General features: G+C 46.3%; 43 protein-coding genes, 4 tRNA genes, 6 rRNA genes and 1 riboswitch (2 of these 54 only partly in view). Of the genes, 11 read left to right on the top strand and 42 right to left on the bottom strand.

Translation table 11 applies throughout. From position 1 onward, the window contains the following. On the top strand, nucleotides 1-1,935 hold the 3' portion of the coding sequence (gene uvrA / locus QWZ05_RS14670; protein WP_264877792.1) for an excinuclease ABC subunit UvrA. The gene continues 888 nt to the left of window position 1, outside the view; 1,935 of the gene's 2,823 nt are visible here — the last part of the coding sequence; its start codon lies off the left edge, out of view; it ends in the stop codon at nucleotides 1,933-1,935. Between the two features lie 71 nt (nucleotides 1,936-2,006). Then, on the top strand, nucleotides 2,007-3,806 hold the full coding sequence (locus QWZ05_RS14665; protein WP_264877791.1) for a PglL family O-oligosaccharyltransferase: 1,800 nt from the start codon (nucleotides 2,007-2,009) through the stop codon (nucleotides 3,804-3,806). Nucleotides 3,807-3,872: 66 nt separating this feature from the next. Here the strand turns inward: QWZ05_RS14665 and QWZ05_RS14660 are convergent, their stop codons facing one another. After that, nucleotides 3,873-4,991 carry a pyridoxal-phosphate-dependent aminotransferase family protein gene (locus tag QWZ05_RS14660; protein WP_264877790.1) on the bottom strand — a complete coding sequence of 373 codons (1,119 nt, stop codon included), beginning with the start codon at nucleotides 4,989-4,991 and terminating at the stop codon, nucleotides 3,873-3,875. A 194-nt stretch (nucleotides 4,992-5,185) separates the two neighbouring features. Further along, nucleotides 5,186-5,362, top strand: a riboswitch (Lysine riboswitch). An 87-nt stretch (nucleotides 5,363-5,449) separates the two neighbouring features. Here QWZ05_RS14660 and lysC point away from each other — a divergent pair. Then, nucleotides 5,450-6,811 carry a lysine-sensitive aspartokinase 3 gene (lysC, locus tag QWZ05_RS14655; RefSeq protein ID WP_264877789.1) on the top strand — a complete coding sequence of 454 codons (1,362 nt, stop codon included), beginning with the start codon at nucleotides 5,450-5,452 and terminating at the stop codon, nucleotides 6,809-6,811. A 61-nt stretch (nucleotides 6,812-6,872) separates the two neighbouring features. Here the strand turns inward: lysC and metH are convergent, their stop codons facing one another. Next, complete coding sequence (metH, locus tag QWZ05_RS14650) at nucleotides 6,873-10,553, bottom strand: methionine synthase (RefSeq protein WP_290299100.1); 3,681 nt, start codon at nucleotides 10,551-10,553, stop codon at nucleotides 6,873-6,875. A gap of 152 nt (nucleotides 10,554-10,705) precedes the next feature. Here metH and QWZ05_RS14645 point away from each other — a divergent pair, with 152 nt between their 5' ends. Next, nucleotides 10,706-11,125 carry a PilZ domain-containing protein gene (locus QWZ05_RS14645; RefSeq protein WP_264877787.1) on the top strand — a complete coding sequence of 140 codons (420 nt, stop codon included), beginning with the start codon at nucleotides 10,706-10,708 and terminating at the stop codon, nucleotides 11,123-11,125. 110 nt (nucleotides 11,126-11,235) lie between these two features. Here the strand turns inward: QWZ05_RS14645 and QWZ05_RS14640 are convergent. From QWZ05_RS14640 to dusA, 16 genes are all read right to left on the bottom strand, one after another. After that, nucleotides 11,236-11,312, bottom strand: a tRNA-Asp gene (locus QWZ05_RS14640). A 56-nt stretch (nucleotides 11,313-11,368) separates the two neighbouring features. Then, nucleotides 11,369-11,485, bottom strand: a 5S ribosomal RNA gene (rrf, locus tag QWZ05_RS14635). Between the two features lie 128 nt (nucleotides 11,486-11,613). After that, nucleotides 11,614-14,501: ribosomal RNA gene (locus QWZ05_RS14630) — 23S ribosomal RNA — on the bottom strand. 332 nt (nucleotides 14,502-14,833) lie between these two features. After that, nucleotides 14,834-14,909 (bottom strand) — tRNA-Ala (locus tag QWZ05_RS14625). A gap of 39 nt (nucleotides 14,910-14,948) precedes the next feature. Continuing rightward, a tRNA-Ile gene (locus tag QWZ05_RS14620) sits at nucleotides 14,949-15,025 on the bottom strand. 61 nt (nucleotides 15,026-15,086) lie between these two features. Continuing rightward, nucleotides 15,087-16,639, bottom strand: a 16S ribosomal RNA gene (locus QWZ05_RS14615). Nucleotides 16,640-17,053: 414 nt separating this feature from the next. Beyond that, a 5S ribosomal RNA gene (gene rrf / locus QWZ05_RS14610) occupies nucleotides 17,054-17,170 on the bottom strand. Nucleotides 17,171-17,298: 128 nt separating this feature from the next. Further along, nucleotides 17,299-20,186 (bottom strand): 23S ribosomal RNA (locus QWZ05_RS14605). A 358-nt stretch (nucleotides 20,187-20,544) separates the two neighbouring features. Then, nucleotides 20,545-20,620 (bottom strand) — tRNA-Glu (locus tag QWZ05_RS14600). Between the two features lie 131 nt (nucleotides 20,621-20,751). Next, nucleotides 20,752-22,304: ribosomal RNA gene (locus tag QWZ05_RS14595) — 16S ribosomal RNA — on the bottom strand. The 16S, 23S and 5S rRNA genes sit together here with 4 tRNA genes alongside, the layout of an rRNA operon. Nucleotides 22,305-22,925: 621 nt before the next feature. Then, on the bottom strand, nucleotides 22,926-23,702 hold the full coding sequence (locus tag QWZ05_RS14590) for a phosphoadenylyl-sulfate reductase (protein ID WP_290299098.1): 777 nt from the start codon (nucleotides 23,700-23,702) through the stop codon (nucleotides 22,926-22,928). After that, nucleotides 23,695-25,416: an assimilatory sulfite reductase (NADPH) hemoprotein subunit gene (gene cysI / locus QWZ05_RS14585; protein ID WP_264874303.1), complete on the bottom strand. Its 1,722-nt coding sequence runs from the start codon at nucleotides 25,414-25,416 to the stop codon at nucleotides 23,695-23,697. The genes QWZ05_RS14590 and cysI overlap by 8 nt, the downstream gene beginning before the upstream one ends. Beyond that, the gene (locus tag QWZ05_RS14580) at nucleotides 25,416-27,284 is read right to left on the bottom strand and encodes an assimilatory sulfite reductase (NADPH) flavoprotein subunit (RefSeq protein WP_390216688.1); all 1,869 of its coding nucleotides are present in this window, start codon (nucleotides 27,282-27,284) and stop codon (nucleotides 25,416-25,418) included. The genes cysI and QWZ05_RS14580 overlap by 1 nt, the downstream gene beginning before the upstream one ends. 99 nt (nucleotides 27,285-27,383) lie before the next feature. Continuing rightward, nucleotides 27,384-27,614, bottom strand: a complete 231-nt coding sequence (locus QWZ05_RS14575) for a hypothetical protein (RefSeq protein ID WP_264874305.1) — start codon at nucleotides 27,612-27,614, stop codon at nucleotides 27,384-27,386. 118 nt (nucleotides 27,615-27,732) lie between these two features. Then, nucleotides 27,733-28,407, bottom strand: a complete 675-nt coding sequence (locus QWZ05_RS14570; RefSeq protein WP_290299096.1) for a TIGR04219 family outer membrane beta-barrel protein — start codon at nucleotides 28,405-28,407, stop codon at nucleotides 27,733-27,735. 29 nt (nucleotides 28,408-28,436) lie between these two features. Next, nucleotides 28,437-29,477, bottom strand: coding sequence for a tRNA dihydrouridine(20/20a) synthase DusA (gene dusA / locus QWZ05_RS14565; RefSeq protein ID WP_373875507.1), 1,041 nt, complete (start codon nucleotides 29,475-29,477; stop codon nucleotides 28,437-28,439). 314 nt (nucleotides 29,478-29,791) lie between these two features. Between dusA and QWZ05_RS14560 the strand changes: the two genes are divergently transcribed. The 3 genes from QWZ05_RS14560 (at nucleotide 29,792) to QWZ05_RS14550 (ending at nucleotide 31,377) form a co-directional block, all read left to right on the top strand. Then, nucleotides 29,792-30,220, top strand: coding sequence for a universal stress protein (locus tag QWZ05_RS14560; protein WP_264874308.1), 429 nt, complete (start codon nucleotides 29,792-29,794; stop codon nucleotides 30,218-30,220). 240 nt (nucleotides 30,221-30,460) lie between these two features. Then, nucleotides 30,461-30,898, top strand: coding sequence for a zinc uptake transcriptional repressor Zur (gene zur, locus QWZ05_RS14555; RefSeq protein ID WP_264874309.1), 438 nt, complete (start codon nucleotides 30,461-30,463; stop codon nucleotides 30,896-30,898). A 17-nt stretch (nucleotides 30,899-30,915) separates the two neighbouring features. After that, nucleotides 30,916-31,377, top strand: a complete 462-nt coding sequence (locus QWZ05_RS14550; RefSeq protein WP_289960421.1) for a chemotaxis protein CheX — start codon at nucleotides 30,916-30,918, stop codon at nucleotides 31,375-31,377. A gap of 76 nt (nucleotides 31,378-31,453) precedes the next feature. On the opposite strand, the gene pgi is transcribed toward QWZ05_RS14550, so the two are convergent. Continuing rightward, entirely contained in the window at nucleotides 31,454-33,106 is a 1,653-nt protein-coding gene (gene pgi / locus QWZ05_RS14545) for a glucose-6-phosphate isomerase (RefSeq protein WP_290299093.1), read from the bottom strand. Nucleotides 33,107-33,354: 248 nt separating this feature from the next. Between pgi and QWZ05_RS14540 the strand changes: the two genes are divergently transcribed. Beyond that, the gene (locus QWZ05_RS14540; RefSeq protein WP_264874312.1) at nucleotides 33,355-33,774 is read left to right on the top strand and encodes a secondary thiamine-phosphate synthase enzyme YjbQ; all 420 of its coding nucleotides are present in this window, start codon (nucleotides 33,355-33,357) and stop codon (nucleotides 33,772-33,774) included. 18 nt (nucleotides 33,775-33,792) lie between these two features. Here QWZ05_RS14540 and QWZ05_RS14535 read toward each other — a convergent pair whose 3' ends face one another. Genes QWZ05_RS14535 through QWZ05_RS14525 form a run of 3 tightly spaced genes read right to left on the bottom strand, consistent with a single transcriptional unit; the run spans nucleotide 33,793 to nucleotide 37,516 of the window. Then, nucleotides 33,793-34,989: a BamA/TamA family outer membrane protein gene (locus QWZ05_RS14535; RefSeq protein ID WP_390216693.1), complete on the bottom strand. Its 1,197-nt coding sequence runs from the start codon at nucleotides 34,987-34,989 to the stop codon at nucleotides 33,793-33,795. Nucleotides 34,990-34,992: 3 nt separating this feature from the next. Continuing rightward, nucleotides 34,993-36,126 (bottom strand): alanine racemase, encoded by a 1,134-nt coding sequence (alr, locus tag QWZ05_RS14530; RefSeq protein WP_264874313.1) that lies wholly within the window; start codon nucleotides 36,124-36,126, stop codon nucleotides 34,993-34,995. Beyond that, entirely contained in the window at nucleotides 36,098-37,516 is a 1,419-nt protein-coding gene (locus QWZ05_RS14525) for a replicative DNA helicase (protein ID WP_290299090.1), read from the bottom strand. Before QWZ05_RS14525 ends, alr begins: the two co-directional genes overlap by 29 nt. 168 nt (nucleotides 37,517-37,684) lie before the next feature. On the opposite strand from QWZ05_RS14525, the gene QWZ05_RS14520 reads away from it, so the two are divergent. Further along, nucleotides 37,685-38,446, top strand: a complete 762-nt coding sequence (locus QWZ05_RS14520; protein ID WP_264874315.1) for a DUF481 domain-containing protein — start codon at nucleotides 37,685-37,687, stop codon at nucleotides 38,444-38,446. 125 nt (nucleotides 38,447-38,571) lie between these two features. Here the strand turns inward: QWZ05_RS14520 and rplI are convergent, their stop codons facing one another. The 12 genes from rplI to fkpA all read right to left on the bottom strand — a co-directional run bounded on the left by rplI (nucleotide 38,572) and on the right by fkpA (nucleotide 47,626). Continuing rightward, nucleotides 38,572-39,024 carry a 50S ribosomal protein L9 gene (gene rplI / locus QWZ05_RS14515; protein ID WP_264874316.1) on the bottom strand — a complete coding sequence of 151 codons (453 nt, stop codon included), beginning with the start codon at nucleotides 39,022-39,024 and terminating at the stop codon, nucleotides 38,572-38,574. Between the two features lie 32 nt (nucleotides 39,025-39,056). After that, the gene (rpsR, locus tag QWZ05_RS14510) at nucleotides 39,057-39,284 is read right to left on the bottom strand and encodes a 30S ribosomal protein S18 (RefSeq protein ID WP_000090472.1); all 228 of its coding nucleotides are present in this window, start codon (nucleotides 39,282-39,284) and stop codon (nucleotides 39,057-39,059) included. Between the two features lie 101 nt (nucleotides 39,285-39,385). Continuing rightward, a complete protein-coding gene (rpsF, locus tag QWZ05_RS14505; RefSeq protein WP_264874317.1) occupies nucleotides 39,386-39,775 on the bottom strand; it encodes a 30S ribosomal protein S6 in 390 nt (129 codons plus the stop codon). Between the two features lie 354 nt (nucleotides 39,776-40,129). Next, nucleotides 40,130-41,314: an elongation factor Tu gene (tuf, locus tag QWZ05_RS14500; RefSeq protein WP_264874318.1), complete on the bottom strand. Its 1,185-nt coding sequence runs from the start codon at nucleotides 41,312-41,314 to the stop codon at nucleotides 40,130-40,132. Nucleotides 41,315-41,469: 155 nt separating this feature from the next. After that, a complete protein-coding gene (fusA, locus tag QWZ05_RS14495) occupies nucleotides 41,470-43,569 on the bottom strand; it encodes an elongation factor G (protein ID WP_290299087.1) in 2,100 nt (699 codons plus the stop codon). Nucleotides 43,570-43,726: 157 nt separating this feature from the next. Further along, nucleotides 43,727-44,197 (bottom strand): 30S ribosomal protein S7, encoded by a 471-nt coding sequence (gene rpsG, locus QWZ05_RS14490; RefSeq protein ID WP_264874320.1) that lies wholly within the window; start codon nucleotides 44,195-44,197, stop codon nucleotides 43,727-43,729. 114 nt (nucleotides 44,198-44,311) lie between these two features. Then, nucleotides 44,312-44,686: a 30S ribosomal protein S12 gene (gene rpsL / locus QWZ05_RS14485; protein ID WP_004399892.1), complete on the bottom strand. Its 375-nt coding sequence runs from the start codon at nucleotides 44,684-44,686 to the stop codon at nucleotides 44,312-44,314. Between the two features lie 150 nt (nucleotides 44,687-44,836). Next, a complete protein-coding gene (tusB, locus tag QWZ05_RS14480) occupies nucleotides 44,837-45,112 on the bottom strand; it encodes a sulfurtransferase complex subunit TusB (RefSeq protein WP_264874321.1) in 276 nt (91 codons plus the stop codon). A 10-nt stretch (nucleotides 45,113-45,122) separates the two neighbouring features. Further along, nucleotides 45,123-45,479, bottom strand: coding sequence for a sulfurtransferase complex subunit TusC (tusC, locus tag QWZ05_RS14475; RefSeq protein ID WP_264874322.1), 357 nt, complete (start codon nucleotides 45,477-45,479; stop codon nucleotides 45,123-45,125). Continuing rightward, nucleotides 45,476-45,871, bottom strand: coding sequence for a sulfurtransferase complex subunit TusD (gene tusD, locus QWZ05_RS14470; RefSeq protein ID WP_264874323.1), 396 nt, complete (start codon nucleotides 45,869-45,871; stop codon nucleotides 45,476-45,478). Before tusD ends, tusC begins: the two co-directional genes overlap by 4 nt. Then, nucleotides 45,868-46,590: a helix-turn-helix transcriptional regulator gene (locus QWZ05_RS14465; RefSeq protein WP_264874324.1), complete on the bottom strand. Its 723-nt coding sequence runs from the start codon at nucleotides 46,588-46,590 to the stop codon at nucleotides 45,868-45,870. Before QWZ05_RS14465 ends, tusD begins: the two co-directional genes overlap by 4 nt. Nucleotides 46,591-46,843: 253 nt before the next feature. Continuing rightward, nucleotides 46,844-47,626 (bottom strand): FKBP-type peptidyl-prolyl cis-trans isomerase, encoded by a 783-nt coding sequence (gene fkpA / locus QWZ05_RS14460; RefSeq protein WP_290299082.1) that lies wholly within the window; start codon nucleotides 47,624-47,626, stop codon nucleotides 46,844-46,846. Nucleotides 47,627-47,763: 137 nt separating this feature from the next. Here fkpA and QWZ05_RS14455 point away from each other — a divergent pair, with 137 nt between their 5' ends. Then, complete coding sequence (locus tag QWZ05_RS14455) at nucleotides 47,764-48,747, top strand: WD40 repeat domain-containing protein (protein ID WP_264874326.1); 984 nt, start codon at nucleotides 47,764-47,766, stop codon at nucleotides 48,745-48,747. A gap of 1 nt (nucleotide 48,748) precedes the next feature. Then, nucleotides 48,749-48,973 carry a SlyX family protein gene (locus QWZ05_RS14450; protein ID WP_264874327.1) on the top strand — a complete coding sequence of 75 codons (225 nt, stop codon included), beginning with the start codon at nucleotides 48,749-48,751 and terminating at the stop codon, nucleotides 48,971-48,973. Nucleotides 48,974-48,993: 20 nt separating this feature from the next. Here QWZ05_RS14450 and QWZ05_RS14445 read toward each other — a convergent pair whose 3' ends face one another. From QWZ05_RS14445 to QWZ05_RS14410, 8 genes are all read right to left on the bottom strand, one after another. Beyond that, a complete protein-coding gene (locus QWZ05_RS14445) occupies nucleotides 48,994-49,179 on the bottom strand; it encodes a DUF2065 domain-containing protein (protein ID WP_264874328.1) in 186 nt (61 codons plus the stop codon). A 98-nt stretch (nucleotides 49,180-49,277) separates the two neighbouring features. Then, nucleotides 49,278-50,255, bottom strand: coding sequence for a protease modulator HflC (gene hflC / locus QWZ05_RS14440; RefSeq protein ID WP_264874329.1), 978 nt, complete (start codon nucleotides 50,253-50,255; stop codon nucleotides 49,278-49,280). A gap of 2 nt (nucleotides 50,256-50,257) precedes the next feature. Beyond that, on the bottom strand, nucleotides 50,258-51,454 hold the full coding sequence (hflK, locus tag QWZ05_RS14435) for an FtsH protease activity modulator HflK (protein WP_264874330.1): 1,197 nt from the start codon (nucleotides 51,452-51,454) through the stop codon (nucleotides 50,258-50,260). A 45-nt stretch (nucleotides 51,455-51,499) separates the two neighbouring features. Next, entirely contained in the window at nucleotides 51,500-52,789 is a 1,290-nt protein-coding gene (hflX, locus tag QWZ05_RS14430; protein ID WP_264874331.1) for a ribosome rescue GTPase HflX, read from the bottom strand. A 37-nt stretch (nucleotides 52,790-52,826) separates the two neighbouring features. Beyond that, a complete protein-coding gene (hfq, locus tag QWZ05_RS14425; RefSeq protein WP_164649270.1) occupies nucleotides 52,827-53,090 on the bottom strand; it encodes an RNA chaperone Hfq in 264 nt (87 codons plus the stop codon). A gap of 162 nt (nucleotides 53,091-53,252) precedes the next feature. After that, nucleotides 53,253-54,185, bottom strand: coding sequence for a tRNA (adenosine(37)-N6)-dimethylallyltransferase MiaA (gene miaA / locus QWZ05_RS14420; protein WP_264874332.1), 933 nt, complete (start codon nucleotides 54,183-54,185; stop codon nucleotides 53,253-53,255). Then, nucleotides 54,182-56,155 (bottom strand): DNA mismatch repair endonuclease MutL, encoded by a 1,974-nt coding sequence (gene mutL, locus QWZ05_RS14415; protein WP_290299077.1) that lies wholly within the window; start codon nucleotides 56,153-56,155, stop codon nucleotides 54,182-54,184. The genes miaA and mutL overlap by 4 nt, the downstream gene beginning before the upstream one ends. A 4-nt stretch (nucleotides 56,156-56,159) precedes the next feature. Further along, nucleotides 56,160-57,671, bottom strand: the 3' portion of a protein-coding gene (locus tag QWZ05_RS14410) for a LysM peptidoglycan-binding domain-containing protein (protein ID WP_290299075.1). 360 nt of this gene lie beyond the right edge of the window; only the last 1,512 of its 1,872 coding nucleotides appear in the window; the start codon falls outside the window, past its right edge; the stop codon is at nucleotides 56,160-56,162.

The raw sequence follows: 57,671 nt of genomic DNA, 5'->3' as shown, positions 1-57,671 counted from the left end.
GACGCTTTAAGTCTGGCTGAAGGTGCTATTCGCGGCTGGGATCAAAAGAACTATTACTATTTCCAGATGCTAACGTCACTGGCGAATCATTATGACTTCGACTTAAATGTCCCTTTTAAGTCGTTATCCAAACCGATCAAAGAAGTGATCTTAAAAGGATCTGGACGTACTGAGATTGAGTTTCACTACGTTAATGATCGTGGCGACATTCGTGTGAAACGCCATCCTTTTGAGGGGATCTTAAATACACTAGAGCGACGCTATCGCGACACTGAATCAAATTCCGTACGTGAAGATTTAGCTAAGTACATCTCCACCAAGTCTTGCTCAAGTTGTGATGGAACCCGCCTACGAATTGAAGCGCGCAACGTGTTCATCAACGAAACCACCTTGCCAGAAATCGTCGAGCTGAGTATTGCTGATGCTCTAGCGTTCTTCCAAACACTTGAGCTTGAAGGCCAGCGGGCGCAGATTGCCGACAAAGTCATGAAGGAGATCAACGATCGCCTACATTTCCTCGTCAATGTGGGTCTCAACTATCTTAACTTGTCTCGCAGTGCTGAAACCTTATCAGGCGGCGAAGCACAACGCATTCGTCTCGCTAGCCAAATTGGTGCAGGCCTAGTAGGTGTAATGTACGTTCTCGATGAGCCTTCCATTGGCCTCCACCAGCGCGATAACGAACGCCTGCTTAAAACGCTGAATCATCTGCGCGATCTTGGTAATACGGTCTTGGTTGTCGAGCATGATGAAGACGCCATTCGCATGGCAGATCATGTGATTGATATTGGTCCAGGAGCAGGGGTTCATGGCGGTAATGTGGTCGCAGAGGGTAAAGTCGATGAGATCATCGCCAACCCGAACTCTCTCACCGGTCAGTACCTCAGTGGCGATAAAGCGATTATCGTTCCGCAAGAGCGTACCCCGGTCGATCGCAAGAAAATGGTCACGCTCTCTGGTGCGTCTGGAAACAACCTGAAAGATGTCACCCTCAACTTACCTGTTGGTCTATTTAGCTGTATTACTGGGGTTTCTGGCTCTGGTAAGTCAACGCTTATTAACGATACCTTCTTTAAGATTGCTCATACCGAACTCAATGGTGCCACTACACAGGTGCCTTCACCTTACAAGAAGATTAAAGGCCTAGAGCATTTTGATAAGGTCATTGATATTGACCAAAGCCCAATCGGTCGCACACCTCGCTCAAACCCAGCGACCTACACAGGTATATTTACACCGATTCGAGAGCTTTTTGCTGGTACCCAAGAATCACGTTCGCGCGGTTATAAACCGGGACGATTCAGTTTTAACGTGCGTGGCGGGCGCTGTGAAGCGTGTCAGGGTGATGGCGTAATCAAGGTAGAAATGCACTTCTTACCGGATGTCTATGTTCCATGTGACGTATGTAAAGGCAAGCGTTACAACCGAGAAACACTGGAAGTTCGCTATAAAGGCAAAACTATCGATGAAGTGCTTGAGATGACGGTAGAAGACGCTCATGTGTTTTTCGAACCGGTTCCAGTCATTGCAAGAAAGCTAAAAACACTTGTGGATGTCGGCCTCTCCTATATTCGCTTAGGGCAGGCAGCGACTACCCTATCAGGTGGTGAAGCCCAGCGCGTTAAACTCGCTCGAGAGTTATCGAAAAGAGATACAGGTAAAACCCTGTATATCCTTGACGAGCCTACGACAGGTTTGCACTTCCACGATATTCAGCAACTGTTGACGGTACTTCACCGCCTGCGCGATCACGGCAATACCGTGGTTGTCATCGAGCATAACTTAGATGTTGTCAAAACAGCGGACTGGATTATCGACCTCGGCCCTGAAGGAGGGCAAGGTGGAGGCCAAATTATTGCTGAAGGGACACCTGAAGATGTGAGCGAAGTCGAAGGTTCTCATACTGCTCGGTTCTTGAAACCTATGTTAAAGTAGGCAAACCAGATAGAATACAGAAACCAGCGTAATGCTGGTTTCTTCTTTTAAGGACAAAGAGTTAGACGACTATGGCCACAATTCATGTGAGTGGAACACAACTGGAACAAAGTAAACCTGTCATACCTTTAAACCAACCATTCATCACCTGTCTGGCATTGGTTTTCTTGCTTTTGATGCACGTATTTATGCCAAACCCAGGTGGTTCTGGCTTAGCCTTGTCATTCAACAATACCGTTTGGGCAGGTATTAGCTTGGCATTAGGCATCGGCTTCTATCAAATCAGTACTAACCACTATCTGCGATACAACAAATTCACTGTTGGATTACTGATCGCCTGCGGCCTTCTCACTTTACCGATAGCCTACCCTTCTGCGTATGTCGACGGCGCTACAACACGATTGCTAGGTCTTTGGGGTGGTTTTTTACTCTTCGTTGTGTTGCAGCAATTTCGTTTCAGCAACAAGGACAAGCAGCGGATCCTCGAATACATTGTGCTTGCCTGCTTAATCGAGGCGCTGATCGGTTACATTCAATACTTCTTTCTTGAGCCAGGCAATGGCATGGGCTATAACACCGTAGCGAATCGCCCTTACGGCATCTTTCAGCAACCGAATGTGATGGCCAGCTTTCTGGCTACCGGTCTTGTCATTTCTGGCTACCTACTCGCCCGTAAGAACAACAAATACAGCTCGCTTGGTGATACGGCGATTCTTTACCTCACTCCAGTCATGACTACGCCGCTACTCGTCGTACTCTCATCTCGAACAGGCTGGCTCGGCGCACTCATTGGTGTCTCGCTTATCATTCCTTATTTGCTACGCTTCTCAACCAAGCGTCGAGCGTTTACATGGATAGGTTTAGTCATCTTGGGCGTAGCGCTTGGCTTTAGTGCAGCTCAATCACAACAAAAGTCCGATTTTATTGGTCAAAAAGCCGATCTTGAAAGTCCGCGCCGTTATACCTTTCCACAAACGCTGGATATGGTGATTGAAAAGCCGTTTACTGGCTGGGGTTACGGCAACTTTGAGTCTACCTACACCCTCTATACCGCACGACAGCATCAAATTAACGGCAACTACCCACCAGGCTTGCCTGCAATGGATCACCCCCACAACGAAACCTTATATTGGGGAGTGGAAGGGGGAATCATTCCACTTTTAGGTCTTATACTGACTGCCGTTCTTACCTTTACTCGAGTTGCTCAAGCGAAGAAGGGAACCAGACTGGCGCTTCTTGCCCTCTTTGTTCCAATACTGCTCCATTCACAGCTAGAATATCCGTTTTATCACTCAGCAATTCACTGGGTAACACTCATCATTCTGCTCTACTGGCTTGATCAGCGAGTCATACGCAGCAGCACCTTGCACTTCTCTGCAATAACAAAGAGCTTGCTACGGATCAGCAGTTTAATTGTGCCGACACTGACCATCATGTATATGGCTAGCGCACTGCATTCAAACCATGTTCTCACCCAATTTGAGCGTTCATATCCAAAAGAACCAGAAATTCTTGAACGAGTCTCGAACCCACTGGCATGGCAAGATCGCTATAACTGGGATATCTACAGTACCTACCTAGATATCGGTCTTCAGACTGGTGAGAAGGCTTACATTCAATCCTACATTGATTGGTCACTAGAAATTATTCAGCACAAGCCGCGCCCGGCATTCTATAAAAATCTAGTACTGGCGCACCTTGGCATGGGAGATGAGATCAAAGCAGCGCAAACTCGTACAGAGGGTGAATTCTTGTTCCCGAACACGGATTTTTCAACAGTAACCTATGATGGGCCTAGCCAAGCGCAAGATGTCACTTCGCAAGCCAGTGCTACAACATTGAGTATGAGTGAAGAAACCAGCGCTGAATAACAACAAAGGCCGCAGAGATAGTCTCTGCGGCCTTTGTTGTTATCGATATCATTTAAACCGTCGGCCCTACTTGAGCTTTTCTTCCAGTGCTTTCAGGCACAAGGACACATTTTGCTGTGACGCTCCATAACCCATCAAACCGATACGCCACGCTTTACCAGCAAGCGCGCCTAAGCCAGCGCCAATCTCCAAGTTATATTCGTTGAGCAGTTGTTGACGAATTTTCGCCTCATCGATGCCCTCAGGAATATACACGGCATTCAGCTGTGGTAAGCGATAAGCCTCCTCAACAACAAACTTAAAGCCCAGAGCCTCTAGGCCTTGTTTAAGTTTCTGGTGCATCTCTTGGTGACGCTGCCAGGCACTCTCTAAACCTTCGTTTTGCAGAAGTACTAACGATTCGTGAAGCGCATAGAGGCTATTCACTGGTGCTGTATGGTGGTAGCTACGTTTACCTTCACCACTCCAATAGCCGAGTACTAAGCTTTGATCTAAAAACCAACTTTGAATTGGGGTATCACGCGATTGTATCTTCTCAATCGCAGCGGCAGAGAATGTCACTGGAGATAAACCAGGAACGCATGACAAGCACTTCTGGCTACCTGAGTAGACCGCATCCAGTTGCCACTCATCCACCTTCAGCGGCACACCACCCAAAGAAGTCACAGTATCAACAATCGTCAATGCACTATGACGCTTAGCCAACGTACCGAGCGTTTGAGCATCGCTCAATGCCCCCGTTGAGGTTTCTGCATGCACAAACGCGAGGATTTTGGCATCAGGATGATTCAAGAAGGCTTGCTCGACCTTTTCCGGTGAAGCAGGCGATCCCCACTCATCATCCACAACAACAGCTTCGCCCCCAGCGCGTAATACATTTTCGCGCATGCGCTCGCCAAACACACCGTTACGGCACACAATAACCTTATCTCCCGGCTCAATAAGGTTAACAAAGCAGGCTTCCATTCCTGCACTGCCCGGAGCAGAAACCGCAATAGTAAATTCATTCTCCGTTTGGAAAGCGTATTTGAGCAACGCCTTTACTTCATCCATCATTTGAATAAATAGAGGATCAAGATGACCCACGGTGGGGCGACTCATCGCCTGAAGTACCTGTGGGGAGATATCTGAAGGACCGGGGCCCATTAGAATACGTCTTGGGGGGATAAAACTTTGGATAGACATTCATCACTCCATAAATCTATTTGTTGTTATTCATTGTATTGCTACACAGTAAATCAGTTTCACTCGAGCAATATTCGTTATTGGGCTTTTAATTATAGAGGTACTACCACTGTTCAAGAGACAAAATGGTAAAACTGTTGCCAAGGTCAAATATTCATTGACATTTTTATACTAAAGCCGTTCAATGATTGGACAATAACAGAAGAGGAGCGCTGCCCAGGCAGGTGCATAGTGGAATCGCAATTCCAATACTATTCACTCAGGGGGAGTAGCGCCGAGATGGGAGCATATTGCGATGAACTCCTGTCGGTTGAATGGGCTGAATCCCTTCAACTGTCATCAGCCCTGCCTGATGATGAGCTTCTGAGGTAATCGAATTTATCAACTCGCCTCTGAACGCTCCCCTCCTCTTCAAACACACTGGATGTATTAATTTTTGAAGTATCAGGAGAACAACCGTGAGCACATTCAATGTCGCCAAATTTGGCGGAACAAGTGTCGCAAATTTTGAAGCTATGAGCCGTTGTGCCTCAATCATTGAGAGCCACCCATCGACCCGCCTTGTTGTAAGCAGCGCATGTTCAGGTGTCACTAACCTGCTTGTTGAACTGGCTAACGGTGTTCAAGAACAAGAGCAGCGCGCTGCCGTTCTTCAAAAGCTAGCCGATATTCATGAAACAATTCTAGCGAAGCTAGAGAATGCGGCTGAAGCGGCTGAAGCGGCTAATGAAGTTTATGCCATCCTTGATACGGTCACTAGCCTCGCAGAGGCAGCCTCCATTCAATCAAGCACAAAGCTGACGGATCACCTAGTCGCTTGCGGTGAGCTTATGTCAACTCACATTCTCGCCCAACTCATGCGTGAGCGCGGGATCAATGCAATTCGTTTTGATATTCGAGACGTCCTAAAAACTGACAGCAATTTTGGCCGTGCAGAGCCTAATCTCGAGCAAACAGCGCAGCAAGCGAAAGAGCGACTGATCCCACTGTGTCAGGAATATGTCGTGGTGACTCAGGGCTTTATTGGTTCTAATGAGGTCGGTGATACCACAACCCTAGGCCGTGGTGGTAGTGACTATAGTGCTGCACTCATTGCTGAAGCCGTTGAGGCTTCAGGGTTAGAAATCTGGACAGATGTGCCGGGTATCTACACAACCGATCCTAGAATCGCTCCTAAGGCAGCCCCAATTCCAGAAATCAGCTTTAGTGAAGCTTCTGAAATGGCAAACTTTGGTGCAAAGATCCTACACCCTTCTACACTCGTGCCAGCATTACGTCACGATATTCCTGTTTTTGTTGGATCTTCTCGTGAACCAGAGAAAGGTGGTACTTGGATTCGCCACCATGCAGAGACTTCTCCGCTTTATCGTGCTCTTGCTCTTCGCAACAACCAAACTATGGTGACATTACGCAGTGCAAAAATGTTCCACGCGTATGGCTTCCTAGCCAAAGTGTTTGAGATCTTGGCAAAACACAAGATTTCAGTCGATCTTATCACTACCTCTGAGATCAGTGTGTCACTGACTCTTGATCAAACTGATACCTGTGGTGGTGCCCCTCAACTTCCTCAAGCTGCAAGAGAAGAGCTTGAAGAGCTCTGCCATGTTGAGGTTGAGCATAACCTAAGTGTAGTGGCCTTGATTGGTAATAACATGAGCTCTTCAAAGGGATCGGCGAAACAGGTATTCGGTACACTTGAAGACTTTAATCTACGTATGATCTGTTACGGAGCAAGCCAACATAACCTTTGCTTCTTACTGCATGAGTCTGTCGCTAAACAAGCGATCCAGCGTCTACATCAAGAGCTGTTCGAGCAGTAATTCCATACCCCAGATATAAATAAGCCCCTACAAGTGAGGGGCTTATCATTAATGACTTTCACTATCCGTTAATGTTCGGCCCTAGCCATTTCTCAGCCTCTAGTTGATCCCAACCTTTACGGTCAGCATAACTTGCTACCTGATCTTGTTGGATCTGAGCGATCGCAAAATAGCGTGAGTCTGGATGTGAGAAGTACCAGCCCGATACCGATGCACCTGGCCACATGGCATAGCTCGACGTCAGAGACATCTCTATTGCCTCTTCAACATTGAGTAGCTCCCAGAGGCTGCCCTTTTCTGTGTGTTCAGGACACGCAGGGTAACCCGGGGCTGGGCGAATACCTTGATAGTTCTCTCGGATTAACTCTTCGTTGGTCAACTGCTCTTCGGGTGCGTAGCCCCAAATATCCGTTCGAACACGCTCATGGAGGTACTCAGCAAAAGCTTCAGCAAGTCGATCAGCAACTGCCTGAATCATGATGGCATTATAATCATCACCTTGCGCTTTAAACTCATCCGCAAGTTCACGCTCACCAATGCCTCCAGTCACAGCAAATCCGCCAATCCAGTCTTGCTTGCCACTCTCTTTCGGTGCGATATAGTCTGATAGACAGTAGTTATACCCTTTAGGCTTCTCTGTCTGCTGACGTAAGTTATGCAGAACTTTGGCTACCTTAGTGCGTGACTCATCGGTATACACTTCAATATCGTCGTCGACACTCGCTGCTGGGAACAAGCCACACATACCACGAACTTTGAGTAGCTGCTGTGATTCAATCTTATCTAACCACTCATTCGCATCCGCAAACAGTCGCTGTGCTTCTTCACCGACTTCTTCATGTTCAAATATCTTTGGATATTTACCAACCAAAGACCACGTCATAAAGAACGGCGTCCAATCGATATACTGACGAAGTGTTGAAACATCAACATCATCGAAGACATGGATACCCGGCTTTGCAGGGTTAGGCGGAGTGTAGTTCGCCCAATCAAGCGCAACCTTATTCGCTCTCGCTTGCTCAAGTGTCACAGGCTTAGTGCGTGGCTTCTTACGATTGTGCTGATCACGAACACGCTCATAATCGGCACCGAGCTTTTCAACAAAACCAGGCCTCAACTCATCAGATAACAGCGATGTGCAAACACCCACTGCGCGAGACGCATTGTTTACGTATACCACTGAATTTTTGTAGTTCTGTTCAATCTTAACGGCCGTGTGAGCTTTCGATGTTGTTGCTCCGCCAATCAACAGAGGCAAATCAAAATCTAGGCGCTCCATCTCTTTAGCCACATGAACCATCTCATCAAGTGATGGGGTAATCAGCCCTGATAGGCCAATAATGTCGACATTTTCTTCCTTGGCAACCTTTAAGATCTTCTCACAAGGTACCATAACGCCAAGATCAATAATTTCGTAGTTATTGCACTGCAGAACGACACCCACAATATTCTTACCAATGTCGTGAACATCACCTTTAACCGTCGCAAGCAGGATTTTACCGTTGGTAGAACCAGCTTGTTTTTCTGCGTTGATGTAAGGCTCAAGGTGGGCGACGGCTTGCTTCATTACGCGTGCTGACTTAACAACCTGAGGAAGGAACATCTTACCTTCACCAAACAAGTCACCCACGACATTCATGCCATCCATTAGGGGGCCTTCAATCACCTCAAGTGGCTTACTAGCATTGACTCGAGCTTCTTCAGTATCGTCAACGATAAACTCTGTTATACCTTTTACGAGAGCGTGCTCTAAACGCTTTTCTACTGGCCAACTACGCCATTCAAGAGCCGATGCATCATCTTCTTTGCCAACGCCTTTACCTGCGTATTCAGCTGCAATATCAAGAAGGCGTTCAGTACCATCATCACGACGATTGAGGACAACATCTTCTACCGCATCCCTCAGCTTTTCAGGGACGTTGTCGTAGATCTCGAGCTGACCAGCATTCACGATCCCCATATCCATACCATTCTTAAAGCAGTGGTAAAGGAACACAGCATGAATCGCTTCTCGTACATAGTTATTTCCACGGAAAGAGAAAGAGACGTTAGACACACCGCCAGAAATCATTGCATAAGGAAGGTCACGTTTGATGTCTGCTACCGCCTCAATGAAGTCAACAGCATAGTTGTTATGCTCTTCAATACCCGTTGCGACAGCAAAAATATTCGGGTCAAAAATGATGTCTTCCGGTGGAAAGCCAACCTCATCAACTAAAATACGATACGCATTCGTACAAATTTCGAGTTTTCGTGCGCGAGTTTCTGCTTGGCCGACTTCATCAAAGGCCATAACAATGACGGCAGCCCCATAGCGACGAATCAATTTGGCCTGTTCAACAAATTTCTCTTTCCCTTCTTTCAAAGAAATAGAGTTAACAATTCCCTTGCCCTGGATACACTTTAGGCCCGCTTCAATAACTTCCCACTTAGAGGAATCAACCATGATAGGGACTTTAGAAATCTCAGGTTCTGACGCACACAGATTAAGGAAGCGGACCATACATGCTTCTGCATCTAGCATCCCCTCATCCATATTGATATCAATGATCTGAGCACCGTTTTCAACCTGCTGACGAGCAACATCTAAGGCTTCATCATAAAGCTCTTCTTTGATTAAACGCTTGAAGCGAGCTGATCCGGTGACGTTAGTTCGCTCACCAACATTGATAAACAGGGTATCTTTTTCTATTGTAAGCGGCTCAAGACCGGAGAGGCGGCAGGCTTTGGGAATATCAGGAAGTGCTCGAGGAGGCAAATTCTCGACGACTGAAGCCATCTGACGAATATGCTCAGGAGTCGTACCGCAACAACCACCAATCAAGTTTAAGAAACCGCTAGCTGCCCACTCTTGTACATGTGATGCCATTTCCTCAGGAGAGAGATCATATTCACCAAAAGCATTCGGTAAGCCAGCATTTGGGTGCGCAGAGACAAAAGTATCAGAAATACGCGATAGCTCTTCTACGTAGGGACGAAGCTCATCAGGCCCTAAAGCACAATTTAGACCAAAAGAGATTGGGCTAACGTGGCGTAACGCGTTGTAAAACGCCTCGGTAGTTTGGCCGGAAAGGGTACGGCCAGAGGCATCGGTGATCGTGCCAGAAATCATTACAGGCAGGGAATAACCCAACTCCTCAAAAACACTTTCAACGGCAAAAGCACAAGCCTTGGCATTCAAAGTATCAAAGATTGTTTCGATAAGAATGAGATCGCTTCCACCTTTGATCAAGGCATGAGTAGACTCGGAATAAGCCTCAACCAACTCATCGAAGCTGACATTACGATAGCCGGGATCGTTTACATCTGGAGAAATAGAACATGTACGGTTAGTTGGCCCTAAAACACCGGCCACGTATCTAGGCTTATCTGGTGTCTTTGCTGTCCACTCATCTGCAGCTTCACGAGCTAGCTTGGCAGCGGCAAAGTTAATCTCTTCGCTAAGGCTTTGCATATCGTAGTCAGCCATCGCGATAGTGGTCGCATTAAACGTGTTTGTTTCTAGTATATCTGCGCCCGCTTCAAGGTATTCTTTGTGAATATCCTTAATCAGCTCTGGCTGAGTAAGAACCAACAGGTCGTTGTTTCCCTTAAGGTCACAATGCCAGTCAGAAAAACGCTCACCTCGATAATCATTTTCTTCCAGCTTATGTCCTTGAATCATGGTGCCCATGCCACCATCGATTAACAAGATTTTCTGCTTCAATTGAGCTTCAATCTGCTGCCTTAAATTCGTTCCCACTTTACAGCCTCATTCCTTGTTCATTTCCTACATCCTACCACACAATTTGCAGATATCTAGACGTCTAAATGACAAACAAAAACTCACCAAACTTTACTTTTCCATCTGTTGGTCGTTTTTAGTAAATAAAGCGTTAGTTACGAACAATATGAATGAAAATGAAGTCAGACAACGAAGCAAAGAGAAAGTACATCCGCTGGTATTTTTGGATGCCTGAAGAGCCATTTAAATCACAAGCAAGCGGGTTAGCAGTTCAGCTTAAACAACCAGGCTGGTTTCGCCATAAGACGTTGGGAAGAGCTGTTATAAAAGACATCAGCATGGGTGGGGCTGGTGTTCTAGTATCAAATCGAATTAAAGTGCCAGACAAGATTATTGTTTCAATACCTGATGGCGATGAGTTCAGTGCAGATGTGGTTTATCAAAGAGATGAAGGCGAGCTATTCACATTTCTAGGGATAACTTGGTCCGATACAAACGACGAAAAACGCATGGATTTGATTAATCAGGTACAAGAATTAACAAACCTAGAAAGTCGCCTTCAAGTGACAACTGTAGAGCCAGAAAAATAGTCCGCTCACCAATTATGTTTCGAGGTGAGGCTCAATTTATCGTTGAGTCTCCCTTTATATGACGATAAACGTAAAAAAGCCCTAGTCTTTCGACTAGGGCTTAGTATAAGTGGCGGAGTGGACGGGACTCGAACCCGCGACCCCCGGCGTGACAGGCCGGTATTCTAACCAACTGAACTACCACTCCGCAGTGGTCTATTTAAAGTCTTATCTAAAACGTGCTTTAAACAGATAATGTTCAAAGCCTGGCGATGTCCTACTCTCACATGGGGAAGCCCCACACTACCATCGGCGCTATTGCGTTTCACTTCTGAGTTCGGCATGGAAATCAGGTGGGTCCACAATGCTATGGTCGCCAAGCAAATTCTGTTTTTCGTCTTCACTTTTTCTAAAAAAGTGAAAACAAAAAGTCTGGAAAGCTTCTAAAAGTTATCAATACACATTCAAAGTTCTTAGCTTTGAGTCCATCAAAACCCCTTGGGTGTTGTATGGTTAAGCCTCACGGGCAATTAGTACAGGTTAGCTCAACGCCTCACAACGCTTACACACCCTGCCTATCAACGTTCTAGTCTCGAACAACCCTTTAGGACGCTTAAAGCGCCAGGGAAGACTCATCTCAGGGCTCGCTTCCCGCTTAGATGCTTTCAGCGGTTATCGATTCCGAACTTAGCTACCGGGCAATGCCATTGGCATGACAACCCGAACACCAGAGGTTCGTCCACTCCGGTCCTCTCGTACTAGGAGCAGCCCCCTTCAATCTTCCAACGCCCACGGCAGATAGGGACCGAACTGTCTCACGACGTTCTAAACCCAGCTCGCGTACCACTTTAAATGGCGAACAGCCATACCCTTGGGACCGACTTCAGCCCCAGGATGTGATGAGCCGACATCGAGGTGCCAAACACCGCCGTCGATATGAACTCTTGGGCGGTATCAGCCTGTTATCCCCGGAGTACCTTTTATCCGTTGAGCGATGGCCCTTCCATACAGAACCACCGGATCACTATGACCTGCTTTCGCACCTGCTCGAATTGTCATTCTCGCAGTCAAGCGGGCTTATGCCATTGCACTAACCACACGATGTCCAACCGTGTTTAGCCCACCTTCGTGCTCCTCCGTTACTCTTTGGGAGGAGACCGCCCCAGTCAAACTACCCACCAGGCACTGTCCTCACCCCAGATAATGGGGCTAAGTTAGAACATCAAACATACAAGGGTGGTATTTCAAGGTCGGCTCCACTAATACTGGCGTACTAGTTTCAAAGCCTCCCACCTATCCTACACATGTAGGCTCAATGTTCAGTGCCAAGCTGTAGTAAAGGTTCACGGGGTCTTTCCGTCTAGCCGCGGGTACACTGCATCTTCACAGCGATTTCAATTTCACTGAGTCTCGGGTGGAGACAGCGTGGCCATCATTACGCCATTCGTGCAGGTCGGAACTTACCCGACAAGGAATTTCGCTACCTTAGGACCGTTATAGTTACGGCCGCCGTTTACCGGGGCTTCGATCAAGAGCTTCGACCTAAGTCTAACCCCATCAATTAACCTTCCGGCACCGGGCAGGCGTCACACCGTATACGTCATCTTACGATTTTGCACAGTGCTGTGTTTTTAATAAACAGTTGCAGCCACCTGGTATCTGCGACTCCCCATAGCTCCATCCGCAAGGGACTTCACCGCGAGGAGCGTACCTTCTCCCGAAGTTACGGTACCATTTTGCCTAGTTCCTTCACCCGAGTTCTCTCAAGCGCCTTGGTATTCTCTACCCGACCACCTGTGTCGGTTTGGGGTACGATTCCTTACAATCTGAAGCTTAGAGGCTTTTCCTGGAAGCATGGCATCAATGACTTCACTACCGTAGTAGCTCGACATCGTGTCTCAGCCTTAAAAAGAGCCGGATTTACCTAACTCTTAAGCCTACGCACTTGAACCTGGACAACCATCGCCAGGCCCACCTAGCCTTCTCCGTCCCCCCATCGCAATTGTAAGAAGTACGGGAATATTAACCCGTTTCCCATCGACTACGCCTTTCGGCCTCGCCTTAGGGGTCGACTTACCCTGCCCCGATTAACGTTGGACAGGAACCCTTGGTCTTCCGGCGAGGAGGTTTTTCACCCCCTTTATCGTTACTCATGTCAGCATTCGCACTTCTGATACCTCCAGCAGACCTTACAGTCCACCTTCAGCGGCTTACAGAACGCTCCCCTACCCAATGACTAAAAGTCATTGCCGCAGCTTCGGTGTATAGCTTAGCCCCGTTACATCTTCCGCGCAGGCCGACTCGACTAGTGAGCTATTACGCTTTCTTTAAATGATGGCTGCTTCTAAGCCAACATCCTAGCTGTCTAAGCCTTCCCACATCGTTTCCCACTTAGCTATACTTTGGGACCTTAGCTGGCGGTCTGGGTTGTTTCCCTCTCCACGACGGACGTTAGCACCCGCCGTGTGTCTCCCGGATAGTACTCACTGGTATTCGGAGTTTGCAAAGGGTTGGTAAGTCGGGATGACCCCCTAGCCTTAACAGTGCTCTACCCCCAGTGGTATTCGTCCGAGGCTCTACCTAAATAGATTTCGGGGAGAACCAGCTATCTCCAGGTTTGATTGGCCTTTCACCCCTAGCCACAAGTCATCCGCTAATTTTTCAACATTAGTCGGTTCGGTCCTCCAGTTGATGTTACTCAACCTTCAACCTGCCCATGGCTAGATCACCTGGTTTCGGGTCTATATCCAGCAACTCGACGCCCAGTTAAGACTCGATTTCTCTACGGCTCCCCTAGATGGTTAACCTTGCTACTGAATATAAGTCGCTGACCCATTATACAAAAGGTACGCAGTCACACCACGAAGGTGCTCCTACTGCTTGTACGTACACGGTTTCAGGTTCTATTTCACTCCCCTCACAGGGGTTCTTTTCGCCTTTCCCTCACGGTACTGGTTCACTATCGGTCAGTCAGTAGTATTTAGCCTTGGAGGATGGTCCCCCCATATTCAGACAGGATATCACGTGTCCCGCCCTACTCGATTTCACTGATGATGAGATGTCGACTACGGGGCTATCACCCTTTACTGCCACGCTTTCCAACGTGTTCGTCTGTCTCACTAAAAGCTTAAGGGCTAGTCCAATTTCGCTCGCCGCTACTTTCGGAATCTCGGTTGATTTCTTTTCCTCGGGGTACTTAGATGTTTCAGTTCCCCCGGTTCGCCTCACTAACCTATGTATTCAGTTAGTGATAACACCTTATGGTGTTGGGTTTCCCCATTCAGGAATCTCAGACTCACAGGTTTTTACTACCTAATCTGAGCTTATCGCAAGTTAATACGCCTTTCATCGCCTCTGACTGCCAAGGCATCCACCGTGTACGCTTAGTCACTTAACCATACAACCCCGAAGGAGTTTCGAGAAATTTGAGTTGTTTAAACAACCAAAGTTGTCTGCAATTTTTATACATGATGCAGACTCGATTTTGCCGGACTCAAATATTAAGTATCTTTCGATACTTTCCAAGAACACTTGAATGTGTGTTGGTACCTAAAACCGTAGTTTTAGGATTTGAGAACTTTTAATTTGAATAACAACACATCTCATAGAGATGGGGATTGTTGTTATTCGTCAGCTTTCCAAATTTTTAAAGAGCAAATTACTTCTCATGAAGTAACCATTTTTAAGAGCACTTAAGGCTTTCTATTTCAAAAGAAATGCGCTTAAAGATGGTGGAGCTAAGCAGGATCGAACTGCTGACCTCCTGCGTGCAAGGCAGGCGCTCTCCCAGCTGAGCTATAGCCCCATCAGTGTGATGTCATTGCCAATTTCTTGGGAAGGAAATTGGTGGGTCTGAGTGGACTTGAACCACCGACCTCTCGCTTATCAGGCGAACGCTCTAACCACCTGAGCTACAGACCCGACATCGTCTCTTTCTATAAACCATCAATCTGTGTGAACACTCATCGCAATAATCATCGTATAAGGAGGTGATCCAGCCCCAGGTTCCCCTAGGGCTACCTTGTTACGACTTCACCCCAGTCATGAACCACAAAGTGGTGAGCGTCCTCCCGAAGGTTAAACTACCCACTTCTTTTGCAGCCCACTCCCATGGTGTGACGGGCGGTGTGTACAAGGCCCGGGAACGTATTCACCGTGGCATTCTGATCCACGATTACTAGCGATTCCGACTTCATGGAGTCGAGTTGCAGACTCCAATCCGGACTACGACGCACTTTTTGGGATTCGCTCACTATCGCTAGCTTGCTGCCCTCTGTATGCGCCATTGTAGCACGTGTGTAGCCCTACTCGTAAGGGCCATGATGACTTGACGTCGTCCCCACCTTCCTCCGGTTTATCACCGGCAGTCTCCCTGGAGTTCCCGACATTACTCGCTGGCAAACAAGGATAAGGGTTGCGCTCGTTGCGGGACTTAACCCAACATTTCACAACACGAGCTGACGACAGCCATGCAGCACCTGTCTCAGAGTTCCCGAAGGCACCAAAGCATCTCTGCTAAGTTCTCTGGATGTCAAGAGTAGGTAAGGTTCTTCGCGTTGCATCGAATTAAACCACATGCTCCACCGCTTGTGCGGGCCCCCGTCAATTCATTTGAGTTTTAATCTTGCGACCGTACTCCCCAGGCGGTCTACTTAACGCGTTAGCTCCGAAAGCCACGGCTCAAGGCCACAACCTCCAAGTAGACATCGTTTACGGCGTGGACTACCAGGGTATCTAATCCTGTTTGCTCCCCACGCTTTCGCATCTGAGTGTCAGTATCTGTCCAGGGGGCCGCCTTCGCCACTGGTATTCCTTCAGATCTCTACGCATTTCACCGCTACACCTGAAATTCTACCCCCCTCTACAGTACTCTAGCTGACCAGTTTCAAATGCTGTTCCGAGGTTGAGCCCCGGGCTTTCACATCTGACTTAATCACCCACCTGCATGCGCTTTACGCCCAGTAATTCCGATTAACGCTCGCACCCTCCGTATTACCGCGGCTGCTGGCACGGAGTTAGCCGGTGCTTCTTCTGTCGCTAACGTCAAATAATGCAGCTATTAACTACACTACCTTCCTCACGACTGAAAGTGCTTTACAACCCGAAGGCCTTCTTCACACACGCGGCATGGCTGCATCAGGCTTGCGCCCATTGTGCAATATTCCCCACTGCTGCCTCCCGTAGGAGTCTGGACCGTGTCTCAGTTCCAGTGTGGCTGATCATCCTCTCAGACCAGCTAGGGATCGTCGCCTTGGTGAGCCTTTACCTCACCAACTAGCTAATCCCACCTGGGCTAATCTTGACGCGAGAGGCCCGAAGGTCCCCCTCTTTGGCCCGAAGGCATTATGCGGTATTAGCTATCGTTTCCAATAGTTATCCCCCACATCAAGGCATATTCCCAGGCATTACTCACCCGTCCGCCGCTCGACGCCCTTAACGTTCCCCGAAGGTTCAGTTAAGTCGTTTCCGCTCGACTTGCATGTGTTAGGCCTGCCGCCAGCGTTCAATCTGAGCCATGATCAAACTCTTCAATTTAAGATTTTGATGTCCATAAGGACTGACTCAATGAATACTGACTTCAAAACTCATTCTCACTCGAAAGTAAGAAGTAATTTTAAAGCTATTATCGTTCCAACAGAACGATAATGAATTGACTGTGCTGATACCGAAGTATCAATTGGTCACTCAGTTCATTGATAGTCATTGATTCCGAAGAATCAGTTTTTGATTTTACTTTTATAAAAAAGTAAAAACCAAAAGTGGATTATCATCAACGAGTGCCCACACAGATTGATAGGTTTATATTGTTAAAGAGCTTTGCTATCAAGGCCTTAACCTCGAAGCGGATGCGTATAATACGCGATTGACTCTGTAAGTCAACATAAAACTCTAAAATAATTTAGAACTCTATGGTGACTTGCTTAAGTAATAAGCAAAGTCGAAATTAAAGCCTGGCGATGTCCTACTCTCACATGGGGAAGCCCCACACTACCATCGGCGCTATTGCGTTTCACTTCTGAGTTCGGCATGGAAATCAGGTGGGTCCACAATGCTATGGTCGCCAAGCAAATTCTGTTTTTCGTCTTCACTTTTTCTAAAAAAGTGAAAACAAAAAGTCTGGAAAGCTTCTAAAAGTTATCAATACACATTCAAAGTTCTTAGCTTTGAGTCCATCAAAACCCCTTGGGTGTTGTATGGTTAAGCCTCACGGGCAATTAGTACAGGTTAGCTCAACGCCTCACAACGCTTACACACCCTGCCTATCAACGTTCTAGTCTCGAACAACCCTTTAGGACGCTTAAAGCGCCAGGGAAGACTCATCTCAGGGCTCGCTTCCCGCTTAGATGCTTTCAGCGGTTATCGATTCCGAACTTAGCTACCGGGCAATGCCATTGGCATGACAACCCGAACACCAGAGGTTCGTCCACTCCGGTCCTCTCGTACTAGGAGCAGCCCCCTTCAATCTTCCAACGCCCACGGCAGATAGGGACCGAACTGTCTCACGACGTTCTAAACCCAGCTCGCGTACCACTTTAAATGGCGAACAGCCATACCCTTGGGACCGACTTCAGCCCCAGGATGTGATGAGCCGACATCGAGGTGCCAAACACCGCCGTCGATATGAACTCTTGGGCGGTATCAGCCTGTTATCCCCGGAGTACCTTTTATCCGTTGAGCGATGGCCCTTCCATACAGAACCACCGGATCACTATGACCTGCTTTCGCACCTGCTCGAATTGTCATTCTCGCAGTCAAGCGGGCTTATGCCATTGCACTAACCACACGATGTCCAACCGTGTTTAGCCCACCTTCGTGCTCCTCCGTTACTCTTTGGGAGGAGACCGCCCCAGTCAAACTACCCACCAGGCACTGTCCTCACCCCAGATAATGGGGCTAAGTTAGAACATCAAACATACAAGGGTGGTATTTCAAGGTCGGCTCCACTAATACTGGCGTACTAGTTTCAAAGCCTCCCACCTATCCTACACATGTAGGCTCAATGTTCAGTGCCAAGCTGTAGTAAAGGTTCACGGGGTCTTTCCGTCTAGCCGCGGGTACACTGCATCTTCACAGCGATTTCAATTTCACTGAGTCTCGGGTGGAGACAGCGTGGCCATCATTACGCCATTCGTGCAGGTCGGAACTTACCCGACAAGGAATTTCGCTACCTTAGGACCGTTATAGTTACGGCCGCCGTTTACCGGGGCTTCGATCAAGAGCTTCGACCTAAGTCTAACCCCATCAATTAACCTTCCGGCACCGGGCAGGCGTCACACCGTATACGTCATCTTACGATTTTGCACAGTGCTGTGTTTTTAATAAACAGTTGCAGCCACCTGGTATCTGCGACTCCCCATAGCTCCATCCGCAAGGGACTTCACCGCGAGGAGCGTACCTTCTCCCGAAGTTACGGTACCATTTTGCCTAGTTCCTTCACCCGAGTTCTCTCAAGCGCCTTGGTATTCTCTACCCGACCACCTGTGTCGGTTTGGGGTACGATTCCTTACAATCTGAAGCTTAGAGGCTTTTCCTGGAAGCATGGCATCAATGACTTCACTACCGTAGTAGCTCGACGTCGTGTCTCAGCCTTAAAAAGAGCCGGATTTACCTAACTCTTAAGCCTACGCACTTGAACCTGGACAACCATCGCCAGGCCCACCTAGCCTTCTCCGTCCCCCCATCGCAATTGTAAGAAGTACGGGAATATTAACCCGTTTCCCATCGACTACGCCTTTCGGCCTCGCCTTAGGGGTCGACTTACCCTGCCCCGATTAACGTTGGACAGGAACCCTTGGTCTTCCGGCGAGGAGGTTTTTCACCCCCTTTATCGTTACTCATGTCAGCATTCGCACTTCTGATACCTCCAGCAGACCTTACAGTCCACCTTCAGCGGCTTACAGAACGCTCCCCTACCCAATGACTAAAAGTCATTGCCGCAGCTTCGGTGTATAGCTTAGCCCCGTTACATCTTCCGCGCAGGCCGACTCGACTAGTGAGCTATTACGCTTTCTTTAAATGATGGCTGCTTCTAAGCCAACATCCTAGCTGTCTAAGCCTTCCCACATCGTTTCCCACTTAGCTATACTTTGGGACCTTAGCTGGCGGTCTGGGTTGTTTCCCTCTCCACGACGGACGTTAGCACCCGCCGTGTCTCTCCCGGATAGTACTCACTGGTATTCGGAGTTTGCAAAGGGTTGGTAAGTCGGGATGACCCCCTAGCCTTAACAGTGCTCTACCCCCAGTGGTATTCGTCCGAGGCTCTACCTAAATAGATTTCGGGGAGAACCAGCTATCTCCAGGTTTGATTGGCCTTTCACCCCTAGCCACAAGTCATCCGCTAATTTTTCAACATTAGTCGGTTCGGTCCTCCAGTTGATGTTACTCAACCTTCAACCTGCCCATGGCTAGATCACCTGGTTTCGGGTCTATATCCAGCAACTCGACGCCCAGTTAAGACTCGATTTCTCTACGGCTCCCCTAGATGGTTAACCTTGCTACTGAATATAAGTCGCTGACCCATTATACAAAAGGTACGCAGTCACACCACGAAGGTGCTCCTACTGCTTGTACGTACACGGTTTCAGGTTCTATTTCACTCCCCTCACAGGGGTTCTTTTCGCCTTTCCCTCACGGTACTGGTTCACTATCGGTCAGTCAGTAGTATTTAGCCTTGGAGGATGGTCCCCCCATATTCAGACAGGATATCACGTGTCCCGCCCTACTCGATTTCACTGATGATGAGATGTCGACTACGGGGCTATCACCCTTTACTGCCACGCTTTCCAACGTGTTCGTCTGTCTCACTAAAAGCTTAAGGGCTAGTCCAATTTCGCTCGCCGCTACTTTCGGAATCTCGGTTGATTTCTTTTCCTCGGGGTACTTAGATGTTTCAGTTCCCCCGGTTCGCCTCACTAACCTATGTATTCAGTTAGTGATAACACCTTATGGTGTTGGGTTTCCCCATTCAGGAATCTCAGACTCACGGGTTTTTACTACCTAATCTGAGCTTATCGCAAGTTAATACGCCTTTCATCGCCTCTGACTGCCAAGGCATCCACCGTGTACGCTTAGTCACTTAACCATACAACCCCAAAGAGTTTCAGAAGAAATCTTGAGATTGTTTAATCAAACAACCAAAGTTGTCTGCAATTTTTATACATGATGCAGACTCGATTTTGCCGGACTCAAATAACTCTTTGTTTCCGCTTTTTAGAAAAAAGCAGAGGCAAAAAGTGGACTTTCGTCACTTCCAAGAACACTTGAATGTGTGTTGGTACCTAAAACCATAGTTTTAGGATTTGAGAACTTTTAATTTGAATAACAACGCATCTCAAAGAGATGGGGATTGTTGTTATTCGTCAGCTTTCCAAATTTTTAAAGAGCAAATCACTTCCAAAGAAGTAACCATTTTTAAACACACTCGTAAGAATGCTTAAAGATGGTATCCCGTAGGGGAGTCGAACCCCTGTTACCGCCGTGAAAGGGCGGTGTCCTAGGCCTCTAGACGAACGGGACACGGTTTGTTCATTTCTGCTTTAAAAGCAGAAGCAAACTAAGCTCAAATTAAACCAATCAATCTGTGTGAACACTCATCGCGACTTATTTGTCTTCACTTTAAAAAGTGAAAGCAAACTATCCGTTTCGTATAAGGAGGTGATCCAGCCCCAGGTTCCCCTAGGGCTACCTTGTTACGACTTCACCCCAGTCATGAACCACAAAGTGGTGAGCGTCCTCCCGAAGGTTAAACTACCCACTTCTTTTGCAGCCCACTCCCATGGTGTGACGGGCGGTGTGTACAAGGCCCGGGAACGTATTCACCGTAGCATTCTGATCTACGATTACTAGCGATTCCGACTTCATGGAGTCGAGTTGCAGACTCCAATCCGGACTACGACGCACTTTTTGGGATTCGCTCACTTTCGCAAGTTGGCTGCCCTCTGTATGCGCCATTGTAGCACGTGTGTAGCCCTACTCGTAAGGGCCATGATGACTTGACGTCGTCCCCACCTTCCTCCGGTTTATCACCGGCAGTCTCCCTGGAGTTCCCGACATTACTCGCTGGCAAACAAGGATAAGGGTTGCGCTCGTTGCGGGACTTAACCCAACATTTCACAACACGAGCTGACGACAGCCATGCAGCACCTGTCTCAGAGTTCCCGAAGGCACCAAAGCATCTCTGCTAAGTTCTCTGGATGTCAAGAGTAGGTAAGGTTCTTCGCGTTGCATCGAATTAAACCACATGCTCCACCGCTTGTGCGGGCCCCCGTCAATTCATTTGAGTTTTAATCTTGCGACCGTACTCCCCAGGCGGTCTACTTAACGCGTTAGCTCCGAAAGCCACGGCTCAAGGCCACAACCTCCAAGTAGACATCGTTTACGGCGTGGACTACCAGGGTATCTAATCCTGTTTGCTCCCCACGCTTTCGCATCTGAGTGTCAGTATCTGTCCAGGGGGCCGCCTTCGCCACTGGTATTCCTTCAGATCTCTACGCATTTCACCGCTACACCTGAAATTCTACCCCCCTCTACAGTACTCTAGGTGACCAGTTTCAAATGCTGTTCCGAGGTTGAGCCCCGGGCTTTCACATCTGACTTAATCACCCACCTGCATGCGCTTTACGCCCAGTAATTCCGATTAACGCTCGCACCCTCCGTATTACCGCGGCTGCTGGCACGGAGTTAGCCGGTGCTTCTTCTGTCGCTAACGTCAAATAATGCAGCTATTAACTACACTACCTTCCTCACGACTGAAAGTGCTTTACAACCCGAAGGCCTTCTTCACACACGCGGCATGGCTGCATCAGGCTTGCGCCCATTGTGCAATATTCCCCACTGCTGCCTCCCGTAGGAGTCTGGACCGTGTCTCAGTTCCAGTGTGGCTGATCATCCTCTCAGACCAGCTAGGGATCGTCGCCTTGGTGAGCCTTTACCTCACCAACTAGCTAATCCCACCTGGGCTAATCTTGACGCGAGAGGCCCGAAGGTCCCCCTCTTTGGCCCGAAGGCATTATGCGGTATTAGCTATCGTTTCCAATAGTTATCCCCCACATCAAGGCATATTCCCAGGCATTACTCACCCGTCCGCCGCTCGACGCCCTTAACGTCCCCCGAAGGTTCAGTTAAGTCGTTTCCGCTCGACTTGCATGTGTTAGGCCTGCCGCCAGCGTTCAATCTGAGCCATGATCAAACTCTTCAATTTAAGATTTTGATGTCCATAAGGACTGACTCAATGAATACTGACTTCAAAACTCATTCTCACTCGAAAGTAAGAAGTAATTTTAAAGCTATTATCGTTCCAACAGAACGATAATGAATTGACTGTGCTGATACCGAAGTATCAATTGGTCACTCAGTTCATTGAAATCTAAGTTGAAGCCTAAGCTTCATTTTGGATTATCATCAACGAGTGCCCACACAGATTGATAGGTTTTAATTTTTAAAGAGCTTCTCTTCTTTTGTGACCTGAATCACTTTGGAAGAGGTGGCCATTCTAGAGGTTTAATTCAAAGTGTCAAACACTTTTTTTGAATTATTTTCTTTTCTAACTTGACCTGTCTAACTGGCTTGAAACCCTTGTGAGCCCTTGCCCTGTCGACGAGGAGGCATTATAGAGATCGCCATCACATTGGCAAGTGTTATTTCAATAAAAGCGCAAAAATAACGATTAAGTGGCGATACTCACATCAAAGCCTCATTTATCCCACTTTACCCCAACTTTGCCAACGGAAAATCCACAAAGTTATCCACAGCCACTCTTTCCTAGACATAAAAAAGGCCACTTTTCGTGACCTTTTCTCATTTGATTGGTAGCTAAATTCATTTAAATGCCAGAACCATACTGTTCTCCATCATCTTCATGAAGTCCACATTCTCTTTTTAAACCAAAAAAGCGAGTTTGTTCTTCCGACATACCAGGCTCCCACTTTTGCGTCGTATGAGTATCTCCGACAGACAGGTAGCCTTGCTCCCAAAGCGGGTGATACGGTAAACCATGTTCTTTTAAATAGTAGTGAACGTCTTTGTTCGTCCAATCAATCACTGGCAAGAATTTAAACACACCATTTTGTACTGACAGAATTGGTAAACTTGACCTAGATTGCGATTGCTCTCTTCGTAAACCTGAAAACCAAGTTTGTGTATTAAGGTCAGCCAAAGCGCGACGCATAGGTTCAACTTTATTCAGTTTGTTGTATTTCTCTATTCCCTCTATACCTTGCTCCCATAATTTACCGTGGCGTGCTTCTTGCCAGTTAGGGCTTTGATTGGAACGATAGACTTTGAGATTCAACGTAAGCTGTGCACTCAATTGGTCTATAAAGGTATAGGTTTCTGCAAACAGATACCCTGTATCTGTAAGTATGACGGGAATATCCGGTTTTGCCTGAGTTAATAAGTGCAACATCAATGCAGCTTGTATCCCGAAACTGGAGGACACTACATGATTACCAGGTAAGTTCTCCAGAGCCCATTCAACTCTTTGTTGCGCAGTTAGCTGTTCTAACTCTGCATTGATTTCTGCAAGACGGAGAATCTGCTCCGTCTTAGTTAATGAGAGTAGTTCTGCTAACTTCCATTTAGAAGTGACAGAATCAAGCATGAAAGTCCCTCTTCGATACAATAACTTCTTCAACAATTCCGGTTCTAATAACGAAATCGCCAAACGCTTCTTCCGCTTCACGCTCTTTCGCCCAGCGATCGACTAAAGAATCAATCTCTTGCAGTATTTGTTGATCAGTAATGTTTTCTTTATACATTTTAGGTACTCGCGTACCTGCTTTGTTACCACCTAAGTGAAGGTTGTAACGACCTGGCGCTTTTCCGACTAGGCCAATTTCTGCCAGCATGGCGCGACCACAACCATTTGGACAACCGGTAACTCGAAGAATAATGCTCTCTTCTTTAGTTAAACCATGACTCACTAATATCTCTTCGACTTGGGAGACAAACTCCGGAAGAAAACGCTCGGCTTCAGCCATTGCCAAAGGACAGGTTGGGAACGCGACACAAGCCATCGAGTCTTTACGCTGCTCGCTGATATCGTCATCCATCAACCCATGTTCGCGTGCAATTTTCTCGATTTTGGCTTTTTGGCTCTTAGCAACGCCCGCAACGATTAGGTTTTGGTTTGCTGTCATGCGGAAATCACCTTTATGTATCTTCGCAATCTCAGCGACACCCGTTTTTAGTGGCTTGCCTGGATAATCAAGTAAGCGGCCGTTCTCAATAAAGAGGGCCAAATGATGCTTACCATCAATTCCTTCAACCCAACCTATACGGTCTCCACGCTCAGTGAACTCATAAGGCCGGCTCTCTTGAAACTTAACATCAGCACGTTTCTCTACTTCTGCCTTAAACACATCAATACCGACACGATCGAGTGTGTATTTTGTTTTGGCGTTTTTACGATTTGAACGATTCCCCCAATCTCTTTGGGTCGTCACAACCGCGGCAGCAACATCGAGTGTTTTTTCTAGTGAGACAAAACCAAAGTCGTCTGCTTTACGAGGGTATGTTGAAGTATCTCCATGAGTCATCGCCAATCCACCACCCACCAGCACGTTGAAACCGACCAACTTGCCTTTCTCTGCTATTGCAACGAAGTTAAGGTCGTTTGCATGTACATCAACATCATTCTGAGGCGGGATCACAACGGTTGTTTTGAATTTACGTGGTAGATAGTTGCTACCTAGGATCGGCTCTTCATCTTGTGTCCCTTCTAGCTTTTCACCGTCCAGCCAGATTTCAGCGTAGGCGCGTGTTTTAGGAAGCAGGTGCTCACTGATCTTTTTCGCCCACTCATAAGCTTCTTGGTGTAATTCGGACTCGACTGGGTTTGTCGTACACAACACATTTCGGTTAACGTCACCAGCAGTTGCAATCGAATCAATACCAATACTATTTAAGGTTTGGTGCATTAGCTTGATGTTTGGCTTGAGTACACCATGAAACTGAAACGTTTGGCGCGTCGTAAGGCGAATACTGCCATACATCGTATGTTCACTAGCAAACTTATCGATCGCTAGCCATTGCTCTGGCTTAATGATGCCTCCCGGCATACGCGCTCGAAGCATCACATTATGCAGAGGCTCTAACTTCTGCTTCGCTCGTTCATTGCGGATATCGCGGTCATCCTGTTGATACATGCCATGAAAACGAATGAGCTGGAAGTTATCAGCGGTAAAGCCACCGGTGATCTGATCGCTCAAATCAGCCTCAATTGTACCGCGTAGAAAGTTGCTCTCTCTTTTAAGGCGCTCGTTATCAGACAGTGGGCCTAACACTTCACCTAATACTTCTTGTTGCTGACTCATTAGTACACATCCCTTTGATAACGTTTTTCTTTGCGTAATGTATTCACTAGCTCTTCTGCCTGCTCTCGGGTTTTCTTACCCTGCAGTTCAACCACTTGAACTAGTGCTTCATGGACATCTTTAGCCATTCGTGTTGCATCGCCACACACATAGATATAGGCACCTTGCTCTATCCATTGCCATACCTGTTCAGCGTTTTCCAAAATACGTTGCTGAACATATACCTTTTCTTTCTGATCTCGGCTGAATGCTACATCTAGTCGACTCAACAGGCCTGACTTGAGGTATTTTTGCCACTCAACCTGATATAGGAAATCTTGGGTAAAAGTACGGTCGCCAAAAAAGAGCCAGTTTTTACCTTCAGCGTCACGATTGTCACGCTCTTGAATAAAGCTACGGAAAGGCGCAATACCTGTGCCAGGACCAATCATGATGATAGGAGTGTTGTCGTCACTAGGAAGTTTGAAATTATTATTGTTTTCAACGAAAACTTTCACCTCTCCCCCTTTTTCTAAGCGTTGAGCTAAAAAGCTAGATGCACCGCCATAACGCTTTTCTGCTCCTTGCTCATACTCAACTAACCCAACGGTTAAATGCACCTCTTCATCCACCTCACTTTGACTTGATGCAATGGAGTAAAGTCTTGGGGTAAGTTTACGAAGCAAACCAACCAACTCTTCTGCAGTTAACTTGGCTTTCTTTTCAGCAAATACATCAATAATTTGGGTATTCGCAGCGTATTCACGCAGCTTGTCTTTATCTTCCACCAGCTTTTGCAGCTTTTTACTTCCAGACAGCTGCGCAAACTGTGTTACCAATTGAGGGTTCGCACTCGTAATTTCAAACTTGCTAATGAGCGCACTGTGCAGAGATAAGCTCTCTCCATCAATGGTGACGCTCTCGACACCAGATAGTCCGACACGCTCTAAAATTGCTTTGGCTAAATCTGCACTGTTTTCAAACCATACGCCCAGCGCATCACCGGGTTGATAGGTCACACCAGAGTCTTCTAGATCAATCTCTATGTGACGTACATCTTTGCCTGAATCTCGGCCAGTGATTTTTTGGCTAGTGAGAAGCGTTGCTGTATAGGGATTTTGCTTGTTGTATACCGATGCTTGGTGAGCAGGTTGACCTACTGGTAACTGCACGACATCCGCTTCTTGTGCTGATGCCAAATCCTGCTGAACAATATCCAACACTTTGCCTGACCAATCTGCAGCAGCCGCTTCATAATCGACATCGCAATCAACACGATCGATAAAGGCGCTTGCACCTAGCTTTGACAGGTAGGCATCAAAATCTTTGCCTGTTTGGCAGAAAAACTCGTAGCTCGAATCTCCCAAGCCAATGACAGCATATTTGAGATTGTTAAGTTTTGGCGCTTTCTTTGATTGGAGGAATTCGTGAAGCTCGATTGCGTTATCCGGAGCTTCACCTTCACCATTGGTAGAGGCAACAATAATCACATGCGTTTCTTTCGCGAGTTGCTTGCCTTTATAGTCAGAAGCATCAAATAGCTGAGCTTCAATACCTAGACTTTTCGCTTGCTGCTCTAGAGATTCAGCGACACCTTTTGCATTGCCCGTTTGCGATGCAAAAATAATAGTCAGTTTACCTGCTGGTTTTGCTGCTACAGCGGCAGCGGCAGCGGCCTGCACAAGCGGAGCACTCGCTGATGAAGATTGAGGTTGGGCTTGGGCCAGACCCCAGAAATAACCACTGACCCAAGCCAGTTGTTGTGATGATAAGTCAGTAACCGTTTGCTGCAGCTGCCCTAGCTGCTGGTCATTGAGCGGTGCGGCTAGCGCCGGCAGTTCTTGTTTTTGAGAGTTTCCATTGGACATTGTCACGACATCCCTATTCATTGCGTGACGATAGATTAACCACTCTCATTAATAACAAGAAAGAATAGAAGTGAATGTTTTATAACTTTTTGTACGGATAGGTTAGTATCGCGTTAATGATTAGATATCCTCAACCCTCACCTGCTGAAAGCCAACAGCCATTGCCGATTTAGACGCGTGGTCAATATCTTGGTAGAGACACTCTTCACCATGCGCGTCAGTTAACAACACGAGCCCACCTCTGCGGTGGCGAAACTCAACCACCCAAGATCCCTCTTGAATTGATGGCTCTATGATCGCTTCCACCAGTTGGTCGGTGCGATATAGAGCTCGAAGTTCTGATATTGTCATATTACTTCGCCCACTCTTACTCACTAACAGCATTAAGCATGGTGCATATTTTTAGATTGAGCGAATAAAAAAAGCGCTACCTTTGACGGATAGCGCTTCTTGACAATATTTTTATCTATTAGAACTGATACTCAGCCCCTACAAACCAGCCACTGACGAAGATAAACTCCTTTCCGTAGCCTTCTGCATTAACGTTAAAATCTCGTGACTCAATATCAATCGCACGATAGCCACCTTTTAATGCTAACTGGCGCTGCCCCTGAAATGCAAAGCGGTATTGGATACCTGCTTCAAGGTCTGTTGTTTTCAGATCGTTGCGGTCACTAAACTCCATGGAGCCAATCACATCAAAGTTGGTGTTGGGGACTCTAATCTCTGCTTGCGCGAACAAGTTCCAGGTATTCTTATCGAAATCAATTTTTTCCCCAGAATCACCGTTAACAAACTTAGTATTTGAGTAGTTGGTAAACGCAATACCAGCATCAAAATGCAGCGCATCATGAGTCAAAAGGTTGTAGTAAAACATCAAGTCTGACTTATCGAAGGCCATATAGTCAGCATCGACTGTCGTGTAACGGAAAGCGACATTTGGCCAATACTTTGCAGAATGCTCATACGCCAGAGAAAATGATGGGTTATCACTATCATCACGGTTAATTTCGTTAACCTTGGTCTGTCCCCACCAATAGTCTACGCCCACTTTAAACAGCGACTCGTCCTGCGCCACAGCAGCAGGCGAAGCAATAAGCCCTAAACCTAATAAACTGCCACAAATCTTATGCATGGTATTCATGTGTTACTTCTGTCCTATTTCGCACTTGTTTATACATCTAAATCCGCTGGAATTTTTGCCAACGCTGCAGTCACGACTTCAATGCCTGAACCAGGCTTGTGAGCATTCTCACTGATATGACGGCGCCATTGACGCGCACCCGGCATATTGTGGAAAAGCCCTAACATATGGCGAGTAATATGACCTAAATATGCGCCTTTTGCCAATTGTTGTTCAATATACGGCAGCATCTCTTCGACAATTTGCTTACGCTTTTTAATCGGCGTCGTTAAGCCAAACACACGCTGATCGACTTCAGCGAGAATATACGGGTTCTGATAAGCTTCACGTCCAATCATCACGCCATCAAGGTGAGCTAGGTGCTCTAAGGTTTCATCTAGGGTTTTAACACCACCATTAACCGCGATGGTCAACTCAGGGAAATCCTTCTTGATTTGATAGGCTCGAGGGTAGTCCAAAGGCGGAATTTCACGGTTCTCTTTCGGGCTCAAACCACTTAACCATGCTTTTCGTGCATGGATAGTAAATTGCTCCACGCCCCCCTTTTCTGCCACCGTTGATACAAAGTCGGTTAAGAATTCATAAGAGTCTTGGTCATCGATACCAATACGCGTTTTCACGGTGACTGGGATGTCTACAACATCACGCATCGCAGAAACACAATCCGCCACCAGCTGAGGCTCTCCCATTAGGCACGCACCAAAACGACCATTTTGAACTCGGTCTGACGGACAGCCTACGTTTAAGTTAACCTCATCATAGCCGCGCTCTTGGGCTAACTTCGCACAATGCGCCAAGTCTTGTGGGTTTGAGCCACCAAGTTGCAGCGCTAATGGATGTTCATCTTCGTTATAAGCAAGAAAATCACCTTTGCCGTGAATAATCGCGCCAGTGGTGACCATTTCGGTATACAGCAGGGTCTGTGTAGATAGCTTACGATGGAAGTAACGACAGTGGCGATCTGTCCAATCGAGCATAGGCGCAACTGATAGACGAGAATGGAAGAAATCTGCATTCTGACCTTTGAGTTCTCCACTGTTATTGTTTGATTGTGTAGCACTGTTTTGCATCACGTTACCCATCTTAATCATTTTACTGACCATACACTGAAGCACTTTTCAGAGTATGAAATTGCATTTTGATGGCCAGTCTTTGACCAACTATCACTAAAGAGCGAGGATTCTACATCAAGATGCGTACAGACCCAAGCACTGCCACAGACTGTTTAGCCTCAACCCTTTTCTATACAGAGCGAGTCGTATTTAATTCAGTCACACTTATGTTCTAAAGCCGATTCATCTATCAATATCGAGATCCAGTCGACACTATTTTAACCATACAGCGACTATGCTTATTTTAGTCTCTTCTACTTGAGGGCATGATAATGAATTACAAACATATTTTAGTTGCATTAGAGCTGTCTGATGAAAGCCATGTATTGATTGATAAAGCGGTTTTCTTAGCCAAGCTCCTTGATGCAAGGATCTCCTTTATCCATATCGATGGTACTCATGGTGAGATTTATCATGAACTGGTTGATATGAAAGAGGAAGGGGCTCAAAGACCACTATCTGTTAATGCAATGGAGCAGTTACAAGAATTTGAAAGTTATATGGATTACCCTCTACGAAGCTTCCTTGTCGGCACTGGAGATTTGGGTGACAAGATCCATGAAACCGTGGTAGACCATAATGTCGACCTACTTATCTGTGGCCATCACCAGGACTTTTGGAGCAAGATAATCTCTTATTCACGCCACCTGATCCATAAATCACCGGTGGATATTCTGGTCGTGCCTATTGCTACAGACTAATCTATTCCAATCGCATGGTATTGACTCATTGTTAATACCATGCACCCTTTCTATATGTACCACGTTATATCAACAAACCCTCTCTACTACTGCTCAATATATATTGCCTATCATTGCTCTTGAAAAAGTAACAATCAGCTCACACACCTTGGTGTCACATCAATATTTTTCGTCAAAGCACTTAGATAATGGTTAGTTAATGGTATACTTCGAGGCTCGATTTAATAGGTGGTAAGAGTATTGAACACAACTCTAGTTAATCAGATTGAAGATATTTGCAATACGCGCGGGGTCCGTCTCACCCCTCAACGTAAGCGTGTGTATGAATTAATCTGTCAAAGTCCCAAAGCTTCTAGTGCTTATGAGCTCCTTGATTCACTTCGAGAGACCGAGCCAAGCGCTAAACCACCTACTGTCTATCGAGCTCTAGATTTTTTGATGGAGCAAGGCTTTATCCATCGCGTGGAGTCAACCAATAGCTATGTGTCGTGCAACCGTTGTCACGACCAAAAACACTTTTCACACTTACTCATCTGTGATCAGTGTGGCAATGTGATTGAACTTCAAGACAGTGATTTAATTGCATTATTAGCAAAGCATGCCGAGCAGCACGACTTTGCTATTCAAAACCACGTTATTGAATCACACGGAACATGCCCATCGTGTAAAAAGCAATAAGATAAGAAGTAAAAACAATGCGCGCCGAATTTGTAAACCCATTTCTAGCTTCACTAATTAATGTCCTCAAAACGATGGCATCTTTAGAACTCAAACCACTGAAACCACGAGTAAAGAAAGATGAAATTGCTCGTGGTGATGTTTCTGGCCTTATTGGTATGGTTGGAGATCAGACCCGTGGTTCTATGTCGATCACCTTTGATGAAAAACTCGCTTTAGAAATCATGGAAAAAATGCTGGGCGAGCGCCCGCATGGTGTCAACGAAGAGGTCACTGATATGGTTGGTGAAATCACCAACATGGTGACGGGTGGCGCAAAACGTATCCTTTCAGATAACGGCTTCGATTTTGATATGGCAACACCTGTGGTTGTATCGGGCAAAGGCCACACGATTCGCCATAAGTGTGATGGCTCAATTATCATCATGCCATTCACGTCTGAATGGGGTAACGCCTTTATCGAGATTTGTTTCGAATAGCTATTTCGATTTTCATACTATCTAAAAAAAGAGGTTGGCCTAGGCCAACCTCTTTTTTGTTTACTATATCAATACATTAAGCTTTGAGAGCTTTAAACGCATTGATTAGACCATTCGTTGAGCTATCGTGAGATGACACCTCTTGTGCATCCGCAAGCTCAGGAAGAATTTGGTTTGCTAGTTGCTTACCAAGCTCTACGCCCCACTGATCGAAACTGAAGATATTCCAAATTACACCTTGTACAAAGATCTTGTGCTCGTACATCGCAATTAGGTTACCTAGAGAGCGAGGGTTAATCTCTTTCACTAAGATAGAGTTAGTTGGGCGGTTACCTTCAAATACCTTGAACGGTACTAGGTTTGCCACTTCTTCCTCTGTTTTACCTGCAGCTAGAAACTCTGCTTTCACCGTTTCTGCCGATTTACCAAACGCCAATGCTTCTGTTTGAGCAAAGAAGTTCGACATTAGTTTCTGGTGGTGATCACCAGTTGGGTTATGGCTAATTGCTGGTGCAATGAAATCTGATGGGATCAGTTTTGTACCTTGGTGGATCAACTGATAGAACGCGTGCTGACCATTTGTGCCAGGCTCACCCCAAATGATTGGGCCTGTTTGGTATGTCACTGCTTCACCAGTACGGTCAACAAACTTACCGTTTGATTCCATGTTACCTTGCTGGAAGTATGCAGCAAAACGGTGCATGTATTGGTCGTAAGGCAAGATAGCTTCAGACTCAGCACCATGGAAGTTGTTATACCAAATGCCGATCAGCGCAAGGATCACAGGGATGTTGCTTTCAAGCTCTGTTGACTTGAAGTGGTTATCCATCTCATGAGCACCTGTTAGTAGCTCGATGAAGTTATCGTAGCCAACACCTAAGATGATCGAAAGACCGATTGCAGACCATAGTGAATAACGGCCACCAACCCAGTCCCAAAACTCAAACATGTTGTCTGTGTCGATACCAAACTCAGAGACTGCGCCAGCGTTCGTTGAAAGTGCTGCGAAGTGTTTCGCTACGTGCTCTTCATCACCCGCCGATGCAAGGAACCAATCACGAGCACTGTGGGCATTCGTCATTGTCTCTTGTGTCGTAAACGTCTTAGATGCCACGAGGAACAGAGTTGTTTCTGGGTCAACTTTCTTCAATGTTTCTGCAATGTGGGTACCATCAACGTTAGAAACAAAGTGCATGTTTAGACGTGTTTTGTATGGCGCAAGTGCTTCTGTCACCATGTATGGGCCAAGGTCAGAGCCACCGATACCGATGTTGACTACATCAGTAATCTCTTTACCTGTGTAACCTTTCCAATCACCACCAATCACGCGCTCTGAGAAAGACTTCATTTTCTCTAGAACTGCATTCACTGCAGGCATTACGTCTTCACCGTTTACCATGATAGGCGTGTTGCTGCGGTTACGCAGTGCTACGTGAAGAACTGAGCGACCTTCTGTTTGGTTGATCGCATCACCGTTAAACATCGCTTCGATAGCCGCTTTTAGCTCGGTCTCGTTAGCCAACGCAAACAGGTGCTTAAGCGTCTCTTCGTTGATAAGGTTCTTTGAATAGTCGACTAGGAAGTCTGAACCAAAACGAGTTGAAAATTTGTCAAAGCGCGCAGAGTCTTCAGCAAAAAGTGCTTTAAGATCCATGTCCTGAGCTGTTTCGAAGTGTGCAGTCAGTGCATTCCAGGCTTGCGTTTGAGTTGGGTTGATATTTTTTAACATGTCATCTATCCCGATGTTACAGTAGGTTTCATTCTAACTGGCTATTGTTTCCCCCAAGCCAGTAGAATCCCCGATTTAGCAAATATAAAAATTCGATGCCATTAAGGCAAATTGTAATTAGTTTTCAGTGTTGGCATTATGAATCACGTCACTCGTTATGTTATTGAGTTAAGTCACGAACCCTTCAAATGCCAACAGAAATCGTCGCAGCTTCAATACTGCTGCTGGTTAACAAAAGAGGCTAATCTATGTGGTCACAAAAAACCATTCACATGCCATCATTTTCACGTGGTTTTCATCTAATAACTGATGAAATTGAACAACAATTACCACAAATCTCTCAACTGGATGTTGGAATCCTACACCTATTTATCCAGCATACATCCGCGAGTTTAACGTTAAATGAAAACGCAGACCCAACCGTACGGTCTGATATGGAACAACACTTTAATCATCATGTTCCAGAGCGTGCTCCTTACTATCGTCATACCTATGAAGGCGATGATGATATGCCTGCACACATAAAGTCTTCTCTTCTAGGGGCGAGTGTTTCTATCCCAATTACACGCGGTCGTTTAGCTTTAGGCACATGGCAGGGCATTTACCTCGGTGAGCACCGCGATCATGCTGGAGGCCGCACCATTATTGCTACTGTGCAAGGTGAATAAGCATAACGCAACCTGCTTTTAGAAGGGCTGGTTTATCATAACCCTAAAGGTCCGATCATCTTCTGACTGTGCAATTTCAGTGCGCACAACAATGCCTTCAACTTGAAAGCGAATCGCCCCACCTAAGCTCCATTTCATATCGGTATGGAGCTCTTTTAAATCATAATCATCTGAAACACGTCCTACCTCAGCAAATACCACCCACTGCCACCAAGGCAAATCGTAATAGTTGATTAGTGGTACGTCGCCAAGGGGTTGCCAATCAGGAATAACACGATATTCCGCGGAATAGTGTATGGCTGACCGGCCATGATAGCGCCCCCCGCCATAACTGCGCAGACGATATAATCCACCCAATCTGACTTGCTCATGTTCCGGTGGACGGCCACATTGCTTATTGGCTTGGCTTGGAAGGCAATCTTTCCAAGTGGGAGTGTCTGCAGTATAAAAATTCAATGCGATCACTTGCTGATCAAACCAGTCACCTAGCTCACCTAACGAATAGTACTGACTATTCTCAAACTCGGTCTTTACCCACGCGTCATCCGTCGACCAACTGTCAGCCCCAACGATAACATTGAAAGCAGTATGTGACCCTTTTGTGGTGCGGCGAGCTGAATCTCTGTTATCCCAATCAAAGCTGATTTCAAATGCCTTGGCTTGCTCTTTATTTTTGTCAAAAGAGAGCTCGCGTGAGCTATAAAAAGGTTTGAAGTAAATCGAGGAGATACCGCTCTCTAGAGGAGAGGCAGTTCTAACCTTTCTCTCTGGAATAAAGGCGCCCATTAAGCCATTATCCGCAATACCGCCCCAAGGAAGCAGGTAGCGAAACTCAAGTTTGTACTGATCTTCAAGGCCGTCGGTCAAGGTGAAATTATCAATGTCGGAGCCATTATCACCCTGCGAACCAAGGTAATACTTGTTCTCATTATAACGGGCTTGATAAAGCTGGGCTGTGGCGGTGATATTTGAAGAGAGAGCGTAGTTAAATGCGGAGAGAAAGCCTACATAGCTATCTTTATCAGTATAGAGTCCCATACCAAAAAGCGCCGCTTGTGGTTGACCGACTCCTTTTGCTACACCGGCTACACCAAATGAGTTCCCAAGCGATTCAGTCTGAAAATAAAACGGAACAACAGCAAAATCCTTCTCTTTGGCTTGAACTAAGCCACTAAAGCAAGCGAGCACAAAGCCCGCTACGAACATCCATTTCATTCGTTATTCACTTATGTATTCCATATCGACACGAGATGTGAGTTTAGTCACCAGCTCATACGCGATAGTCTCAATATGTTGAGCTACCTCTTCTACAGGGAGTCCTTCTCCCCATAAAATGGCCTCATCACCGACGTTATCTGCTGCTTCAGGGCCCAAATCGACCGTGAGCATATCCATCGAGACGCGTCCGGCTATCGGCACTCTGCGCCCATTAACCAACACTGGTGTGCCATTCGGTGCCATTCTCGGGTAGCCGTCACCATAGCCGATGGCAATCACTCCGACTTTGGTGTCCCTTGCACTTGTCCAAGTGCCACCATAACCGACAGACTCTCCAGCTTTCACATCGCGAACCGCAATCAGGTGAGATTTTAACGTCATAACAGGCTTGTACCCCAACATTTGCGCTGTATTGTCACTGAAAGGCGACACGCCATACATAATAATGCCAGGACGAACCCAATCATTATGACTGTCAGGCCGAGAAAGCACACCAGCAGAAGCAGCAAGTGAACGCTCTCCCTGACAACCGTGAGTCAATGAATCAAAGAGATCTATTTGAGCTTGGGTCACCGGTTTTTTCGGCTCATCAGCACTGGCAAAGTGACTCATGTAACGCAGAGGCTTAGCGACATTTGCACACGCATGTAGGCGTTGAACAAAGTCATCATATTGCTCTGGGCGCACGCCGAGTCGATGCATACCACTGTCTATTTTCAACCAAACAACCACCGGAGTTTCAAGCTGCGCTTGTTCTAGTGCCTCTAACTGCTCTTCACAGTGAACCACTGTTTGAATGTTGTTGGTGATAAGCACCGGTAAGTCCATCGCAGAGTAGAAGCCCTCAAGCAATAAAATAGGCTTAACAATACCGCAAGCACGGAGCTGCAAGGCTTCTTGAATTCTTGCCACGCCAAAAGCATCTGCACCCTGAGCATGCTGAGCAATATGGCGCAGCCCATGGCCATAGCCATTGGCTTTTACGACAGCCAACACTTTGCTATTGGGGGCTTGCAGACGAACCTGCTGCAGATTATGTTTTAACGCAGAGAGATCAATACAGGCGATGGCTGCTTTCATGTAACTACTTGATGTGCTCATTGTGTTACTCATCGTCAAACGCAGGGCCAGCATAATTATCAAAGCGAGAGAATTGACCTTGGAAGGTCAAACGCACAGAGCCAATCGGGCCGTTACGTTGTTTACCGATAATAATCTCTGCAATCCCTTTAAGAGAGCTTTCTGGGTTATACACTTCATCACGATAAATAAACATAATCAAGTCGGCATCCTGCTCGATAGAACCCGATTCACGCAAGTCTGAGTTAACTGGTCGTTTGTCCGCGCGTTGCTCTAGAGAGCGGTTAAGCTGAGACAGTGCTACAACAGGCACATTCAGTTCTTTTGCAAGCGCTTTAAGGGATCGAGAGATTTCCGCAATTTCTAGTGTCCGGTTCTCCGATAAAGAAGGTACGCGCATCAACTGAAGGTAATCGATCATAATCATCGACAGACCACCGTGCTCGCGGGCAATACGACGAGCGCGAGAGCGCACTTCCGTCGGTGTCAAACCAGAGCTGTCATCAATGAACATATTCTTCTTCTCCATGAGCGTGCCCATAGTCGAAGAGATCCGCGCCCAATCCTCATCATCAAGCTGACCGGTACGGATTTTGGTTTGATCCACGCGAGATAGGGAGGCAAGCATACGCATCATGATCTGTTCCGCAGGCATCTCTAGTGAGAAGATCAATACTGGTTTATCCTGATCCATCGCTGCGTTTTCACACAGGTTCATGGCAAACGTCGTTTTACCCATCGATGGACGTGCCGCCACGATGATCAAATCCGAACCCTGCAGACCAGCCGTCTTCTTGTTAAGATCATTGAAACCCGTGTTCACACCTGTGACGCCGTCTTGAGGTGTTTTGTAGAGAATTTCAATACGTTCAAGCGTCTTCTCTAAAATCGAATCCACGTTTTGCGGACCTTCATTTTCGCTGGTACGATCTTCTGCGATTTTGAATACTTTACTTTCGGCAAGATCAAGCAGGTCTTCCGAGCTACGCCCCTGAGGGTCATAGCCTGCATCTGCGATTTCGTTAGCCACACCAATTAAGTTACGCACCAACGCACGCTCAGCAACAATATCAGCATAAGCATTCACGTTTGCCGCACTTGGCGTGTTTTTTGCAAGATCGGCCAGGTACGCAAAGCCACCAACGTCTTCTAACTGCTCACGCAGCTCTAAAAACTCAGATAACGTGATTAAATCGAGAGGTTTACCCGCTTCAAGCAAATCGCGAACAGACTCGAAAATCAAACGGTGTGGACGGCTGTAGAAATCATTGCTAACAACGCGCTCGGCCACGGTATCCCAACGCTCATTGTCCAGCAGCAATCCGCCTATGACAGATTGCTCGGCTTCAATTGAGTGCGGTGGTACTTTAATCGCATCCACTTGGGCATCGTAGTTCTTTTTCGAATTTGAAGACGATCGAAAGTCCGCTTGTCTGTCAGCCATGTTATTACTCAGATAAATTCTCTTGGTGCGTCATTATAACGGGATTCTTTTAATTTAAGTAGAGATGCAGATGTTTCTCTATAACTTGTGTAGAATTGACCGTCCAATGACTATCTGTTCATTTTCTTAGCCTAGAATCCACGTTTTTCATTCAGAGAGGTAGGGGCGGTGTTCAAATTACTGCTTGTCAGTGCCAGCGTACTTGCCAGTACCGCTGTACTTGCAGACGATGATCAACAATTTGAGACCATTGCTATACCTTCACCATGGAACAGTGAGGTTGAGTTTGGCTATCAAGCTCACACGGGTAACTCTGATACACAGTCTCTCAATTCGCGCCTAGACGTCGAATATATTTCTGGTCGTCATCGTACCTATGGAGAGTGGAAGTACTACCTTCTGTACAAAGATGGCGACGAAGATAAGCGTCAATCGACATACTCATTACAAAGCGACTACAAGTTAGGCCCAAAAACCTATCTCTACGGTAGCTTTCGCGGTGTTGATTCTAAATACAGCGCGTACTTCAAAGACTATACCCTCTCCGGAGGTCTTGGTTATCAATTCTACAACACCGATCAGTTTGTCCTAGAGCTTGAAGTCGGTCCAGGTTATCGCTATCAAGAGCCGAACCTTGATGAAATCGATGATGACGACATTATTTTCCCGGATCTTGTAGAAGAAGCGATTTTTCGTAGTAACTTAAATACCAAGTGGAGCCCACTTGATAACGTCACCTTTGCGGCTGAAATTACCTTAGTATCAGGCCAAAGTAATACACGAATAGACAGTGACTTGAGTTTCACCAATACGATTACTGAAGATATAGCGCTAAAGATCAGCCACTATCGTGAATATCATGATCGTGTGCCAGAAGGCTTAAGCCAAACAGACAGTGTTGTCTCTGTTAGTATCGTTGTCGCTTTCTAGCCTTTCTTATCTTAAGCGTGCTCCATTCTCTCGCTCATCTTGGCTTCAAATCCCAGACATAAAAAAACACCAGCCCGAAGGCTGGTGTTTTACAATCTGCACTTACAGTGTCAGCGAATACTGAATTACTCAGCAGCAACAACTTGTAGGTTGATAGCAGCGAAAACTTCAGAGTGAAGTTGGATGCTGATTTCGAACTCACCAGTGTTACGTAGAGCACCTTCAGGAAGGCGAACTTCGCTCTTAGCAACTTCAACGCCTGCAGCTGTGATAGCGTCAGCGATGTCACGAGTACCGATAGAACCGAATAGTTTACCTTCGTCACCCGCTTTAGATGCGATAACAACAGCTTCTAGAGCGTTAACTTTCTCAGCGCGAGCTTCAGCAGCAGTTAGTTGCTCAGCAACTTTAGCTTCTAGTTCAGCACGACGAGCTTCGAACATTTCAACGTTAGCTTTAGTAGCCATAACTGCTTTACCCTGAGGGATAAGGAAGTTACGAGCGTAACCAGATTTAACGTTTACTGTATCGCCAAGACCACCTAGGTTACCGATTTTATCAAGTAGAATAACTTGCATTGTTTAATCCTCTTTCTTAATAAACCGACCGATTACTGATGCTTATCAGTGTACGGTAGTAGTGCTAGGTAGCGTGAACGCTTGATTGCGCGAGCTAGTTGACGTTGGTATTTAGCGCTTGTACCAGTGATACGGCTAGGAACGATTTTACCAGCTTCAGTGATGTAGTTTTTAAGAGTTGCTACGTCTTTGTAATCAATCTCTTGTACGCCTTCTGCAGTGAAACGGCAGAATTTGCGACGACGGAAGAAACGAGCCATGGGCTATCTCCTGATCTTAAATAAGTAAATGTGTCGTCTAATCGATGCTTTAGCCAAAGCCTCAATATCTAATTAGACGAGGTACTAAATCTGAGTATGAATTACTCAGCAGCTGCTTCTGGCTTAGACTCAGCACGCTCTTCGCGACGAGGAGCACGCTCAGCACGCTCTTCTTTTTGCTTAAGCATGATAGACTGCTCAGTGATAGCTGTCTTAGTACGCATGATCATGTTACGTAGAACTGCATCGTTGAAACGGAAAGCAGTTTCTAGCTCATCGATTACAGCTTGGTCAGCTTCAACGTTCATTAGAACGTAGTGAGCTTTGTGAAGCTTGTTGATTGGGTAAGCCAGTTGACGACGACCCCAGTCTTCTAGACGGTGGATAGTACCGCCAGCTTCAGTGATAGTACCAGTGTAACGCTCGATCATGCCAGCAACTTGCTCGCTTTGATCAGGGTGCACCATGAATACGATTTCGTAATGACGCATAGGTTGCTCCTTACGGATTAGTAGCTTCCACGAGTGGCTCGGTCGTCCAGAGGAAGCAAGGAACTAATAAAAGTGACCGAGAATTAAGGAACGCGAATAGTACAGAATAGCAGCAGGATTGGCAAGAGAAATGTTTAGCGGGAGTTGACGTACAGGTTCAAGGTTCAAGCAAAGAGAACACAAAGCTATCTCCCCTATTAACGAACAGAACAAAGACGGCAAAAGTCATTGGGCAAATTCAGCTCTCTAACCTCTGTATTTTTCTTAATCACTAAACGCAAAAAGAGGAGCCGAAGCTCCTCTTTTCAGATGCGTTCTTCAAAATGAAGAGTGCAGCTTAGATTCAACTAAAAATTAGTCGAAGATCTTAGCAACAACACCGGCACCTACAGTACGGCCACCTTCGCGGATTGCGAAACGTAGACCTTCGTCCATAGCGATAGGAGCGATTAGTTCAACAGTCATTTGAACGTTGTCGCCTGGCATTACCATTTCTACGCCTTCTGGAAGCTGGATGTCACCAGTTACGTCAGTTGTACGGAAGTAGAACTGTGGACGGTAACCTTTGAAGAAAGGAGTGTGACGGCCGCCTTCGTCTTTAGAAAGTACGTATACTTCAGACTCGAACTTAGTGTGTGGGTTGATTGAGCCAGGAGCTGCTAGAACTTGACCACGTTCAACTTCGTCACGCTTAGTACCACGTAGAAGTGCACCAACGTTCTCACCAGCACGACCTTCGTCAAGAAGCTTACGGAACATCTCAACACCAGTACATGTAGTTGTAGTAGTGTCTTTGATACCAACGATTTCTACTTCGTCACCTACTGTTAGGATACCGCGCTCGATACGGCCAGTTACTACTGTACCACGACCTTGGATTGAGAATACGTCTTCGATTGGTAGTAGGAACGGCTGATCTACAGCACGCTCTGGCTCTGGGATGTAAGAATCTAGTGCTTCTGCAAGCTCAACGATCTTGTCTTCCCATTGCTTCTCGCCGTTTAGTGCGCCAAGAGCTGAACCTTGGATTACTGGTAGGTCATCACCTGGGAATTCGTACTCAGAAAGAAGTTCACGAACTTCCATTTCTACTAGTTCTAGTAGCTCTTCATCGTCAACCATGTCACATTTGTTCATGAATACGATGATGTATGGGATACCAACCTGACGGCCTAGTAGGATGTGCTCACGAGTCTGAGGCATTGGGCCATCAGTTGCAGCAACAACTAGGATACCACCGTCCATCTGTGCAGCACCTGTGATCATGTTTTTAACATAATCCGCGTGTCCTGGACAGTCTACGTGTGCGTAGTGACGAGTTGGAGTGTCGTACTCAACGTGAGAAGTTGCGATTGTGATACCGCGCTCACGCTCTTCTGGAGCGTTATCGATAGATGCGAAGTCTTTCGCTTCACCGCCGTACACTTTTGCAAGAGTAGTACAGATAGCAGCAGTTAGAGTTGTTTTACCGTGGTCAACGTGGCCGATAGTACCAACGTTAACGTGCGGTTTAGTACGTTCAAATTTTTCTTTAGACACGATCGTGTTCCTTCCTAGTTATGATTCGTCACGGTCTGAATTGACCGAGACGCGCCAGAATTTGCTATTTTATGCGCCAACGTCCGTCAGCGCAATATTTGGACGCTCTGATCTTTAAAAAAAGCACATACTTTTTTATAGATCAAGCTGCCAGATTAGTAACCACGCTCTGCAACGATTTTATCTGCGAAGTTTTTCGGTACTTCAGCGTACTCGTTAAACTCCATAGAGTAAGACGCACGGCCTTGAGTTGCAGAACGTAGGTCTGTTGCGTAACCAAACATCTCAGATAATGGAACTTGAGCACGGATGATCTTAATACCAGCCACGCCTTCTTCCATACCTTCGATCATGCCGCGACGACGGTTTAGGTCACCAACAACATCACCCATCCAGTCTTCTGGGGTAGTTACTTCAACATTCATCATCGGCTCAAGAAGTACTGGTTGTGCTTCCTGAGAACCTTTCTTGAATGCCATCGAGCCGGCAATCTTAAATGCCATCTCGTTAGAGTCAACATCGTGGTAAGAGCCATCAAACAGCGTTGCTTTAACATCTAGTACCGGGTAACCCGCTACTACACCACTGTTCATTTGCTCTTCGATACCTTTCGATACCGAGCTGATGTATTCCTTAGGAACCACACCACCCACAATTTCGTCAACAAAGACAAAACCTTCGCCAGGTTCAGATGGCTCAAGTTTAATCCAAACGTGACCGTACTGACCACGACCACCAGATTGACGTACAAATTTACCTTCAACTTCCGCAGTGCCACGGATCGTTTCACGGTATGCAACCTGAGGTTTACCAACGTTACAATCAACGCTGAATTCGCGCTTCATACGATCAACGATGATATCTAGGTGAAGCTCACCCATACCAGAGATCAGAGTCTGACCTGTCTCGTCGTCCGTTTCCACGCGGAAAGATGGATCTTCCGCAGCTAGTTTACCTAGTGCGATACCCATTTTTTCTTGATCTGCTACAGAGCGTGGCTCTACAGCAATCTGAATTACTGGGTCTGGGAATTCCATGCGCTCTAGAATAACCTTGTGGTTAGCGTCACATAGAGTGTCACCAGTCGTTACGTCTTTCAGGCCGATTGCTGCTGCAATATCACCTGCACGAACTTCTTTGATCTCATCACGCTTGTTTGAGTGCATCTGTACGATACGACCAAAGCGCTCTTTCTTCTGCTTCACAGAGTTGTACACTGCGTCGCCAGAGTTAACCACACCTGAGTATACGCGCATGAATGTCAGCGTGCCTACAAATGGGTCTGTTGCGATCTTAAATGCTAGAGCTGCAAACGGTTCGTTGTCGTCAGCGTGACGCTCAACTTCGTTTTCGTTCTCATCGATACCTTTAATTGCAGGAACATCGATTGGAGAAGGCAAGTACTCAACAACTGCATCTAGTACTGCTTGAACACCTTTATTTTTAAACGCACTACCACATGTAGCGAGTACGATTTCATTATTTAGTGTACGAGTACGTAGCGCTTCTTTGATTTCCGCTTCAGACAGTTCACCTTCTTCAAGGTACTTATCCATTAACTCTTCTGTTGCTTCAGCAGCTGACTCAACTAGGTTGTTGCGCCACTCTTCAGCAAGTTCTTGCATGTCAGCAGGAATGTCTTCGTATGTGAAGGTTGTGCCTTGATCGGCTTCATTCCAGTTGATCATCTTCATTTTGATAAGGTCGATAACACCTTTGAAGTCATCTTCCGCACCAACGTTCAGTTGGATAGGCACTGGGTTTGCGCCAAGACGGTTTTTAATTTGATCAACAACACGAAGGAAGTCAGCACCAGCACGGTCCATCTTGTTAACAAACACCATGCGTGGAACGTGGTATTTGTCAGCTTGACGCCATACTGTTTCAGATTGAGGTTCAACACCTGATGAACCACAGAACACAACAACCGCACCATCGAGAACACGCAGTGAGCGTTCAACTTCGATCGTGAAGTCTACGTGCCCTGGAGTATCGATAATGTTGACACGGTGGTCTGGGAATTGCGCTTCCATACCACGCCAGAAAGTTGTTGTTGCTGCAGAAGTGATAGTAATACCACGCTCCTGCTCTTGCTCCATCCAGTCCATTGTCGCAGCACCATCGTGCACTTCGCCAATTTTGTGAGAAAGGCCTGTGTAGAACAGAATACGTTCACTGGTCGTTGTTTTACCAGCGTCTACGTGAGCAACAATACCGATATTACGGTAGCGCTCGATTGGTGTTTTGCGAGCCACAATTAAATCCTCTTCAAATGGGACATAGGGACTATTGCTATGTCGAGAAGCATGACAATAAATGAAAAATACTATGCTTCAGATATAGCAATAGTTCCTAGCTTGCGCATAGGAACTATTGGGGTGCTGCGAGAAAACTCGCAGCACGGCAAAGACATTACCAGCGGTAATGTGCGAACGCTTTGTTCGCGTCAGCCATTTTATGAACGTCTTCACGTTTCTTAACAGCTGTACCTTTGTTCTCAGACGCGTCTAGCATTTCAGCAGCTAGGCGTTGAGCCATAGATTTTTCACCACGCTTACGCGCAGCTTCAACCAACCAACGCATAGCAAGTGCGTTACGGCGAACCGGACGTACTTCTACAGGTACTTGGTAAGTTGAACCACCTACACGGCGAGATTTAACTTCTACCGCTGGGCGAACATTTTCAAGAGCTTCTTCAAATACAGCTAAGTGATCTTTACCAGATTTCTCAGCCATTGTGTCTAGTGCAGTGTAAACGATTTTCTCTGCAGTAGATTTTTTACCGTCAACCATAAGGATGTTAACGAATTTTGCCAGCAGTTCTGATTTGAACTTTGGATCTGGAAGGATCTTACGCTGACCGATGACGCGACGACGTGGCATGGATTTTCTCCGTTGTCTTCTTCAGGTTTTATCCAAAACTTTTCAGTTTTTTCAAAAAAATAAAATTGAAAATAAGTGTTTGGCCTTACTTAACGCTTTCTTTTAAAAGAAAGATTAAGACTTAGGACGCTTCACACCGTACTTAGAACGACCTTGTTTACGGTCATTAACGCCAGCACAGTCTAGTGCACCACGTACTGTGTGGTAACGCACACCCGGAAGGTCTTTTACACGACCGCCACGGATTAGAACAACTGAGTGCTCTTGAAGGTTGTGACCTTCACCACCGATGTACGAAGTTACTTCGAAACCGTTTGTTAGACGTACACGACATACTTTACGTAGTGCCGAGTTAGGTTTTTTAGGTGTAGTAGTGTAAACACGAGTACATACACCACGTTTTTGTGGACACGCTTCTAGTGCAGGCACGTTGCTTTTAACAACCTGCTTTGCACGAGGCTTACGCACCAACTGGTTAATAGTTGCCATTAACTAGCTCCTGATTTACTGAAAAGTAAGCTTTGTGAAAAATCTATCCCCAATCACATGTGGTAATTAGGGACGCAAAATTTTATTCAGAGGTGGGAGGTGTGTCAAGAAATATACAGATCTTTTTTGCTTATAAAGCACTCAAAGGGGCTAATCGAGAGTAATTGACTGGATATGCAGTGTCGTTAGCTGAACAAAACCATCAAAATCCACTTTATTTAACGATGGGCTCACGCGCTCCTCAATCCCACGAGCTTGTAGATCTTCGCGCAACACCGAGACATTTAACCCCTTCAAATAAGAAAAAGCCTGATGTTGGCTTATTGCTGCGTAGACGGCACTTTCAACTAATAAAACAGAGTCCTGCTCTGATGCCAACCTTTGAGCTTGGCCCAAAGCAGTGATAGATTTTGCAATAATCAACATAGCAACAGCCTTAGAAAGTCAGAACAGAGTGGCATTGAGTAATCTGCTGGCGAATCTCATCCGCACTGAGGTGCTCTACATCAATGATAAGGTCAGCATGAGAGCACCCGCGTTCTGCTAGTGAATCCTTACAGACATAAACCTGTTCAATATCATACAAATCAAAGAGCTTCATCATTGGTGCATAATCTTTACTAAGGATGCTTTCGGTAGACTGCCCTGCGAGCAATTGGAGCACACCATCACCGATAAACATGACTTTAATCGACTCACTATACGCCGATGCCGCTAATAACGCGTCAATACCTTCGCGGCCGCTGCTCGTGCTATGTGGGCCTTGAGTAAAAAGATATCCGAGTGTTTTCAAAACTGCACCACCCTATCTTGCGTTAACATAGCCTCGGCTAAACTACCTAAACCCGCTTGCTCAAATGACAAAGCAAGGTTGTCTTGTGTCAAACCATGTTGCTGTGCCTCACTCTCTCCGACAACACCGCGCCTTAGCGCTGCAGCGACACAGGTTTCGAGACGCACAGAATGCTCATGAGCGAGGGCTTGCCATGCTTTCACTAAATCAAACTCATCATTGGCAGGTACCGTCAAAGCCGAGCCGTTATACACCCCGTCTTGGTAAAAGAACACACTTGTCAGTGTGTGTCCTTGCTTTAGCAAACTTTGCGCAAACAGATAGGCACTACGCGAGGATTGCGTCCCGTAGACACCGCTGTTGACTACCAATGTGTAACTCAGTGAACTCAAATTTCTTCGTCCTCAGTCTTGCGCTGACGGATATACAAGTAAACGGTATGTTTTGAAATGTTCAGACGGTCGGCAACTCGGTTAATCGCATCTTTAATATCAAAGATGCCTTTGTCATAGAGCTCCATGACTATCTGGCGGTTCTTGGTATTATTCGATACCGATTTATCCGCATTAATCTCTTCGATAGTGCGCTCAACAGTTTGGTCTACCAGCTCTTCAACATCACTGGCAAAATTTACCGATGATGCCGCTTGTTTCGCCTCTTCTGTCGGCATAAAGGAATTGAGAACCTGTGAGAATGGCGCATCTAGATTGACGTTAATACATAACAAACCGATCACTCGGTTCTCACCGTTTCGAATTGCCACAGTGATGGATTTCATCAAAACGCCACCCTTTGCTCGGGTGAAATAAGAACGTGAAAAGTTGCGCTCTGAGCCTTCAATATCTTTTAGCATTTTCAAGGCAAGGTCGGTGATTGGAGAGCCGACCTGACGACCCGTATTTTCACCATTCGCGATCTTGATTGCTGATGTGTTTAAGTCTTCCAATGAGTGCAAGACAATTTCACAAAACGGACCAATCAAGCTGGCAATGCCATCAACGACGGCTTCATAAGATTTCAAAATAATCTTGTCGTGCTCGCTAAACGGCATCGTATTGACCGATTCCATTTCCATCAGAGCATCGACATTAATTGCTTCTGTTGATGTCACTTCACTCTCCCCCATTCGCAACATCCAAATTAGTTTCTATCTAAAGTAATAGCCGCCAATCAGCGACCCAAGTAACTAACTGGGTATAAACTCAACAAATTGATGTAAGTTTATCAGAAATTTTTAATCGAACACTCATGTATTCGATCAAACTCTTTGTGATTTTGTGCAAATTTCGATGTTCACCACACTAAGGCTATAAAAAAACCCGGCAAACAAGCCGGGTTTTCGTTATCAAAACTGAGTCAGTTAATTACTGAGCAGTCTCATCAACAATTTGTACTAGCTCAACTTCAAATACTAGTGTTGAGTTTGCAGGGATTGTTGGCGTGTCTTGGTCACCGTAAGCAAGCTCTGGCGGGATAACAAACTTGTACTTAGAACCTACAGGCATTAACTGAACACCTTCCGTCCAACCTTCAATCACTCGGTTTAGTGGGAATGTTGCTGACTCACCACGGTCGTATGAGCTATCAAACTGAGTGCCATCGATAAGTGTACCTTTGTAGTGTACTTCTACCGTTGCTGTTTCAGCTGGCGTATCACCCTCTGCTGGAGTAAGCACTTGATACAGTAGACCAGAATCAGTCTTCACTACGCCGTCTTCTTTCTCAAACTCAGCACGGAAATCTGCACCTGCTTTTTGCGTTTCAGCTGCTTGCTCTTCTGCTTGAGCTTGTAGTGTTTCAGCAACACGCTTGTCTAGAGACTCTAGTGCTGCACGCGTCTCGTCTTCAGAAAGCGCAGACTCAGCAGTAAATACATCTTCAATACCTTTCAGTACTAGCTCTTTTTTCAGTTCAATACCAAGCTCTGCAGGTTTTTCAATGCTTGTTGATAGGTAAGAAGCAAAAGAGGCACCAATTGCGTATGCCGCTTTATCATCCTCTGATTCAAAGTTCATTGCAGCGCCTGATTGAACTTGCTCAGTTTGCGCTTCTGGTGCGACTTCGACTTTTGGTTCTTCTTCTTTTTGACAACCAACTGCTAGTACAACTGTCGCCGCAAGCAGTGAAACTTTAAACATAGATTTCATTAAATTCTCCAACTGATCTGGATGTAATCTGATAATAATTCTGTCCACAATTATGCCATTACCTCTGGCATGCACAACCGAGTTGTACCACTATAGACATACGTTTAGTAAATTTCCCTATAAATTAAGTCAATAGTTTGTCAGTTACACGATTTCTAACAAAAAACATCGTATGGATCAGCTTATTAGCGCTCAACGGATGCTTTTTTGGCCCGACACAAGTCGCTCAATGGGAGCTAGAACCCCAAGGCACAACCAGCTTTGGCTTAAGTCGCGATGCGAGGTTCGCTCTCACCTACTCACCAGAGAACCAGTTGATTCTCTGGGACTTAACACTCGATAAAAAACTGGCTGAGCTCGGAGAGCTTGACCAGGATGCGAGCCACGTATCGAAAATTCGTCTCTCTGACAATGGCCGCTTTGCCATCACCACCAGCCAAACCAACTTCGCAGTTTGGGACCTAGGGTGGACAAAAGCTGAAGGCCTATGGTCCATATCCGATGGACTCATTAGGGACGCTGATATTGCCAGTAATGGTGAACAAGTCCTGCTTGGCCTTACAAACGGTAAAGCCATCTACGTAGACTTAGTCACTGGAAGGCGCATAGAGTTCCTTGCACACAACGAAAAAGTCAATTCAGTCGCTATTGCTCCCAATGGCAGGTACGCCTTATCGGGTGGTAATGACTACCAAGCCTACCTTTGGGACACACAAACAGGTCTGGTGGTGCATGCCTTTGAGCATGAACAGCGTGTCAATCGCGTAGCCTTACAGCGTGACGGAGAGTTAGCATTCACCTCCGATGGCGGGAACCAAGCGGTTATTTGGGATCTAAAAACGGGCAACAAAGTCAGTGAGTTGAAAAGCTTCTCAAGACAACTCATTTTTTCTAGCGCTCGCTTTTCTGACGATGGTCAGTGGCTAATCACTGGAACCCCTGCTGGGCAAATTGCAGTATGGGAAACATCCTCTGGGAAAAAAATTCAGCAAATGGAGGCGAAACCGCAAAAAGATACACGCCCTCCACGAGCCGTGGTGTATGATGCAGCCTTTGGTGAACAGCAGGTCGTCTCAGGTACATCTGCGGGAATTGCACAAGCATGGGAGTTTCAGCCGTAATATGTCTCAAAACAATGAAGCACTAGAACAACGTGTTAATGATTTAGAGTGTCAATTAGCCTTTCAAGAGCAGACTATCGAAGAGCTCAATGAAGCACTGAGCCAACAGCAATTGCTGATCACGAAGATGCAAGATCAGATGAAGTATGTTGTGGGTAAAGTAAAGAATATGGACAGTTCAAACCTCGCTGACCCCTCTGAAGAGGCGCCACCACCTCACTATTAGTGGATAGTAAGTCTATATTTCTAGGCGAAACAATACACCATAACCAAGCCACTCACGACCAAGCAACCACCAATTCTTCTCAGCTGATTTTCCGGCTGAGAAATAATTTCCAACAGCATTTTTCTCCAGCTGTTCGGTACTAGAAGCGGCCCTAAGCCTTCCAAAATTAAGAAAATACCCATCGCAAGCAAAAATGTTTCTAGCATCTGATGTTGTTCCTATATCGTTTCGGGTTCTATTTTTAAATCATTTAAAAAGAAAAGGCTCCCATTGGGAGCCTTTCACTATGCTTTAAAACTAATCATTAGTTTGCCGCTGCACCGTGAGCGTTGTTCATGTACTGGAAGAAGTCACTCTTCGGATCAAGAACTAGGATATCGCTCTTGTCACTGAATGATTTCTCATATGCACCAAGTGAACGTAGGAAACCGAAGAACTCTGGATCTTTGCTGTATGCATCAGAGTAGATCTTCGCAGCTTCTGCATCCGCTTCACCTCGAGTAACTCGAGCTGTTTTATCGGCTTCTGCTAGTACTGTCGCGACTTCAAGTTCGGCTTGAGCACGAATGACTTCCGCTTTCTCACGACCTTGAGAACGGTGACGACGAGCTACTGATTCACGTTCAGCACGCATACGACGGTAGATTGATTCACTGATTTCGTCAGGAAGGTTAATCTTCTTCATACGGAAATCGACAATCTCAACACCTAAGTCAGCCATTGCACTGTCGGTTGTGCCAGCAAGAACATTTTCCATGATCTTGTCACGCTCACCGTCAATCTCAAGAGCTTGCTTCGCCGCTTCAGTTGCTACTTCTTCGTCATCTAGAGAGTCTGGAAGTACATCTTCATTACGTGGACCAGAGACAATCTGCTTGATTTCACGCGCACCGATTTCAGAACGTAGTACGTCCATCACTTTACGTTCTAGTAGAGCTTCCGCTGTTAGGTTGTTACCACCACCTGTTGTTAGGTAGAAACGACCAAAGTCAGAGATACGCCACTTAACGTAAGTATCGATAAGCACGTCTTTTTTCTCAGACGTTACGAATCGGTCAGTACGGCCTTCCATCGTTTGGATACGTGCATCAAGAGTTTTCACACGATCAAACAGTGGCATCTTGAAGTGCAGGCCTGGCTCATAGATTCGGGATACGCCGTTGTCATCAAGTACACGACCAAAACGAATTACCATGCCACGCTCGCCTTCTTGAACAACGAAAAGTGACATCAAAAGCAGTGCTAGCGCAACAACTAGTACAGGGATCATTAACTTACGCATTATTAGTATCTCCCTTGACGTGTGCCAGTTGAACGCGAGTCAGAATTGGAATCAGACGTTGGAGCTTGCGATTCTAATTCAATTTGATCGTAGCTAGACGATGAGCGTTGAGTACGCTTGGTATCGGTTTTGCCTTCACCCGCTAACTTATCGATTGGTAGGTACAGTAAGTTGCCACTTGATTCCGAATCAATCAGTACCTTAGAGGTGCTCGTGTAAACTTGCTCCATCGTATCTAGGTATAGACGATTACGTGTTACCTCAGGCGCGGCCTGGTATTCAGGAAGCAGCTTCTCGAACTGAGCTACTTGACCAAGTGCTTCGTTAGTAATGCGCTCAGAGTAACCAAGAGCTTCTTTCTTCAGACGCTCTGCTCGACCTGTTGCCTTCGGCAAAATATCGTTGCGGTACGCTTCTGCTTCACGTTCAAAACGCTCTTCATCCTCACGAGCAGCGATAGCATCATCAAATGCGTCTTTTACTTGCTCAGGTGGACGTGCAGATTGGAAGTTCACATCAACGATAACCAAACCCATATCGTAGCTGTCTACGATATCATTCAGAGTCTCTTGTGTGCTTTGACGGATTTGTTGACGACCACTGGTCAGAATACTATCCATCAAAGAGTCACCGATCACCGCACGTAGTGCAGAGTCGGTTGCTTGACGAAGACTGTCATCCGCATTAGTAACGACATACAAGTATTTGTATGGGTCAGCAACACGGTATTGAACATCCATCGCTACTGTCACAACGTTTTCATCTTTTGTCAGCATTAAGCCAGATGAGCGTAGTGAACGAATCGCCTGAACGTTAACAGGAGAGACTTCATCAACAAAACGTGGGCGCCAGTTCAGACCAGGATCAACGATTCGATCGTATTTACCTAGACGTAACACAACACCACGCTCGGCTTCACCAATTGTGTAGAAGCCTGCGAAAACCCAGATAGCAATTGCAATAACCGCAATAACACCGAATCCTAAGAATCCACCATTAGAGCCGTTAGATGAGCCACTGCCACCTTTACCACCAAACTTACCACCCAGCTTTTGACTCAGTTTGCTGAAAACTTCATCCAAATCTGGTGGTCCTTGCTCACGGCCGCCATTTTTCTGGCCGCCACGATTATTGTTACCCCAAGGGTCATTATCGCGGCCATTATTGCCGTTGTTATTACCAGGCTCGTTCCACGCCATTAGTAAGCTCCATCATTTGATATGACGTTATACTGTAGCAGTCATTTAAGTAACTATAAAGTCACGTAAAACTGCCCCTTCTCTTTTTTCGAGTCGCTGCCAATCAACATTCTGCATGCGGATATCAATAAGAAGATTTCCCTCTTCATCGTAGCCTTCATTCAAAATGCACTGTTTCTCGAAGAACACGCTGCGGATTCGCCCCTGATAAGCAGGCGGTATCTGCAATTTGTACTCGACCATTTGACTGGCAAGACGTTCTTTTAAAGCATCAAAGAGCAAATCCATACCGATGTCTGCCATCGCAGAAACCCAAACGGTAGTTGGAATTCCCTCGTCATCTCTTTCAATACGAGGTTTTTGCCCTTCTAGATTATCGATCTTGTTCATGACCACTAGGGTCGGTATCTCAGAGGCATCGATCTCCTCTAGTACCTCGTGAACAGCATGAATGTTCTCACGAAAACGCTCATCACTGGCATCAACAACGTGTAACAAAATGTCAGCTTCTTGCGTTTCTTGTAACGTTGCCTTAAAGGCTGCAACAAGATCATGCGGAAGGTGACGAATAAATCCTACGGTATCTGCCAAAATCGCAGGACCGACCTCTTTGAGCTCTATCTTACGCAGTGTAGGATCTAACGTTGCAAATAACTGGTCAGCGGCATAAACGCCCGCCTCAGTGATGCGGTTAAATAATGTCGATTTACCTGCATTGGTATAACCAACTAGGGAGACGGTAGGGATTTCAGCGCGTCGACGGGCTCGACGTCCTTGCTCTCGCTGCTTAGAGACTTTCTCTAGACGGCGAAGGATCGCTTTGATCCTGTCACGCAGTAGGCGTCTGTCGGTTTCAAGCTGGGTTTCACCCGGCCCTCGAAGACCAATACCACCTTTCTGTCGCTCCAAGTGGGTCCATCCACGAATTAATCGAGTAGAGATATGACGTAGCTGCGCAAGCTCAACCTGAAGTTTACCTTCATGCGTTCTTGCACGCTGAGCAAATATATCGAGGATCAAACCAGTTCGGTCTAACACTCGACAACGACATAGCTGTTCTAGATTTCGTTCTTGAGCAGGGGAAAGGGCGTGATTAAATATCACTACATCTGCCTCTTCACGCTGAACGGCCTCAGCGATCTCTTGGGCTTTACCCTCTCCGACATAATACTTAGGGTGCGGCGACTGACGGCTGCCGGTAATGACCTGCAGCGACTGTACACCAGAGGAAGAGACTAGCATTTCAAACTCTACTAGATCTTCCCACTCACCCTCTTGCGTGAAGTTGATATGAACAAGTACGGCTCGCTCACCGGCTTCATAACGGTCAAACAAGCGTTCAACTCCTTTGTTCTATGTGATTAATCAGGGATTAATCTTCTGATTTTTCTTGTGGGCGGTCGTTTTGAGGACGCTCACCGCTGTGATGGCTCACTGGACGAGCCGGCACAACTGTAGAAATCGCATGCTTGTATACCATCTGGTTTACTGTGTTTTTCAACAAGATAACGAATTGGTCGAATGACTCAATTTGACCTTGAAGCTTGATACCGTTAACCAAGTAGATAGATACAGGGATACGCTCACGGCGTAATGCATTTAGAAATGGGTCTTGTAGAGATTGCCCCTTAGCCATTTTATTTTCCTTATTTGTATTTATGTTGTTGTTATTTAGCTAGTGGTGCTTTGCAATGATTTGCGCTGCTTTGTGCATCTGAGCTAAACAGTTTCAAGTGACCACACTTACTAAGTAAGAATGATCTTTCGCGCAAAAGCAAAAATATTATACACAGTAAACTCAATCGCTGGCTATTGCCTGAGAGAGAGTTTCTAAAGCGAGATCAACATTTTCGCTATCCAACCAAGTCAGATCATCCCAGCTGCGCAACCAGGTGATTTGTCGCTTGGCTAATTGACGAGTTGCACACACTCCTCGAAACTTTGCCTCTTCGAGTGTGGCGTTCCCGTCCAAATAGTCCCACATCTGTCGATAGCCGACGCATCGAATAGAAGGAAGATCAGGGTGAAGATCGTCACGCTGATACAGCGCTCGCATCTCATCCTCAAATCCTGCTTCCATCATTTTGTCGAATCTTAGTTCAATACGACGATGGAGCTCTGCCCTATCCTTGGGAGCTATTGCAAACTGTTTGACACGGTAAGGGATGGGTTCACCCTTTGTCGCAGTCAACTCAGTAAGAGTTTTACCTGAAATTCGATAAACTTCCAATGCCCTAGACAATCTTTGTGGATCATTAGGGTGTATTCTTTGTGCTGAGACGGGATCAACCTCTCGAAGTTGGTCATGCATCGCCTGCCAACCTAGTGATTGCGCCTCTTGATCAATCTGTGCTCGAATCTCTTGATCGGCCGCTGGTAATGGAGACAACCCTTCCAGCAATGCTTTATAGTAAAGCATTGTTCCACCCACCAAGAGTGGGATCTTACCTTGAGCAACAATATCGGCCATCTCTTTCAACGCATCACGTCGGAAATCTGCTGCTGAGTAGGCTTCACTAGGATCAAGAATATCGATAAGCCTATGAGGGGCTAACTCAAGCTCTCTCTCGTCAGGCTTCGCTGTACCGATGTCCATATCGCGATAAATCAATGCCGAATCCACAGAGATGATTTCAACGGGATAACGTTGTCTCAAACGGATGGCTAAGTCTGTTTTACCTGAAGCCGTAGGGCCCATCAAAAACAGTGCTAGAGGTAACTTTTCATTCATAATTTAAACGCAGAAATCGTATCGGTAAAGTCGATACTAATCATAAGATTAGAATCGTCTAATGGTAATTGACCATGCCAGAGCTGTTCTAGTTCCCCTAAAATTTGAACCGCTTCAGACAAAGTGTAGCTAGGTTTCTCAACAGTCACCTGATTTGCTAACCATTTCGTCATGCGTTCTAGAGATTGAGGATCGTTTGTCTCGCAATTTTGAGCCGCGTACGATAACAGATCCGGAATCAGTTGTTGAAGGTTTTGTTGTCGCATCGGTTGCGGTACAGCCATGACCATCAAGGTTGATTTATCTTTCTCAACAATTTTGATCCCGAGCTTCAGCAGCATAGGTTGGATCTTTTGCTGCGCTTGATATAGCTCATCTTCCACCTTAATCGCCAGCGGAATCAATAACGGCTGCATGGTTAGAGGCCCTTGTTGTGGGTTTAGCTGGCCATATTGCTTCCACCACTCTGCTCTTGCTATCGACAACATAAAGCAATGACCATCATATTGAGTGAGAAGGTAGCGCTGTTCAACGATACAGATGGCTTTCCCAAACTCTTTGGCTACTATTGTTTTGGCCTTCGCTGAGGCTTGTGCTAGCGCAGGCTGTTCTGAAGTTATAGAAGCAGATTCAACCGAGGTTTGAGCCTTCGTCATATCAGGAGTTTGCATCAATTCCTGATATGCTTTTACCTCTCTTTGACTCGGTGAGCTCTTCGGTGCTCGCTCGCGAGGGCTCGAAGCACTTTTGGAGGCTGGGCGAGCTTCTGCCTGCCACTCGCGCCCCGCATGACCTTCGTTGATTTGCGCAGTGCTCACTGTCGAGACTTTATTCGGATAAGAGGCTGTATTTTCAACCGCTTGATTGAGCTGCTGATCGATTGCTACCGCAGACGAAACGTTGGAGTGAGAAGCTTGATTCTCATCAGCATGATGAAAAGCCGACCCTGTTTGCTTTCGCTCATCAATATTCAAGCTTTGGGCAAGTGCGCCAGCCAGTGCTTGATAGATAAAGTCGTGAACTAGCCTTGCTTGGTGAAAGCGGACTTCATGTTTCGCAGGATGCACATTGACATCCACTTGGTGCGGATCAATTTCAATAAACAGCACATAAGTAGCAAATTGATCAGGCCTCAGGGTAGTTTCATAGCTTTGACGAATCGCGTGATTGATCAATTTATCGCGCATCATACGGCCATTCACATAGCAGTATTGAAGATCGCTTTGCTGTCGAGCTCCCTCAGGTGTAGTGATCCAACCATGAAGTTTAAGATCGTTATGCTCCAGCTCGACTTTTAGCATTGAACGAACAAACGCAGCGCCACACACTGCACCAATGCGCTTCTCCGCTTGCACTTGTGTTTTTGCTGCTCGATATTGACGAATCATCTTTCCGTTGTGACGCAAGTTTATCGTGACATCAAAACGACTCAAAGCAATACGCTTTAATAGTTCATCAATATGCGTGAACTCAGTTTTTTCGGTCTTTAAGAATTTACGTCGTGCTGGCGTATTAAAAAAGAGATCTAACACCTCAACAGAAGTGCCCACAGGGTGTGCAGCCGGCTGGAGCTTTACCTCCATATCTCGACCTTCGGTGTAACACGACCAAGCCTCTTCTTGCGTTGTCGGACGTGAAGTCAACGTCAGCCTTGCGACGGAGCTGATACTGGCGAGAGCCTCACCCCGAAAGCCTAAACTTATGATCGCTTCAAGATCATCTAGAGTGTGAATTTTCGATGTTGCATGACGACTAAGGGCTAAGCCAAGCTCATCTTTAGGGATCCCTTTCCCATTGTCACGGACACGGATCATTTTGGCGCCACCCTTCTCGATGTCTATATCGATACGAGTCGCACCAGAGTCTAAGCTATTTTCCACCAGCTCTTTTACTACCGACGCTGGTCGCTCGACTACTTCACCAGCCGCAATTTGGTTGGCAAGACGAGCGGGTAAAATCTTAATCGTCATTATTCTACTTACTTGGGATAGTTAGTACCTGTCCTACCGCTAATTGGTCAGAGCGCAAGTTATTCGCTGACCGAATACTTGATACCGACACACCATACTGATTGGCTATTTTTCCGAGGAACTCACCTCGCTTAACCGTGTGCTTTCTCGGTGGTATATCCGCAACACTAACAGTGATCTTTAACTTCTGACCCAGCCTTAACGTATCCGACTTAAGGTTATTTTCGCGTTTAATCGCAGCAACGGAGACCTTATATTGTTGCGCGACTTTACCTAAATAGTCGCCCCTGCCAACAGTATGAGTGATGGTCTTGGTTTGCACAGTCGGTGAGCTACTCGACGCTGCTACGGTGATCTTCAGTTTCTGACCTAATTTTAGGGTATCTGACTTAAGGTTGTTCTCCCGCTTAATCGCAGCAACAGACACATTGTACTGCTGAGCAATCTTACCGAGATAGTCGCCCTTTTGAACCGTATGTGTGACCGTTTTGGTCTCAACCGCTGGTACATTATTCGGCACTGCTGGCGCCGCGCGGTTAGTCGCAGGTATCGACAACATCTGGCCTATCGCCAAACTGTTACTTTTCAGATTATTCGCGTTTCGGATCGCGGTAACTGTTGTTCCATAACGATTCGCAATAACAGAGAGGCTCTCTCCTTTTTGCACTTTGTGCTTTATCGTCTTACTTCGATTGGCAAACAGTGTTCCTTCAGGCGCGTTACTTTCAAAATACTGGACTATTGCAGTTGTTAAAGCACGAGCAAGCTTGTCTTGATGCGAACGCTGGAAGAGCAACTTCTCTTCAGTCGGGTTTGAAATAAAGCCTGTTTCAACAAGAACAGAAGGAATGTCAGGTGACTTCAATACTGCCAAACTGGCGTTAATCGGCTTTTTCTGGTGCAAATGGGCAACCTTACCCATTTCATTCAGAATTTTTGTCGCTACTTTATAGCCCTCTCGTTGAGAGAACTGGAATTGCATGTCGATCAATGTCTGACTGACATTTCTATCGGTATTATTGTTGGCAAGAAGATCGCCAGCACCGCCTAGGAGTTGGGATTGCTCTTCGTGATTTTGAACCCACTTAGCGAGCTCAGAGTTAGCACGCTTGGTGTTCAATACAAAGACTGAGCCCCCACGCGGTTTAGGAGAATGGAAAGCGTCTGCATGAACCGAAACCAAAAGGTGTGCACCGCCCTCTCGAGCCAGCTCTGAACGACGATTCAAGTTAACGAAATAATCACCTTGACGCGTCAGTACCGCCTTCATGCCCGGTATTGCATTGATGTTCGCGGCAAGCTTTTTAGATATGGCCAGTGTTGCATGCTTCTCATACTTCTTTGAAGGGCCAATAGAGCCGGGGTCTTCACCACCGTGCCCTGGGTCAATTGCCACGACAATATCGGCATTACCAGTAAGTTGAGAAGCATCTCTACTCACCTGAGATGCACTGCTACTGGCTGCCGGCGCTTTCTTTTCTGCATGAGGCATATCTACGACTAAGCGATAACCGTA

Source organism: Vibrio agarivorans, assembly GCF_030409635.1.
GTDB classification, from domain to species: Bacteria; Pseudomonadota; Gammaproteobacteria; order Enterobacterales; family Vibrionaceae; genus Vibrio; species Vibrio agarivorans.
The sequence above is the reverse complement of the archived record's forward strand: the minus strand, read 5'-3'. Positions and strand labels throughout refer to the sequence as shown.

Excerpts from the sequence above, each read along its gene's own strand:
- QWZ05_RS14665 (WP_264877791.1), top strand. The coding sequence starts at position 2,007 with ATGGCCACAATTCATGTGAGTGGAACACAACTGGAACAAAGTAAACCT.
- QWZ05_RS14660 (WP_264877790.1), bottom strand. The coding sequence starts at position 4,991 with ATGTCTATCCAAAGTTTTATCCCCCCAAGACGTATTCTAATGGGCCCC.
- QWZ05_RS14645 (WP_264877787.1), top strand. The coding sequence starts at position 10,706 with ATGAAAATGAAGTCAGACAACGAAGCAAAGAGAAAGTACATCCGCTGG.
- QWZ05_RS14590 (WP_290299098.1), bottom strand. The coding sequence starts at position 23,702 with ATGCTTGATTCTGTCACTTCTAAATGGAAGTTAGCAGAACTACTCTCA.
- cysI (WP_264874303.1), bottom strand. The coding sequence starts at position 25,416 with ATGAGTCAGCAACAAGAAGTATTAGGTGAAGTGTTAGGCCCACTGTCT.
- QWZ05_RS14580 (WP_390216688.1), bottom strand. The coding sequence starts at position 27,284 with ATGAATAGGGATGTCGTGACAATGTCCAATGGAAACTCTCAAAAACAA.
- QWZ05_RS14575 (WP_264874305.1), bottom strand. The coding sequence starts at position 27,614 with ATGACAATATCAGAACTTCGAGCTCTATATCGCACCGACCAACTGGTG.
- QWZ05_RS14570 (WP_290299096.1), bottom strand. The coding sequence starts at position 28,407 with ATGAATACCATGCATAAGATTTGTGGCAGTTTATTAGGTTTAGGGCTT.
- dusA (WP_373875507.1), bottom strand. The coding sequence starts at position 29,477 with ATGCAAAACAGTGCTACACAATCAAACAATAACAGTGGAGAACTCAAA.
- QWZ05_RS14560 (WP_264874308.1), top strand. The coding sequence starts at position 29,792 with ATGAATTACAAACATATTTTAGTTGCATTAGAGCTGTCTGATGAAAGC.
- QWZ05_RS14550 (WP_289960421.1), top strand. The coding sequence starts at position 30,916 with ATGCGCGCCGAATTTGTAAACCCATTTCTAGCTTCACTAATTAATGTC.
- pgi (WP_290299093.1), bottom strand. The coding sequence starts at position 33,106 with ATGTTAAAAAATATCAACCCAACTCAAACGCAAGCCTGGAATGCACTG.
- QWZ05_RS14540 (WP_264874312.1), top strand. The coding sequence starts at position 33,355 with ATGTGGTCACAAAAAACCATTCACATGCCATCATTTTCACGTGGTTTT.
- QWZ05_RS14535 (WP_390216693.1), bottom strand. The coding sequence starts at position 34,989 with ATGAAATGGATGTTCGTAGCGGGCTTTGTGCTCGCTTGCTTTAGTGGC.
- alr (WP_264874313.1), bottom strand. The coding sequence starts at position 36,126 with ATGCTGGCCCTGCGTTTGACGATGAGTAACACAATGAGCACATCAAGT.
- QWZ05_RS14525 (WP_290299090.1), bottom strand. The coding sequence starts at position 37,516 with ATGGCTGACAGACAAGCGGACTTTCGATCGTCTTCAAATTCGAAAAAG.
- rplI (WP_264874316.1), bottom strand. The coding sequence starts at position 39,024 with ATGCAAGTTATTCTACTTGATAAAATCGGTAACCTAGGTGGTCTTGGC.
- rpsR (WP_000090472.1), bottom strand. The coding sequence starts at position 39,284 with ATGGCTCGTTTCTTCCGTCGTCGCAAATTCTGCCGTTTCACTGCAGAA.
- rpsF (WP_264874317.1), bottom strand. The coding sequence starts at position 39,775 with ATGCGTCATTACGAAATCGTATTCATGGTGCACCCTGATCAAAGCGAG.
- rpsG (WP_264874320.1), bottom strand. The coding sequence starts at position 44,197 with ATGCCACGTCGTCGCGTCATCGGTCAGCGTAAGATCCTTCCAGATCCA.
- rpsL (WP_004399892.1), bottom strand. The coding sequence starts at position 44,686 with ATGGCAACTATTAACCAGTTGGTGCGTAAGCCTCGTGCAAAGCAGGTT.
- tusB (WP_264874321.1), bottom strand. The coding sequence starts at position 45,112 with ATGTTGATTATTGCAAAATCTATCACTGCTTTGGGCCAAGCTCAAAGG.
- fkpA (WP_290299082.1), bottom strand. The coding sequence starts at position 47,626 with ATGAAATCTATGTTTAAAGTTTCACTGCTTGCGGCGACAGTTGTACTA.
- QWZ05_RS14450 (WP_264874327.1), top strand. The coding sequence starts at position 48,749 with ATGTCTCAAAACAATGAAGCACTAGAACAACGTGTTAATGATTTAGAG.
- QWZ05_RS14445 (WP_264874328.1), bottom strand. The coding sequence starts at position 49,179 with ATGCTAGAAACATTTTTGCTTGCGATGGGTATTTTCTTAATTTTGGAA.
- hflC (WP_264874329.1), bottom strand. The coding sequence starts at position 50,255 with ATGCGTAAGTTAATGATCCCTGTACTAGTTGTTGCGCTAGCACTGCTT.
- hflK (WP_264874330.1), bottom strand. The coding sequence starts at position 51,454 with ATGGCGTGGAACGAGCCTGGTAATAACAACGGCAATAATGGCCGCGAT.
- hfq (WP_164649270.1), bottom strand. The coding sequence starts at position 53,090 with ATGGCTAAGGGGCAATCTCTACAAGACCCATTTCTAAATGCATTACGC.
- miaA (WP_264874332.1), bottom strand. The coding sequence starts at position 54,185 with ATGAATGAAAAGTTACCTCTAGCACTGTTTTTGATGGGCCCTACGGCT.
- mutL (WP_290299077.1), bottom strand. The coding sequence starts at position 56,155 with ATGACGATTAAGATTTTACCCGCTCGTCTTGCCAACCAAATTGCGGCT.